This window comes from Bacillus sp. AK124 (assembly GCF_053903085.1).
Genome location: NZ_CP096378.1, coordinates 3,352,501 through 3,409,871 on the forward strand (window position 1 = coordinate 3,352,501; position 57,371 = coordinate 3,409,871).

56 protein-coding genes, 2 rRNA genes and 1 pseudogene (1 of these 59 running past the window's edge) are annotated in these 57,371 nt (G+C 47.4%); 18 read left to right on the forward strand and 41 right to left on the reverse strand.

Translation table 11 applies throughout. The features are described 5' to 3' along the window. The 3 genes from M1E06_RS16955 to M1E06_RS16965 all read right to left on the reverse strand — a co-directional run. Positions 1–1,001: ribosomal RNA gene (locus M1E06_RS16955) — 23S ribosomal RNA — on the reverse strand (it extends 1,929 nt beyond the left edge of the window). A gap of 171 nt (positions 1,002–1,172) precedes the next feature. Continuing rightward, positions 1,173–2,722 (reverse strand): 16S ribosomal RNA (locus tag M1E06_RS16960). The 16S and 23S rRNA genes sit together here, the layout of an rRNA operon. A gap of 222 nt (positions 2,723–2,944) precedes the next feature. After that, positions 2,945–3,829: a nucleotidyltransferase-like protein gene (locus M1E06_RS16965; RefSeq protein WP_020450641.1), complete on the reverse strand. Its 885-nt coding sequence runs from the start codon at positions 3,827–3,829 to the stop codon at positions 2,945–2,947. A gap of 219 nt (positions 3,830–4,048) precedes the next feature. Here M1E06_RS16965 and M1E06_RS16970 point away from each other — a divergent pair, with 219 nt between their 5' ends. Next, on the forward strand, positions 4,049–4,396 hold the full coding sequence (locus tag M1E06_RS16970) for a YgzB family protein (protein ID WP_020450640.1): 348 nt from the start codon (positions 4,049–4,051) through the stop codon (positions 4,394–4,396). A gap of 48 nt (positions 4,397–4,444) precedes the next feature. On the opposite strand, the gene perR is transcribed toward M1E06_RS16970, so the two are convergent. Further along, a complete protein-coding gene (gene perR / locus M1E06_RS16975; protein ID WP_003179961.1) occupies positions 4,445–4,882 on the reverse strand; it encodes a peroxide-responsive transcriptional repressor PerR in 438 nt (145 codons plus the stop codon). A gap of 212 nt (positions 4,883–5,094) precedes the next feature. Further along, the gene (bcp, locus tag M1E06_RS16980; RefSeq protein ID WP_023855987.1) at positions 5,095–5,568 is read right to left on the reverse strand and encodes a thioredoxin-dependent thiol peroxidase; all 474 of its coding nucleotides are present in this window, start codon (positions 5,566–5,568) and stop codon (positions 5,095–5,097) included. 154 nt (positions 5,569–5,722) lie between these two features. Between bcp and M1E06_RS16985 the strand changes: the two genes are divergently transcribed. Then, on the forward strand, positions 5,723–7,021 hold the full coding sequence (locus tag M1E06_RS16985; RefSeq protein ID WP_035339165.1) for a glutamate-1-semialdehyde 2,1-aminomutase: 1,299 nt from the start codon (positions 5,723–5,725) through the stop codon (positions 7,019–7,021). A 251-nt stretch (positions 7,022–7,272) separates the two neighbouring features. Further along, positions 7,273–8,343 carry an FUSC family protein gene (locus M1E06_RS16990; protein ID WP_020450637.1) on the forward strand — a complete coding sequence of 357 codons (1,071 nt, stop codon included), beginning with the start codon at positions 7,273–7,275 and terminating at the stop codon, positions 8,341–8,343. Between the two features lie 30 nt (positions 8,344–8,373). Here the strand turns inward: M1E06_RS16990 and M1E06_RS16995 are convergent, their stop codons facing one another. The 10 genes and pseudogenes from M1E06_RS16995 to fabL form a co-directional block, all read right to left on the reverse strand. Next, positions 8,374–9,264 (reverse strand): ABC transporter permease, encoded by an 891-nt coding sequence (locus M1E06_RS16995; protein ID WP_020450635.1) that lies wholly within the window; start codon positions 9,262–9,264, stop codon positions 8,374–8,376. Positions 9,265–9,276: 12 nt separating this feature from the next. Continuing rightward, a complete protein-coding gene (locus M1E06_RS17000) occupies positions 9,277–10,278 on the reverse strand; it encodes an ABC transporter permease (protein ID WP_020450634.1) in 1,002 nt (333 codons plus the stop codon). 13 nt (positions 10,279–10,291) lie between these two features. After that, the gene (locus M1E06_RS17005) at positions 10,292–11,890 is read right to left on the reverse strand and encodes an ABC transporter substrate-binding protein (RefSeq protein ID WP_026580617.1); all 1,599 of its coding nucleotides are present in this window, start codon (positions 11,888–11,890) and stop codon (positions 10,292–10,294) included. Continuing rightward, positions 11,887–12,843, reverse strand: coding sequence for an ABC transporter ATP-binding protein (locus tag M1E06_RS17010; RefSeq protein WP_048350613.1), 957 nt, complete (start codon positions 12,841–12,843; stop codon positions 11,887–11,889). The genes M1E06_RS17005 and M1E06_RS17010 overlap by 4 nt, the downstream gene beginning before the upstream one ends. Then, complete coding sequence (locus M1E06_RS17015) at positions 12,840–13,820, reverse strand: ABC transporter ATP-binding protein (RefSeq protein WP_023855992.1); 981 nt, start codon at positions 13,818–13,820, stop codon at positions 12,840–12,842. Before M1E06_RS17015 ends, M1E06_RS17010 begins: the two co-directional genes overlap by 4 nt. A gap of 130 nt (positions 13,821–13,950) precedes the next feature. Continuing rightward, on the reverse strand, positions 13,951–15,693 hold the full coding sequence (locus M1E06_RS17020) for an ABC transporter ATP-binding protein (protein WP_020450630.1): 1,743 nt from the start codon (positions 15,691–15,693) through the stop codon (positions 13,951–13,953). A 75-nt stretch (positions 15,694–15,768) separates the two neighbouring features. After that, positions 15,769–16,299: a nucleoside tri-diphosphate phosphatase gene (ntdP, locus tag M1E06_RS17025; RefSeq protein WP_003179942.1), complete on the reverse strand. Its 531-nt coding sequence runs from the start codon at positions 16,297–16,299 to the stop codon at positions 15,769–15,771. Positions 16,300–16,462: 163 nt separating this feature from the next. Then, the gene (locus tag M1E06_RS17030) at positions 16,463–16,708 is read right to left on the reverse strand and encodes a YgaB family protein (protein WP_003179940.1); all 246 of its coding nucleotides are present in this window, start codon (positions 16,706–16,708) and stop codon (positions 16,463–16,465) included. Positions 16,709–16,883: 175 nt separating this feature from the next. After that, positions 16,884–17,033 (reverse strand): annotated as a pseudogene (locus tag M1E06_RS17035) (gamma-type small acid-soluble spore protein); the annotation flags it as partial. A gap of 83 nt (positions 17,034–17,116) precedes the next feature. After that, positions 17,117–17,869 (reverse strand): enoyl-[acyl-carrier-protein] reductase FabL, encoded by a 753-nt coding sequence (fabL, locus tag M1E06_RS17040; protein ID WP_026580620.1) that lies wholly within the window; start codon positions 17,867–17,869, stop codon positions 17,117–17,119. Positions 17,870–17,951: 82 nt separating this feature from the next. Between fabL and M1E06_RS17045 the strand changes: the two genes are divergently transcribed. Next, the gene (locus M1E06_RS17045; protein ID WP_020450628.1) at positions 17,952–18,176 is read left to right on the forward strand and encodes a hypothetical protein; all 225 of its coding nucleotides are present in this window, start codon (positions 17,952–17,954) and stop codon (positions 18,174–18,176) included. A 25-nt stretch (positions 18,177–18,201) separates the two neighbouring features. On the opposite strand, the gene mutY is transcribed toward M1E06_RS17045, so the two are convergent. Further along, complete coding sequence (mutY, locus tag M1E06_RS17050; protein WP_020450627.1) at positions 18,202–19,287, reverse strand: A/G-specific adenine glycosylase; 1,086 nt, start codon at positions 19,285–19,287, stop codon at positions 18,202–18,204. Between the two features lie 206 nt (positions 19,288–19,493). Between mutY and M1E06_RS17055 the strand changes: the two genes are divergently transcribed. After that, positions 19,494–20,477: a metal-dependent hydrolase gene (locus M1E06_RS17055; RefSeq protein ID WP_020450626.1), complete on the forward strand. Its 984-nt coding sequence runs from the start codon at positions 19,494–19,496 to the stop codon at positions 20,475–20,477. On the opposite strand, the gene M1E06_RS17060 is transcribed toward M1E06_RS17055, so the two are convergent. From M1E06_RS17060 to M1E06_RS17075, 4 genes are all read right to left on the reverse strand, one after another. Continuing rightward, a complete protein-coding gene (locus M1E06_RS17060; protein WP_216904520.1) occupies positions 20,474–23,059 on the reverse strand; it encodes a YfhO family protein in 2,586 nt (861 codons plus the stop codon). The genes M1E06_RS17055 and M1E06_RS17060 overlap by 4 nt on opposite strands. Continuing rightward, complete coding sequence (locus M1E06_RS17065; RefSeq protein WP_020450624.1) at positions 23,056–23,457, reverse strand: GtrA family protein; 402 nt, start codon at positions 23,455–23,457, stop codon at positions 23,056–23,058. The genes M1E06_RS17060 and M1E06_RS17065 overlap by 4 nt, the downstream gene beginning before the upstream one ends. Continuing rightward, the gene (locus M1E06_RS17070) at positions 23,426–24,385 is read right to left on the reverse strand and encodes a glycosyltransferase family 2 protein (RefSeq protein WP_048350614.1); all 960 of its coding nucleotides are present in this window, start codon (positions 24,383–24,385) and stop codon (positions 23,426–23,428) included. The genes M1E06_RS17065 and M1E06_RS17070 overlap by 32 nt, the downstream gene beginning before the upstream one ends. 742 nt (positions 24,386–25,127) lie before the next feature. After that, positions 25,128–25,397, reverse strand: a complete 270-nt coding sequence (locus M1E06_RS17075; RefSeq protein WP_020450622.1) for a YfhJ family protein — start codon at positions 25,395–25,397, stop codon at positions 25,128–25,130. Positions 25,398–25,527: 130 nt separating this feature from the next. On the opposite strand from M1E06_RS17075, the gene M1E06_RS17080 reads away from it, so the two are divergent. Both M1E06_RS17080 and M1E06_RS17085 read left to right on the forward strand, forming a co-directional pair. Further along, positions 25,528–25,677, forward strand: coding sequence for a small, acid-soluble spore protein K (locus M1E06_RS17080; RefSeq protein WP_003179924.1), 150 nt, complete (start codon positions 25,528–25,530; stop codon positions 25,675–25,677). Between the two features lie 68 nt (positions 25,678–25,745). Next, on the forward strand, positions 25,746–25,874 hold the full coding sequence (locus tag M1E06_RS17085) for a YpzG family protein (protein ID WP_369878957.1): 129 nt from the start codon (positions 25,746–25,748) through the stop codon (positions 25,872–25,874). A 29-nt stretch (positions 25,875–25,903) separates the two neighbouring features. Here M1E06_RS17085 and M1E06_RS17090 read toward each other — a convergent pair whose 3' ends face one another. Both M1E06_RS17090 and recX read right to left on the reverse strand, forming a co-directional pair. Beyond that, positions 25,904–26,218: a YfhH family protein gene (locus M1E06_RS17090; RefSeq protein ID WP_025810180.1), complete on the reverse strand. Its 315-nt coding sequence runs from the start codon at positions 26,216–26,218 to the stop codon at positions 25,904–25,906. A 4-nt stretch (positions 26,219–26,222) separates the two neighbouring features. Further along, positions 26,223–27,014: a recombination regulator RecX gene (gene recX, locus M1E06_RS17095; protein WP_048350619.1), complete on the reverse strand. Its 792-nt coding sequence runs from the start codon at positions 27,012–27,014 to the stop codon at positions 26,223–26,225. Positions 27,015–27,082: 68 nt separating this feature from the next. Between recX and M1E06_RS17100 the strand changes: the two genes are divergently transcribed. The 4 genes from M1E06_RS17100 (at position 27,083) to M1E06_RS17115 (ending at position 29,223) form a co-directional block, all read left to right on the forward strand. Next, positions 27,083–27,982 (forward strand): TIGR01777 family oxidoreductase, encoded by a 900-nt coding sequence (locus M1E06_RS17100; protein ID WP_048350615.1) that lies wholly within the window; start codon positions 27,083–27,085, stop codon positions 27,980–27,982. Between the two features lie 266 nt (positions 27,983–28,248). After that, entirely contained in the window at positions 28,249–28,779 is a 531-nt protein-coding gene (locus tag M1E06_RS17105) for a GNAT family N-acetyltransferase (protein ID WP_020450619.1), read from the forward strand. Between the two features lie 67 nt (positions 28,780–28,846). Beyond that, a complete protein-coding gene (locus tag M1E06_RS17110; RefSeq protein WP_023856002.1) occupies positions 28,847–28,960 on the forward strand; it encodes a YfhE family protein in 114 nt (37 codons plus the stop codon). Positions 28,961–29,028: 68 nt separating this feature from the next. Next, on the forward strand, positions 29,029–29,223 hold the full coding sequence (locus M1E06_RS17115) for a YfhD family protein (protein WP_020450618.1): 195 nt from the start codon (positions 29,029–29,031) through the stop codon (positions 29,221–29,223). Positions 29,224–29,256: 33 nt separating this feature from the next. Here the strand turns inward: M1E06_RS17115 and M1E06_RS17120 are convergent, their stop codons facing one another. The 7 genes from M1E06_RS17120 to M1E06_RS17150 all read right to left on the reverse strand — a co-directional run bounded on the left by M1E06_RS17120 (position 29,257) and on the right by M1E06_RS17150 (position 37,027). Next, positions 29,257–29,835 carry a nitroreductase family protein gene (locus tag M1E06_RS17120; RefSeq protein WP_020450617.1) on the reverse strand — a complete coding sequence of 193 codons (579 nt, stop codon included), beginning with the start codon at positions 29,833–29,835 and terminating at the stop codon, positions 29,257–29,259. A gap of 102 nt (positions 29,836–29,937) precedes the next feature. Further along, entirely contained in the window at positions 29,938–30,834 is an 897-nt protein-coding gene (locus M1E06_RS17125; RefSeq protein WP_020450616.1) for a PhzF family phenazine biosynthesis isomerase, read from the reverse strand. A gap of 112 nt (positions 30,835–30,946) precedes the next feature. After that, positions 30,947–33,499, reverse strand: a complete 2,553-nt coding sequence (gene mprF, locus M1E06_RS17130; RefSeq protein ID WP_025810187.1) for a bifunctional lysylphosphatidylglycerol flippase/synthetase MprF — start codon at positions 33,497–33,499, stop codon at positions 30,947–30,949. Between the two features lie 180 nt (positions 33,500–33,679). Further along, a complete protein-coding gene (locus tag M1E06_RS17135) occupies positions 33,680–34,210 on the reverse strand; it encodes a YfiT family bacillithiol transferase (protein WP_020450614.1) in 531 nt (176 codons plus the stop codon). Positions 34,211–34,224: 14 nt separating this feature from the next. Then, entirely contained in the window at positions 34,225–34,836 is a 612-nt protein-coding gene (locus M1E06_RS17140; protein WP_048350617.1) for an NUDIX hydrolase, read from the reverse strand. Then, entirely contained in the window at positions 34,833–35,426 is a 594-nt protein-coding gene (locus M1E06_RS17145; RefSeq protein ID WP_026580626.1) for an NAD(P)H-dependent oxidoreductase, read from the reverse strand. The genes M1E06_RS17140 and M1E06_RS17145 overlap by 4 nt, the downstream gene beginning before the upstream one ends. Positions 35,427–35,554: 128 nt before the next feature. After that, the gene (locus M1E06_RS17150) at positions 35,555–37,027 is read right to left on the reverse strand and encodes an extracellular solute-binding protein (RefSeq protein WP_035339176.1); all 1,473 of its coding nucleotides are present in this window, start codon (positions 37,025–37,027) and stop codon (positions 35,555–35,557) included. A 50-nt stretch (positions 37,028–37,077) separates the two neighbouring features. On the opposite strand from M1E06_RS17150, the gene M1E06_RS17155 reads away from it, so the two are divergent. Continuing rightward, positions 37,078–37,923, forward strand: coding sequence for a helix-turn-helix transcriptional regulator (locus M1E06_RS17155; protein ID WP_020450610.1), 846 nt, complete (start codon positions 37,078–37,080; stop codon positions 37,921–37,923). Here M1E06_RS17155 and M1E06_RS17160 read toward each other — a convergent pair. From M1E06_RS17160 to M1E06_RS17175, 4 genes are all read right to left on the reverse strand, one after another. Then, positions 37,920–39,467 carry a glycoside hydrolase family 43 protein gene (locus M1E06_RS17160; protein WP_048350621.1) on the reverse strand — a complete coding sequence of 516 codons (1,548 nt, stop codon included), beginning with the start codon at positions 39,465–39,467 and terminating at the stop codon, positions 37,920–37,922. The two genes, M1E06_RS17155 and M1E06_RS17160, sit on opposite strands and share 4 nt — an antisense overlap. After that, positions 39,457–41,055 (reverse strand): glycoside hydrolase family 43 protein, encoded by a 1,599-nt coding sequence (locus M1E06_RS17165; protein ID WP_048350622.1) that lies wholly within the window; start codon positions 41,053–41,055, stop codon positions 39,457–39,459. The genes M1E06_RS17160 and M1E06_RS17165 overlap by 11 nt, the downstream gene beginning before the upstream one ends. 160 nt (positions 41,056–41,215) lie before the next feature. Next, positions 41,216–42,076 (reverse strand): VOC family protein, encoded by an 861-nt coding sequence (locus tag M1E06_RS17170; protein WP_048350623.1) that lies wholly within the window; start codon positions 42,074–42,076, stop codon positions 41,216–41,218. Then, a complete protein-coding gene (locus M1E06_RS17175) occupies positions 42,048–42,506 on the reverse strand; it encodes a DoxX family protein (RefSeq protein WP_048350624.1) in 459 nt (152 codons plus the stop codon). Before M1E06_RS17175 ends, M1E06_RS17170 begins: the two co-directional genes overlap by 29 nt. A gap of 230 nt (positions 42,507–42,736) precedes the next feature. Here M1E06_RS17175 and M1E06_RS17180 point away from each other — a divergent pair, with 230 nt between their 5' ends. The 3 genes from M1E06_RS17180 to M1E06_RS17190 all read left to right on the forward strand — a co-directional run bounded on the left by M1E06_RS17180 (position 42,737) and on the right by M1E06_RS17190 (position 44,890). Further along, entirely contained in the window at positions 42,737–43,075 is a 339-nt protein-coding gene (locus tag M1E06_RS17180) for a winged helix-turn-helix transcriptional regulator (protein ID WP_020450605.1), read from the forward strand. Between the two features lie 152 nt (positions 43,076–43,227). Next, positions 43,228–44,205 (forward strand): glycosyltransferase family protein, encoded by a 978-nt coding sequence (locus tag M1E06_RS17185; RefSeq protein WP_023855896.1) that lies wholly within the window; start codon positions 43,228–43,230, stop codon positions 44,203–44,205. 106 nt (positions 44,206–44,311) lie between these two features. Then, positions 44,312–44,890, forward strand: a complete 579-nt coding sequence (locus M1E06_RS17190; protein WP_026580631.1) for a class I SAM-dependent methyltransferase — start codon at positions 44,312–44,314, stop codon at positions 44,888–44,890. A 149-nt stretch (positions 44,891–45,039) separates the two neighbouring features. Here the strand turns inward: M1E06_RS17190 and M1E06_RS17195 are convergent, their stop codons facing one another. From M1E06_RS17195 to glvA, 3 genes are all read right to left on the reverse strand, one after another. Continuing rightward, entirely contained in the window at positions 45,040–46,632 is a 1,593-nt protein-coding gene (locus M1E06_RS17195; protein ID WP_026580632.1) for an alpha-glucoside-specific PTS transporter subunit IIBC, read from the reverse strand. Between the two features lie 15 nt (positions 46,633–46,647). Next, positions 46,648–47,418 carry a MurR/RpiR family transcriptional regulator gene (locus M1E06_RS17200; RefSeq protein WP_020450601.1) on the reverse strand — a complete coding sequence of 257 codons (771 nt, stop codon included), beginning with the start codon at positions 47,416–47,418 and terminating at the stop codon, positions 46,648–46,650. A 107-nt stretch (positions 47,419–47,525) separates the two neighbouring features. Next, a complete protein-coding gene (gene glvA, locus M1E06_RS17205; protein ID WP_020450600.1) occupies positions 47,526–48,875 on the reverse strand; it encodes a maltose-6'-phosphate glucosidase in 1,350 nt (449 codons plus the stop codon). Between the two features lie 182 nt (positions 48,876–49,057). Between glvA and M1E06_RS17210 the strand changes: the two genes are divergently transcribed. Further along, positions 49,058–49,387 carry a YnfA family protein gene (locus tag M1E06_RS17210; protein ID WP_161513128.1) on the forward strand — a complete coding sequence of 110 codons (330 nt, stop codon included), beginning with the start codon at positions 49,058–49,060 and terminating at the stop codon, positions 49,385–49,387. On the opposite strand, the gene M1E06_RS17215 is transcribed toward M1E06_RS17210, so the two are convergent. From M1E06_RS17215 to M1E06_RS17235, 5 genes are all read right to left on the reverse strand, one after another. Continuing rightward, positions 49,384–51,219, reverse strand: a complete 1,836-nt coding sequence (locus M1E06_RS17215) for a sigma-54-dependent Fis family transcriptional regulator (protein ID WP_020450598.1) — start codon at positions 51,217–51,219, stop codon at positions 49,384–49,386. The genes M1E06_RS17210 and M1E06_RS17215 overlap by 4 nt on opposite strands. A 101-nt stretch (positions 51,220–51,320) precedes the next feature. Next, positions 51,321–52,697, reverse strand: a complete 1,377-nt coding sequence (gene lpdA, locus M1E06_RS17220) for a dihydrolipoyl dehydrogenase (RefSeq protein WP_026580636.1) — start codon at positions 52,695–52,697, stop codon at positions 51,321–51,323. Positions 52,698–52,715: 18 nt separating this feature from the next. Continuing rightward, complete coding sequence (locus M1E06_RS17225; protein ID WP_059231984.1) at positions 52,716–53,843, reverse strand: dihydrolipoamide acetyltransferase family protein; 1,128 nt, start codon at positions 53,841–53,843, stop codon at positions 52,716–52,718. A 22-nt stretch (positions 53,844–53,865) separates the two neighbouring features. Further along, positions 53,866–54,900, reverse strand: a complete 1,035-nt coding sequence (locus M1E06_RS17230; RefSeq protein WP_023855891.1) for an alpha-ketoacid dehydrogenase subunit beta — start codon at positions 54,898–54,900, stop codon at positions 53,866–53,868. A 21-nt stretch (positions 54,901–54,921) separates the two neighbouring features. Further along, positions 54,922–55,896, reverse strand: a complete 975-nt coding sequence (locus tag M1E06_RS17235; protein ID WP_016886251.1) for a thiamine pyrophosphate-dependent dehydrogenase E1 component subunit alpha — start codon at positions 55,894–55,896, stop codon at positions 54,922–54,924. Between the two features lie 211 nt (positions 55,897–56,107). Here M1E06_RS17235 and M1E06_RS17240 point away from each other — a divergent pair, with 211 nt between their 5' ends. Together M1E06_RS17240 and M1E06_RS17245 are read left to right on the forward strand one after the other, a co-directional pair. Next, positions 56,108–56,659, forward strand: coding sequence for a DJ-1 family glyoxalase III (locus M1E06_RS17240; protein WP_043054186.1), 552 nt, complete (start codon positions 56,108–56,110; stop codon positions 56,657–56,659). 267 nt (positions 56,660–56,926) lie between these two features. Next, positions 56,927–57,301: a DUF2294 domain-containing protein gene (locus M1E06_RS17245; protein WP_016886253.1), complete on the forward strand. Its 375-nt coding sequence runs from the start codon at positions 56,927–56,929 to the stop codon at positions 57,299–57,301. Positions 57,302–57,371 lie beyond the last annotated feature (70 nt).

Here is a 57,371-nt window from a genome sequence, read left to right on the forward strand (position 1 = left end):
CTCGCAGTCTGACTCCCAAGGATAAGTCTTTGGCATTCGGAGTTTGACTGAATTCGGTAACCCGGTAGGGGCCCCTAGTCCAATCAGTGCTCTACCTCCAAGACTCTTACCTTGAGGCTAGCCCTAAAGCTATTTCGGAGAGAACCAGCTATCTCCAGGTTCGATTGGCATTTCACCCCTACCCACACCTCATCCCCGCACTTTTCAACGTGCGTGGGTTCGGGCCTCCATTCAGTGTTACCTGAACTTCACCCTGGACATGGGTAGATCACCTGGTTTCGGGTCTACGACCACGTACTCATGCGCCCTATTCAGACTCGCTTTCGCTGCGGCTCCGTCTTTTCAAACTTAACCTTGCACGGGATCGTAACTCGCCGGTTCATTCTACAAAAGGCACGCCATCACCCGTTAACGGGCTCTGACTACTTGTAGGCACACGGTTTCAGGATCTCTTTCACTCCCCTTCCGGGGTGCTTTTCACCTTTCCCTCACGGTACTGGTTCACTATCGGTCACTAGGGAGTATTTAGCCTTGGGAGATGGTCCTCCCGGATTCCGACGGAATTTCACGTGTTCCGCCGTACTCAGGATCCACTCAGGAGAGAACGAAGTTTTGACTACAGGGCTGTTACCTCCTATGGCGGGCCTTTCCAGGCCTCTTCATCTACCTCGTTCTTTTGTAACTCCGTACAGAGTGTCCTACAACCCCAAGAGGCAAGCCTCTTGGTTTGGGCTGTTCCCGTTTCGCTCGCCGCTACTCAGGGAATCGCATTTGCTTTCTCTTCCTCCGGGTACTTAGATGTTTCAGTTCCCCGGGTCTGCCTTCTCATATCCTATGAATTCAGATATGGATACTGCTCCATTACGAGCAGTGGGTTTCCCCATTCGGAAATCTCCGGATCAAAGCTTGCTTACAGCTCCCCGAAGCATATCGGTGTTCGTCCCGTCCTTCATCGGCTCCTAGTGCCAAGGCATCCACCGTGCGCCCTTTCTAACTTAACCGTTAAAAAGAATCACTACGTGATATCTTGCATTACGAATTGAATGTGATGTCTACTGTTATCTAGTTTTCAAAGAACACGCTTTGAAGGAATGATCCTTCAAAACTAAACAAGATCTAAACGCACCTGTCTATAAGACCGCAAGGTCTTATATTCCGTATAATATCCTTAGAAAGGAGGTGATCCAGCCGCACCTTCCGATACGGCTACCTTGTTACGACTTCACCCCAATCATCTGTCCCACCTTCGGCGGCTGGCTCCAAAAGGTTACCTCACCGACTTCGGGTGTTACAAACTCTCGTGGTGTGACGGGCGGTGTGTACAAGGCCCGGGAACGTATTCACCGCGGCATGCTGATCCGCGATTACTAGCGATTCCAGCTTCACGCAGTCGAGTTGCAGACTGCGATCCGAACTGAGAACAGATTTGTGGGATTGGCTTAGCCTCGCGGCTTCGCTGCCCTTTGTTCTGCCCATTGTAGCACGTGTGTAGCCCAGGTCATAAGGGGCATGATGATTTGACGTCATCCCCACCTTCCTCCGGTTTGTCACCGGCAGTCACCTTAGAGTGCCCAACTGAATGCTGGCAACTAAGATCAAGGGTTGCGCTCGTTGCGGGACTTAACCCAACATCTCACGACACGAGCTGACGACAACCATGCACCACCTGTCACTCTGCCCCCGAAGGGGAAGCCCTATCTCTAGGGTTGTCAGAGGATGTCAAGACCTGGTAAGGTTCTTCGCGTTGCTTCGAATTAAACCACATGCTCCACCGCTTGTGCGGGCCCCCGTCAATTCCTTTGAGTTTCAGTCTTGCGACCGTACTCCCCAGGCGGAGTGCTTAATGCGTTTGCTGCAGCACTAAAGGGCGGAAACCCTCTAACACTTAGCACTCATCGTTTACGGCGTGGACTACCAGGGTATCTAATCCTGTTCGCTCCCCACGCTTTCGCGCCTCAGCGTCAGTTACAGACCAGAGAGTCGCCTTCGCCACTGGTGTTCCTCCACATCTCTACGCATTTCACCGCTACACGTGGAATTCCACTCTCCTCTTCTGCACTCAAGTTCCCCAGTTTCCAATGACCCTCCCCGGTTGAGCCGGGGGCTTTCACATCAGACTTAAGAAACCGCCTGCGCGCGCTTTACGCCCAATAATTCCGGACAACGCTTGCCACCTACGTATTACCGCGGCTGCTGGCACGTAGTTAGCCGTGGCTTTCTGGTTAGGTACCGTCAAGGTACCGCCCTATTCGAACGGTACTTGTTCTTCCCTAACAACAGAGTTTTACGATCCGAAAACCTTCATCACTCACGCGGCGTTGCTCCGTCAGACTTTCGTCCATTGCGGAAGATTCCCTACTGCTGCCTCCCGTAGGAGTCTGGGCCGTGTCTCAGTCCCAGTGTGGCCGATCACCCTCTCAGGTCGGCTACGCATCGTCGCCTTGGTGAGCCGTTACCTCACCAACTAGCTAATGCGCCGCGGGTCCATCTGTAAGTGGTAGCTAAAAGCCACCTTTTATAATTGAACCATGCGGTTCAATTAAGCATCCGGTATTAGCCCCGGTTTCCCGGAGTTATCCCAGTCTTACAGGCAGGTTACCCACGTGTTACTCACCCGTCCGCCGCTAACATCAGGGAGCAAGCTCCCATCTGTCCGCTCGACTTGCATGTATTAGGCACGCCGCCAGCGTTCGTCCTGAGCCAGGATCAAACTCTCCATGAAGTTTGATAATGACTACGCACAAAATGTGCGATTTATTTAATGAATTAACAGGTACGTTTTGTCTTGTTTAGTTTTCAAAGATCATTTCCGCTCCTGTCCGAAGCGACTTTATTAGTATAACATTTTCAACAAGGAGTGTCAAATGTTTTTTGTTTTTTCGTCGCTGCTGCTTTCAGTTCAAAAACCGTTCCGCTAACAGCGACGCTTAACAATATATCACCGTTATAAATTAGTGTCAACACTTTTTTTGATAAAATATCCTCGGTGAAAAATCTTTTGGCCCTTTGTCTCAATCGGCTTGACTCCAACTAAGTCCTTTTCAGCCAAGAACTCCAGTATGACTCCCAGGTCTGCCGTGAAATACTTGAGATCCGGATGCTTGAGAAGATCAGCAAATTGCCAAACCTCTTTTTCATCCATGACATTGAGAATATGTGCGGCCCCGATTTCGGCTTTTGAATGAATGAGAAAATCGCTTGCGAGGAATAATAACTCCAGCCGTTTTTGCAAGCTTTCATTGCTCTCAATTAATTCCTTATACAATTTATAAACCTGAGGCTCCATGTGGCGGACTTGGTTCCATACCGTAACTTCTGGGTGAAAACCTTTATCGATCACTTCGATTCTGGCCAAATGATGGAGGGCGTGTACGATGGAATTGTAGGCGTCCAAAAATTGACCGTCCTCAAAAAACGATTTCCCTTCTATATATCTTCTGATTAATTTCCCATATTCAAGTCCGATTTTTAGTTTTCTTTCTGAAAACGGAAATGTATTAAGCTGCTCAATCAGCTTGGCGATAAATTCGTTTCGGTCGAAAAGCACCTTTCCATTGAGGACCCAGTCTATGATTCTTCTATTTGTTCCGAGCAAAATCCATTCCTGAAGCTGTTCAACAGAAATAATATGAAGAGAAGCCGTTTTTCCGTCGAACTCATAATGCTTCACGAATACAGGGTCTTCAGCCTTATTAACGATAATCAACAATGCCGCATCAAAATTATCTGTCGCAGATGAGGTTTGATTTCTCCTCTCAATCAGCATGACAGCGAGTGTGTCAGGGCGGCTTGCTCTTTCTTGGTAAATCGGACGGAGAAGATTTTCCATCACCATTCCTCCAATACGATGTAAATGCGTTGCTCTAAAAGCTTCTCTCTTTGTTTCTACCTATTTCTACGAGCCAATAAAAACTCCTTTATTTTGAAAACACATTGAATTATTATAATCAATTTCCCCAAAACTCTCTATAGAAATTTTCCAATTGATTCGTTTTAATTAAAGAATAACACATCTTTTCTATGCTATATTAGAGACAGGGGGATGGATATGGCAAAATACTCTAGCAAAATCAACAAAATCAGAACGTTTGCGTTAAGCCTTGTATTTATAGGCTTCATTATTATGTATGTCGGGATCTTCTTTAGGTCCTCGATCCTCTTGATGTCGGTGTTTATGATCTTGGGGGTATTGTCTATCTTGTTGAGCACAGCGGTTTATTTTTGGATCGGCATGCTTTCAACGAAAGCGGTTCAAGTCGTCTGTCCAAACTGTGAAAAACCGACCAAGATTTTAGGCCGGGTCGATATGTGCATGCATTGCAGGGAGCCTCTGACACTGGATAAAAACCTCGAAGGAAAAGAGTTTAACGAATCGTATAATCGAAAGTCTCAGTAGATACTGCAATAAAAATAAGCTGACCGTTAAAAAAGCGGCCAGCTCTTTTTAATGGCTTTCTTTTTTGTCGCATTCCTGACATAAACCGTATATCTCCAGTCTATGGTGACTGACTTTGAATCCTGTCACATGTGAAGCCAGCTGCTCCACTTCGTCGAGGCCGGGATAATGAAAGTCGACGATTTTCCCGCAGCGTTCGCAAATTGCGTGATAATGCTCGGATGTCACGAAGTCAAACCGGCTGGAGGAATCTCCGTACGTTAATTCCTTAACGAGCCCTGATTCCTTAAAAACCCGCAAATTGTTGTAAACCGTTGCTACGCTCATGTTTGGAAATTTCCCTTCCAGAGCTTTATATATATCATCTGCAGTTGGATGAGACATAGAATTCACGAGAAATTCCAGAATGGCATGACGTTGAGGAGTAATTCGAACCCCGGTTTCCTTCAACGCTTCCAACGCTTCTTTCAGGTTATGTTCAGCCATCGTCATGCACCTCTCTTCTAAAAAAAATTCTTACATTATAACGTTTATAATTAGTGTAACTCCTGATCAGAATCTTTGTCAATTCCAATCCCTGTGAAAAAGCTATTTTTAAGGCGAAAAAGGCCGATATGATCAGCATGTCCGGTCAGACAGACGAATATGAGCTTAAAAAGAGACCAAACTAAAATACAGTCCGGCCTCCCGCAAGAGCTTTACGCTTCCGCGATTTCTTTTACTGCTTGAAGCGCTTCTGCGACATGGTCTTTTACCTTTACTTTCCGCCACTCTTTCACAAGGCGGCCTTCTTTATCAATCAGGAATGTCGACCTTTCGACACCCATGTATTCCTTGCCGAAATTCTTCTTCAGCTTCCATACGTCAAAGCTTTCAGCGAGCTTGTGTTCATCATCGACGAGCAGCAGAAACGGCAGATCGTGTTTCTGCTTGAATTTCTCATGTCTTGTCTGGTCGTCAGGGCTGACTCCGATGATGACGGCATCAAGTTCAGCAAAGCTTTCATGTCGGTCTCTGAAATCGCACGCTTCCGTTGTGCACCCCGGCGTCATATCTTTCGGGTAAAAATAGAGCACGACATACTTTCCTTCAAAATCCGACAGCTTTACTTTTTCTCCGTGATCACCGAGCAGTTCAATATCAGGCACCTTTTGTCCAATTTCAACAGTCATTGTTTTGCCTCCTGTTATGTTTAATCGCTTGCTTTCCCCCATTATAAAAAACAGCGCCGTCTTGTTCAAATGTTCGGCGGCTTCTTTTTGCGCTCTGTCCGCCTCGTGTTACAATATAGAAATAGATAAAAGGTGCAGAAATGAGGAGGATATTATGCAGCATACTCAATCTGAAAAGCTTCATGAAGAAGCTCTTCAACATATAGTCGGAGGCGTCAACAGCCCCTCAAGGTCTTATAAAGCGGTCGGCGGAGGTTCTCCCGTCGCGATGGAGAGGGGAAGCGGCGCTTATTTTTGGGATGTGGACGGCAACAAATACATAGACTATCTTGCCGCCTACGGACCGATTATTACGGGTCACGCTCACCCGCATATCACAAAAGCGATTCAAACAGCTGCTGAGAACGGGGTGCTTTACGGCACGCCGACAAAGCATGAAGTGACATTTGCCAAGATGCTTAAAGAAGCGATTCCTGCCTTGGATAAAGTAAGATTCGTCAATTCGGGAACGGAAGCTGTGATGACGACGATTCGCGTCGCCCGGGCCTATACAGGCAGGACGAAAATCATCAAGTTCGCCGGCTGCTACCACGGCCATTCCGATCTTGTGCTGGTGGCGGCCGGTTCAGGTCCGTCAACGCTCGGCACACCTGATTCAGCGGGGGTTCCAAAAAGCATCGCCAACGAGGTGATTACCGTTCCTTTCAATGATATCGACAGCTATAAAGAAGCGCTCGATAAATGGGGGGACGATATTGCGGCAGTTCTCGTTGAACCGATTGTCGGAAACTTCGGGATCGTCGAACCGAAGAGCGGATTCCTCGAACAGGTCAATGAACTGACGCATAACGCAGGGGCGCTCGTCATCTATGATGAAGTTATCACCGCTTTCCGCTTTATGTACGGCGGCGCCCAGGATCTGCTTGGCGTCAAACCTGATTTGACGGCGCTTGGCAAAATCATCGGCGGCGGCCTGCCGATCGGCGCATACGGAGGCAAAAAAGAGATTATGGAACAAGTCGCACCGCTCGGACCTGCTTATCAAGCGGGCACGATGGCGGGGAATCCGGCTTCGATCCTCTCAGGTATCGCCTGCCTTGAAGTGCTGAAAGAAAAAGGCACATACGAAAAACTTGACCTCCTCGGCGCTATGCTTGAAGAAGGTATCCTGGGACATGCCGAAACCCACGGCATCAACATCACTGTCAACCGTCTTAAAGGCGCGCTCACCGTATACTTTACGAACGAAAAAGTCGAAAACTATGAGCAAGCCGAAAATACGGACGGAGAAATGTTCGCTGCCTTTTTCAAACTGATGCTTGAGCGCGGTGTTAATCTTGCGCCTTCAAAATATGAAGCATGGTTTATCACCACCGCGCACACGGAAGAGGACATTAAAGCGACGCTTAAAGCCGTGGATGACTCATTTAAACAATTGAAACAACGCATATAAAAAGAGAGCGGGTCCGCTCTCTTTTTATCAAATGCGGAGCACTTTGTAAACGCGGTGAACAGGCACTTTTCACCGGCTTGTTTTTCTTTTTTGTCAATGATTTGTTTTTTCTTAAAAATGGGTTGAATATTTCGGAAGATCGCTGTATATTACTTTATTGTTTGGCAAATTAACAGAGAGGGAATGTTCAATACAATTCATTTTCTGTAAAGAACGAATTTTATTATAGAAAGGGATGCAAGTACAGCCTAATGAAACTTGGTGCCCGTATTTTCAAAACAGGCATTGCCATTACGCTTGCGCTTTACCTCGCGTCTTGGCTCGGCCTTCCGACTCCTGTCTTCGCGGGAATCGCGGCTATCTTCGCGATACAGCCTTCGATCTATCGTTCATTTTTGACGATTGTCGATCAAGTGCAGGCGAACATAATCGGAGCTGCCACAGCCATTATTTTTGGACTTATTTTCGAACCCAGTCCGATCATCATCGGATTGACGGCGGTAATCGTCATTACGATCAACCTGAAGCTGAAGATCGAGAATACAATTTCGATCGCTCTCGTCACCGTTATTGCCATATTGGAGAGCTCCGGCGACAACTTTTTATGGTTTGCCTTGGTGAGAACCGGAACGGTTATTTTGGGTGTATTGTCTGCGTTCCTGGTCAACCTGATTTTTCTGCCGCCTAAATATGAAACGAAGCTCGTCAGCCATGTTGTTGAAAATACAGATGAAGTCATTAAATGGATCAGATTGTTGACGCGGAAGACAACGGAACACTCCATGCTGAAAGAAGACATTGAAAAGCTGAAAGAAAAAATGATGAAGGTCGATCACCTTTACTTGCTTTACAAAGAAGAAAGAAGCTATTTAAAACGTTCCACATATGTAAAACAGCGAAAGCTCGTGCTGTTCAGACAGGCGATTATTGCATCAAACCGCGCGCTTGATGCTTTGAAAAAACTGCACCGGCTTGAAAACGAGTTTTGTCATATGCCTGAAGAATTTCAAGAAACGCTGGTCGAAGAGCTTGATTATCTTCTCCATTGGCACGAGCGAATTTTAATGAGATTCGTCGGCAGGATTAAAACGCAGGATCACGTCGACCTTCACGAAGAAGGAGACGTGTACAAACAGCACTTGACCGAATCATTCCTGAAAAACCAGGACAAATTGAAAGAAGAACTGTTGGACTACAATATGCTGACCATTATGGCGAGCACCGTAGAATACCGAGAACAGCTTGAACATTTGGAAACCTTGCTCACAAGCTTTCAGACGTACCACAAAAAAGACAGTGAGCTTGAAGTTGAGGAAGAGTAAACCGGTTAACGAATACGTTAACCGGTTTTTTTATTTTCCTTCCTTCATTTTCGGATCAAGGGTGTCGCGCAGGCCGTCTCCCATCAGATTAAAGCCGAGCACGGTCAGCATGATCGCAAATCCCGGAAAAAATAATGTCCACGGGGCCTGCGCCAAATAAGGCCGGGCATCTGCAAGCATTTTTCCCCACTCCGGGTTCGGCGCCTGCGCCCCCAACCCTAAAAATCCGAGCGCGGCCGCTTCTATAATCGCCGTTCCAATATTCAGTGTCGCTTGAACGATAACCGGGGCCATGCTGTTGGGAAGAATGTGTTTAAACATCATCCTCATATTGGACATCCCGACAGCACGCGCAGATAAGACATATTCCTCCTGCCTGATGCTGAGCACTTTTGAACGAACGAGCCTGCCAAACGTCGGAACGTTGATGATGGCGATGGCAATCAGGGCATTTTCAAGGGAAGGCCCGAGAATCGCCACAATGGCGATCGCCAGCAGAATGCTGGGAAACGCGAGCATGATATCAAACAGCCGCGAAATCAACGCATCAGCCCATCTGCCGTAAAAACCGGCGATCAGCCCTAACAGCGTCCCCGCCAAGGCCGATGCCAGACAGGAGAAAAAGCCGACCCATAAAGACAGCCTCGCGCCGTACAGCACCCTTGAAAAAATATCCCTGCCAAAATCGTCCGTTCCAAAAAGGTGTTCAGCAGACGGAGCGGCAAGCCTGTCTGACAGTGACTGGTCGTTTATTCCATAGGGTGCGATGAGCGGCGCGAAGATGGCCAGCAGGATAAACAGCGCGACTAAAATCGTGCCGGCGGCAGCCAGTTTATGCTCAAAGAACCGCCGAATATGTTCCGCCAAAGGCGAACGCACCTTCACGTCCTCCCTCTGCTGTTCATTTTGAAGCACAACCACATTTCCCGCCTCCTAATATTTAATTCTCGGATCGATGACAGCGTACAGCAGATCAACAATGAAGTTAATCATGACGAAGATGAAGGCGATCACGAGAATGCCCGATTGGATAACCGGGTAGTCGCGGTAGCTGATCGCATCATAAATGTACCGGCCGATGCCGGGCCAGGCAAAAATCGTCTCCGTTAAAATCGCGCCGCCCAGTAAAAGTCCGGTTTGCAGGCCGATGACGGTCAACACCGGAATGAACGCATTTTTTAAACCGTGCTTATAGATAACGAAAAACATATGCACGCCTTTTGCTTTTGCCGTGCGGATATAATCGGACTGCAGCACCTCTATCATGCTGGCCCTTGTAATTCTCGCAATGATCGCGGCGGGAATGGTGGCAAGAGCGGTTCCCGGCAGAATTAAATGGCGGATGGTTTCTGCAAACTGATCAAATCTTCCGTGTAAAAGGGTGTCCAGTGTATGAATGTAAGTAAAGGCTTCGACCGGATTTCTGACATTCTCCCTTCCCGTTGTCGGCAGCCAGCCGAGCTCGATCGAAAAGAACCACTGGCCCATCAGACCAAGCCAAAAAATCGGCATCGACACGCCAATTAAAGCAACCAGCATCGCAATATAGTCGAATACCGAATTCTTAAACCACGCGCTGATGATTCCGGCATTCACACCGACAAACACTGCGATCAGCATCGCGAAAAAAGCAAGCTCGAGAGTGGCGAACAAATACGGCTTTATTTCTTGCGTAATCGCCGCTCCCGTGCGGATTGATGTCCCGAGATCCCCTTTCAGCAAATCCCCGATATATCTGGCGTATTGCACATACCACGGCTGATCAAGGCCGAGCTGGATGGTCAGCTGCTGCACCGCTTCCTTTGTCGCCCTCTGGCCGAGAATAACCTGGGCGGGGTTGCCGGGAATAAAGCGGATGATCGAAAAAACGACCAGTGTCATGCCAATGAGAACGGGGATCAGCATCCCCGTCCGTTTTAAACAGTACGCAAGCAATGGCTGTCACCACCTATTTAAACTCTACGCCGGACAATACTTCACTCCCTGTCGGATGCGGAGCATATCCTTCGATATCTTTTGAACCGGCCAAAATCGGCGTGGAATGGACAAGCGGAATCCAAGGCGATTCTTCATGGAGGAGCTCCTGCGCATCTTGATACAGTTTATTTCTCTTCTTTTGGTCAGGGTCTGACTGCGCTTCGATTAAGATGTCATGAAGCTCGTCATTGCTGAAGTACGTATAGTTGTTACCGCCGATATTATCTTTATCAAGCAGGGTATAAATGAAGTTGTCCGGATCTCCATTGTCTCCGGTCCAGCCCATCAAAAACGCGTCAGCTTCCCCTTTGCTCACCTTATCCAAATACGTCGCCCAGTCGTAAGTGACGATTTCCGCTTTGACGCCGATTTTTTCGAAGCTTGATTGAATCACTTCGGCTATTTTCATACCGTCCGGCATATATGGCCGCGGAACAGGCATTGCCCAAAGCTTCATTTTAAACCCGTCCGGGAATCCGGCTTCTTTTAAGAGTTCTTTTGCCTTTTTTAAATCATACGGATATTCCTTTATCTGATCGTTGTATCCTTCAAGTGAAGGAGGGAGCGGGTTTTTGGCAGATTCGGCGAGGCCTCCGTAGAAGGAATCGATAATCGCCTGTTTATCAACAGCATGATTCAGCGCCTGGCGGACCAGCTTATTGTCAAATGGTTTTCTTGTCGTCGTCATTCCGAGATACCCGACGTTCATTGAAGGCCTTTCAAATGTTTTCAGATTGGCGTCTGCTTTGATGCTTTCGATATCAGACGGATTGACGCCGTCCATTAGGTCGATTTCGCCCGTCTTCAACGCATTTAGGCGGGCTGAGTTTTCAGGAATGGCTCTGAAAATGATCTTCTGCAATTTCGGTTTGCCTTGATCCCAATAGTCTTCATTTTTTTCAAGGACGATCCGGTCGTTCGGCTTCCATTCGACAAATTTGTAAGGGCCCGTGCCGACGGGGTGCTCCCTGAATTTTTCGCCGTATTTTTCGATGGCGGCAGGACTCGCAATCCCGAATGAAGTCATGGCAAGATTCTTTAAAAACGGCGCTTGCGGGCGTTTTAAAATGAACTGAATCTTATGGTCGTCGAGCACTTTTATATCTTTGATGACATGCCCCTCATCTTTCTTATAGCCTCCGAACATGCCGTAGTAAGGAAATTTTTCTTCATCCCCGTTCATCCACCGCTCAAAATTGTATTTGACGGCTTCTGCATTAAAATCCGTTCCGTCATGGAATTTCACGCCTTGCCTCAGCTCCAGTGTGTAGGTCAAACCGTCATCTGAAGCGTCCCATTTGACCGCGAGGCCTTCCTTCAGCGTAGTGTCTTGTTCTCCGTAATTCAGCAAGGTCTCAAACATATTGATCGTCACTTTAAACGCTTCGCCTTCTGTCGTTGTGATCGGATCAAGCGATGTTGAATCACCGCCTCTGCCGATGATCAGCGTATCTTTTCCCCCGTTCGTCTCTCCGTCGTTTTTTCCGCTTTCGTTACCGGAGCATCCCATTAAAAAAGCGGAAACAGACAGAATCATTCCCAAACAGATCAGCCAGCTTTTCTTTTTCATCGTACTGCCTCCTTATTGGTAAAATGGCATGCGACATAATGCCCGTCCGCAGTCTCTTCAAGAGGCGGCTCCGCTTCCAGACAAACCGCTGCCCGCTTCATGCATCTGCTGTAAAAAGGACAGCCCTTTTCACTCATGCGGGGCGCGGCAATATCCGGTGCCGTATGAACCGCTTCGCCTTTGCCGATGACCGGTACTGCCGCTAACAGCGTTTCTGTATACGGGTGTTTCGGCTCTCTAAATAACGATTCGGCGTCCGCCATCTCGACGATCTTTCCGAAATACATCACGGCCACCCTGTCGCTGATATAGCGAACGACTGCGAGATCATGAGAAATAAACAGAAACGTTAAATCGAATGCCTCCTGCAAATCATTCAGCAGATTTAAGATCTGCGCCTGAACGGATACATCAAGCGCGGAGACAGGTTCATCGGCAATGATTAGTTTCGGCTTAGTGATCAGCGCTTTTGCAATGCCGATCCTTTGCCTCTGACCGCCGCTGAATTGGTGTGCGTACCGGTCGCCGTATGAAGCATCAAGGCCGACAATTTCAAGCATCGAACGCACGACCTCTCTCCTTTCCGCCTTCTTTCCGAGTTGATGAACGATCAGCGGTTCTTCCAAAATATCCTTTATTTTCATGCGCGGATTTAACGAAGCGTACGGGTCTTGAAAAATCATTTGTATATGCCTTCTCATATTGCGAAGATCTTTTGCATCAAGGCCTGTCATCTCCTGCCCGAGAAAAGTCACCTTTCCCGAAGTCGGTTCGGTCAGCCGCAATATCGATTTTCCTAAGGTCGATTTTCCGCAGCCGGATTCCCCGACAACCCCTAAGATTTCGCCTTTTTCAACTGACAGTGTAACATCATCGACCGCTTTCACGATTTTCTTACGGGACACGCGGTAATACGTTTTCAGCTCTTGAACGCTCAGCAGTTCGCGATTCATGTGAAAACACCTTCCTCTTCATAGAGAAAGCAGCTTACAGCATGATCATCCTTCAGCTTGTTCAATCCAGGCGCTTCTTCAATGCAGCGTTCATGTTTATGGGGGCATCGCGGCGCAAACATACAGCCTTTTTTAATCGATCCCGGCTTCGGCACCTGCCCCTCAATCGAAGACAGCCGCTCGGATTTGTCTGTGAATGCCGGAATAGAGGCGAACAAGCCTTTTGTATAAGGGTGTTTCGGACTGTCAAAAACAGCGGTGACACCGCCCTCTTCAACGATCCGGCCGGCATACATGATCATCACGCGTTCACATGTATTGTGAACGACGCCAAGGTCGTGGGTAATGAGGAGAATGGCTGTGTTAAATTCGGCATTGAGCTTTTTCAGCAGGGACAGAATCTGGGCCTGGATGGTGACGTCGAGAGCTGTTGTCGGTTCATCGGCGATCAGCAGCTTCGGTTCGCAAATTAATGCCATTGCGATCATGACCCGCTGCCTCATGCCTCCCGACAGTTCGTGGGGATACTGCTTCATCAGCTGGTCCGCCCTCGGCAGGCCGACGGTTTCCAGCATTTGAACGGCTTTTCTTCTTGCTTCTTTTTTATGAATATTGGTATGGCTGGAGAGTGCTTCTGTTAATTGATCGCCAATTGTGAAAAGGGGGTTGAGGGAGGTCATCGGCTCTTGAAAAACCATTGCGATGTCATTGCCGCGCATCTGTCTCCATTCTTTTTCAGACTGCATGAGAAGATCTTTGTTTTGAAACTTGATCCGGCCCGTCGTCCGGGTGTTTGCGTTCAGCCCCATTAAAGCCAAAGAGGTGACGCTCTTGCCGCAGCCGGACTCTCCGACGACTCCCATGATTTCTCCGGGATGGAGATCGAAAGAAATGCCTTGCACAATCGGGGTTTCAGACTTTTTCTGGTGAAACGAAATCGACAAATCCGATACTTCAAGCAATTTTTCTTTTGTCACTTATACACCTCCGGAGCTTGTATTTTTTAAATTGTATTTAGACGGGATAGGAAATATGTACGAAATTTGCATGGAAAGAAAAAGCCTGACAATCGTTCGGCTTCAAACGAAAGTCAGGCTTTTGGCGGTTTTAGTTTAATTTTTGAATGGTAAATAAATGCTTATAGTGGCCGTCGCGGCTCATTAATTCGTCATGTGTGCCGACTTCCGCGACACGTCCGTTTTCGATGACGACGATTTTGTCAGCGTGGGTAATCGTCGACAATCTGTGGGCAACGATAAAGGTCGTCCGGTCTTTCGCGAGCTTTTCCATCGCTTCCTGAATATAGTGCTCGCTTTCAAGGTCAAGCGCTGATGTCGCTTCATCCAAAATTAAGAGAGGCGGATTCTTCAGGAACACCCTGGCGATTGATATCCGCTGTTTTTGGCCTCCGGACAGCTTGACGCCCCTTTCTCCGACCTTTGTATCATAGCCTTGCGGCAGTTCCATAATAAAATCGTGGGCATTCGCGGCTTTTGCCGCTTCAATGATGTCTTCCATCGAAGCTTCGGGATTTCCGATCGATATGTTTTCACGTACCGATTCGCTGAATAAAAATGTATCCTGAAGCACCATGCCGATTTGGTTTCTAAGGCTCTGCGCCTGGTAATCGCGCACATCGATGCCGTCGATCTCCAGGCTTCCGGCTGAGACATCGTAGAATCTCGGAATGAGGCTGACGAGCGTTGATTTTCCGCCTCCGCTCATCCCGACGAGTGCGACCGTTTCGCCCCGTTCCGCTTTCAAAGAAAGATTCTGCAGAATCATTTCTTCCGACTTTTCGTATTGGAAGGAAACATTTTTGAATTCAACAATTCCTTTTAACCGCTCTGCTTTTACAGCATTGGGTTTATCTTTTAATTCATACGGTTCATCAATAAATTCAAACAGCCTGTCCATCGATGCGATCGACTGCGTCAATGTTGTCGATGAATTGATCAGGCGGCGCAGCGGGTTGTAGAGGCGTTCAATATATCCGAAAAACGCCACCATCGTTCCTACAGTAAGGGACCCGTGAATCACATGGTAACCCGCAACCGTAATGATGATCAGCGGAGCGAGGTCTGTAACCGTATTGACGACGGCAAACGTTTTGGCATTCCAGGCCGTATGGCGGATTGCTTTGCCGAGAAAATTCGCGTTCTCGTGATCAAATTGCTTCTGTTCATAATCTTCGATCGCAAAACTCCTGATGACAGGCATCCCCTGAACCCTTTCATGAAGGTGGCCCTGCACCTCGGCCAGCGCCTGGGAACGTTCTCTCGTCAGCTTTCTGAGCCTGCCGTAGAAGAATTTAACAGACAGTCCGTAAAGCGGAAACAGCACGATCGAAATAAGCGTCAGCTTCACATCCATCGTCAGCATGATGGCGATGGCGATAAAAATCGTCATCACGTCAAGCCATACGTTCATCAACCCGATGATGACAAATTCCTTTGTCTGCTCGACATCGTTGATGACCCTTGAAATGATTTCTCCTGCGCGGGTGTTTGCATAATACCTGAGGCTCAGCTTTTGAATGTGTGCAAACAGCTTGTCCCTGATATCATAAAGCACCTTGCTTGCCGTCCACTGTGCGAAATATTGCCGATAGTATTCGACAGGCGGCCGAAGCACCAAAAAAATGGCGAACATAACCGCCATTACCATGAATAATGTGGATGTTTTTTCTTCAGTGGTTCCGCTCCCCTGGATGATGTCGTCAACGACGTATTTCAGCAGAAGCGGGATGACCAGCGGAATAGAAAATTTAATAATACCGATTAAAACCGTCAAAACGATTTTCCATTTATACGGCTTCACAAATTCCATGTACCTTCTGATTACCCCCACACGTCTTCCCCCCTCTATATCTTGATGTGTGAGTACACCGCAAAAAACCTGTTGGTCTCAACAGGTTTTTCAGGTTTATTTTGTATAATGCAAATACCGTTCATACCAAATATCAATAAATTCAGATGCAAACGGGCCTTTTCTTTGGTGTATCCAATGCAGCAACGTATTTAAGTGGTACCTTAAAATGCCGTCGATTTCCTTCGGATAATTCATCGCCTTTTTATGATCCGCGTACTCATCTTCATCAAGAATATGATACGTCATATCCGGAAAGACTTTCACGTCTAAATCATAGTCGATGTATTTGATGGCTTCATCGTCCAAAGCAAACGGCGAGCTGATGTTGCAATAGTAATAAATCCCGTCTTCGCGAAGCATGCCGATGACGTTAAACCACTGCTTTGCATGGAAATAACAAATTGCGGGCTCTCGCGTCACCCATGTCCGGCCGTCAGATTCTGTGACCATTGTCCGGTCATTGGCGCCGATGATGCACAATTCCGTTGCTTTTAAAATCGTTGTTTCATTCCAAATCCGATGAATCTGTCCATTGTGCTTATAGCTATGAATTTGAATGGTTTCTCCTTCCTTGGGAAAGCCCATGTTTTTCTCCCCTACTTTCTTTGCAAAAGCCTTACAAGTCAGTGTGTCACATCGCCTGTCCGACAGTTCTTTTATTTATTATAACGTTTGAAAATAAAAAATGAAAATAAAACAGCCACTCCCGAACAGGAATGGCTCTTTTCTAAAAACGATAAAGAGAGGCTCATGCTTCGATTCTTTGATAAGCCTGAATCACCTGCTCCGTCTGCTTTTGGAATAAATCCTGAATTTGAGCAAGATCTTTCCGCTTCTGGGATATATCTTCCCGGATCGATAAAAGCTGGGCTTTCTTTTCAAGGGCAGCCAATTCTTTTTCAATTTTCTGGCATCTTTCAATCTCCGCTTGCAGATACAGCAGCTTATCCATAATCTCCATCTGCCCCTGAACCAAGTTTTCAAATTCCGGCATTCGGGATCCTCCATTCTATGCTCTACTCCATTTATTGCCTAACTAACATTTCTCTATACATGCCGGATGTCCTTTGACTGATTGTGGCTAAGATTCGGATGTTTTGTCGGATCAAAAAAACGAAAAGAAAAAAGCACCTCATCCGATGGTGAAGTGCTTTTTCCTGTTTCAGTGATTAGCTGTTTTGCTGTTTTTTTTGCTCAGCTTGTTGGTTATTTTGTCTTACTTGCTGCGCGTCAGTTTCGCTGGCAAATTCAGTGCCGAACTGACCACCTTGTGCAGAAGCTTGGTTTTGTTGTCTTACTTTTTGTGCGTTTGTTTTGGATTGTTGGTTAGCCATTGTATATCACCTCCACGACCATTAGATTGTGCAGGAGGATGATATCCTATTCATTGAACGCGAAAAATTTACACGAGCAGTGAACGGCCGCCGTCAATAATGATCGTCTGTCCGCGGATCATATCCGCTTTCCCTGACGTTAAAAACTCCACCGCATCGACCATGTCGCTAATCTCAACCATGCGGCCGGCAGGCGTATTTTGCCGGGCATCTTCCAAAAGTTCTTCGCGGTTCGGGAAGTGCTTCAGGGCGTCTGTATCGATCGCGCCTCCGGAAACCGCATTGACGATGATGTTTTTCACCGCAAGCTCAACAGCGAGATATCTTGTCAATGATTCAAGCGCAGCTTTTGAAACGCCGACTGTCGTATAGTTTTCCAAATAACGGATCGAACCGAGCGAACTGATGCTCACAATGTGGCCGCCTCCCGTTTTCTCCATCAGCTTTGCCGCTTCCTGCGCGCAGAATAGCAGAGCTTTCGCATTGATGTTCATCGTCCAGTCCCAATGGCTTTCCTCAAGCTCCATGACGGGGCGTAATACGCCGGATGCAGCATTGTTGACGAACACGTCCAGTCTGCCGAAGGCTTCCTCGATTTGCTGAAACATATCTTTTATTTTCGCCGGCTGCCCGACATTCGCCTTGACGACCAATGCTTTGACACCGAGCTTTTCGATTTCTTCAGCCGTCTCAAGGGCCGCTTTTTTGCTTCTTGCATAGTTGATGACGATATTGTAGCCGTTTTCGGCAAGCCTCAGGGCGGCTGCTTTGCCGACGCCGCGGCTGCTTCCTGTAATAAGGGCACATTTTCTTTGTTCCATTTGTCATTCATCTCCTAGTATAGTGATTAAAAATCTGATAAAAAATAGCTCATAACACGATCAAAAAGGAGGCATTCGCCTTATGTACGTAGGACGCGATATGAGCGAGCTCGACCACACGCCGAAAAACGAGTGGAAAGATGCGGAGCTTCTCTATTTTCACCGCGCCTTCCAGCAAATCATGCCATTCCTTAATGAAGAAGGGCATGCCGAATACCTGGAGGTTGTGAAAGAAATTCAAGCAAGAGGCGGACTGCGCCGCCAGGAAGCCGATTATACGCACGGCACCACCATCCAGTACGACTAACGGGCAGCATGCACAGTCAAGCTGCCTATTTCATATACATATTCCATATTTTCTGATGCGAAACCGGGAAGGCATATTCAGCGAGCTCTTCTTTCGTGACCTTTTTAAAGTATGAATCATCCGGTTGATCGAGCGTTTTCCCGAAAAAGACAGAAATGTTCCAGACAAGGTGTGTAAACACGTGTTCTACGATTCCTTCAAGCGGACCGATTTCGGCCTCTATTCCGGCTGCTTCTTTCAAAAAAGCCGCAAGCTGCTCGCGCTCGTGCTTCAGCCCTTTCTGCGTTTCTGTGTTCGGGAATTCCCAAAGGTTTGCCAAAAGGCCTGATGCCGGTCTTTTATGGATATAGATGTATCCTTCTTCATCAGTCAGGACAACGGCTGCAAGAGTTTTTACCGAGGGTTTTTTCTTTTTGCTTTTAACCGGAAGCTCTTTTTCACAGCCTTCTGCAAAAGCGGAACAGTGTTCTCGGACGGGACAGAGAAGGCAGGATGGCGATTTCGGCGTACAGATGACAGCGCCAAGCTCCATCAGCCCCTGGTTAAATTCGGACGGTTTTTCTTCAGAAATAAACGCTTCGACAATTTTTTCAAACAGGGTTTTGGTTTTAGGCTTTGCGATATCATCCCATACGGAAAGAATCCGTGACATGACCCGCATGACATTTCCGTCCACCGCGGGTACCGGCTGATTGTAGGCGATGCTTAGCACCGCGCCTCTTGTATAAGGGCCGACACCTTTTAAGCTGCCGAATTCCTCTTTTGAAGGAGGAACCACTCCTCCGTATCGTTCGTGGACTTCCCTGACAGCGCTCTGCAAGTTCCGAACTCTTGAATAGTATCCCAGTCCTTCCCAGGCTTTAAGCACTTTTTCTTCGTCGGCTTCAGCGAGCGCTTCAACGGTCGGGAATTTTTCGATAAAGTTGTTGAAGTAAGGAATCACCGTATCCACTCTCGTCTGCTGAAGCATCACTTCTGACACCCATACCTTATAAGGGTCGCTGTCTGAGCGCCATGGCAGATCCCGTTTTTCTTGCTCATACCAAGAAATTAAATCTTCTTGAAATTGTTTGATGTTTTTTTGCTCTAATTTCTTTTGCAGATCCATCATGAAACTTCTCCTTGCCTGTGCACGTCACATTTGCATACCGATCTTTTGTTACTTCGGCTTTTTGTTGTAAACTATATGCATATACGATAACATGTTACATTAAAAGTGAAGAAAGCAAAAGCGTTAAATATTTCAGGCAAGGTCCGTCGTTCGTTCTGTTTTTGGAAAATAAAATGATTTTCTAGCACCATTAGGGGAGGTCACCAATGGATACTGGCACACATGTTGTCATGGGCGTTGCACTCGGAGGCATTGCGACGCTTGATCCAGTTGTCGGAATGGACCCATCAATGGCTCAAGCCGTGATGATTGCGACAATCGCCGGATCTCAGGCTCCGGATATCGATACCGTTTTGAAATTGAAAAACAACGCTGTTTATATTAGGCACCACAGGGGATTCACCCATTCCATCCCCGCTGTTCTCGCCTGGTCGCTGATGATTCCGGGCATTCTCATGCTCTTTTATCCCGAAGCCAATCTGCTTCACCTGTGGCTTTGGACCTTTGCCGCGGTCGCGCTTCATGTGTTCGTGGATATTTTTAATGCATACGGAACACAGGCGATCAGACCTTTTTCAAGGAAATGGGTAGCGCTCGGCTTGATTAATACATTTGATCCGTTTATTTTCGTCAGCCATCTCATAGCCATCGCCTTTTGGCTGGCAGGCGCGCATCAGGGCTATACATTTTTGGCTCTTTACATCGTCTTGGCCGGTTATTATCTGGTGAGGTATTTCATGCAGAGGAACATCAAGCATGAACTCCGTGAAAAAATCGAAGATATTGAAGAAATCATTATTTCGCCTACGATGAAATTCAGGCAGTGGCGAATTGCCGTCAAAGCAAAATCGGCTTTTTACGTCGGACGAAGCATGGACGGAAACGTCGTCATCGTTGACACCTTCAACAGGGTGCCTGTGCCGGATACGGACGTGATGAAAGCGGCGAAACAGGATAAGAACATTTCGGCGTTTCTTTCATTCTCACCGGTTTACAAATGGGAGATCGATACGTATAAGGATCACTACGAAGTCCGCTTTATCGATCTGCGATACCGCAGCAAAGGACACTACCCTTTCGTGGCGATCGCGCACATCGACAGAGACACGCTCGAATTAATCACCTCCTATACGGGATGGATTTTCAGCGAGGAAAAACTTCAGAAAAAATTAAAGCTTGGCTCTGTTTAAGAGCCAAGCTTTTTTCTCCTTCTGCCGTACCAGATTCCGATGATGAGGCTGATGACTGTCACGGCCGAGGCAGCTTTGAAGTACGGCGGGTAATAAACGAGCCGGATGTCGTTTTTCCCTTTTTCTATTGAAAATCCGATAAACGCGTAATTTGCCTTATGGACGGTTTGCGGTTTTCCGTTTACAGTGACTTCCCAGCCTTTTTCGTACGGAACCGGCAGGACCATGTAGCGGTCTCCATTTTGATTGTCAAAGCTGATGGACACTTGATTGTTCCGCCAGTCCAAGTCGGCGGCCGGCGCTTTTTCGGCGGCCGCTTTTTTCAGCAATTGATAGTCTTCCTGGTGCAGGCTCAAATGGTCCAATTGATATTTCCCTTTTGGTAGCCTGATTGAAATTTTATCTGTTTTCGGGACCCTGATCGTTAAATCGTAAACACCTGTTTTGTAAATCGACTCGTTCGATTTTCTTGATGTTACATAATCATTGACCCGCAAGTTAAAGAATTGGTCTTTTGCAAGGCTTTTTAAATAAAATCCGACATAATAGTCGCCTTCTTTCGGAAGCCCGCCTTCGGGAATGAGATCGATGCCGCCATTTTCGGCGGTGACGTCGAGGACGCCGTTATGATAGCTCGCCCCTTCGGTTTTCAGCTTCGTCTGCTTCATCAAATCAGGAACGTCCGGCGGCTGCACTTTTTCATCATCGCCATTCTCAAGCACGATTCCTTCAAGCATCGCATGCTCCCGCGCTAAAACAGGCGCATCCGCTAAATCTTTTTCCGTAAATACTGTCCGCGCGGTCCGGATAAACGGCATGGTGTATTTGTTTTTATAGACCGCGTAGTGCTCTGATTCATCCGTTTTGCTAAACCCGTACGGAACATTGGCGGCATTCTCTTTTTCCGTCATGTAATACTTGCCGTACAGCAAGCTGTACAAATTGGCCCGGTCGCCCATCGATGCGTAGCGGCTGACGCTTTCCCTTCCCATATCGATTTGCAGGTCTTCCCAATAAAACAGGAGAAGATCGCGATTGAGAATGCTTGAGTAGGCGCTGAAGCCGTTAAAATCCTGCATCAGCGGAGTATTGTTGCGCACGCCGTTCATCCAGTCGATTCTTGTATACGGGTCACCGTCATCGTCTTTTCGAATGTTGTTTAAGAGGCGGCGCTGTTCTTCGCCATTGTACTCATTGCTGGTCAAATAGCTTTTTGTGACGTCTTTAATGCCGCTTGACTCAGACAGAACATATTTCTGATACGTGTTCGCTACGAGAACGGACGATAATAAAATGCAGGCTTGCAAAAAAAGCTGCGATTTCTTATATTGAAACCCCGCCGCCGTAAAGATGGCGATTGTCAGGAACAGAAGCACAAGCATGCTCCAATTTTGCATCAGTGATAAATCCACGTCTTTTCGCCAAATGACCGCGATATAAACCAGAAGGGCGAGCAGGATGGACCATATCATCTCTTTCCGCCTGATGTTTTTCAGTTCTGTCATTCCTGCGGCCGCCGCTCCCCCGATCGTAAAAGCGAGCAGGTATTCAAAGCGGTTCTGCGGAGCGGAGAAACCGTTGAACGCGCTTGCCGCAAGCGGGCTGTAGTGCAAAAGCACAAGCAGCACACTGATTGAGGCAAACAGCCTGAACGTTTTATTTTTATAGAACGAAAACGTGAACAAGAACAGCATAAAGACAGCCGGCAGCAAGACAATGCGGCTGGAAAACAGAATGTTGTCCGTCAGATCGTATACAGCGACAGCCTGTTCATACGGCGGCCGTAAATTGTTTAAAAATCCGTAAACTGCAGGCACAAAGGAAACCGCGCTGATTCCGAAAGAAATCAGGCATGAAGCGGCGAACATCCCGAATTGCTTCCACCTCGGCGCTTCCTTTTCCGGGTCTAGCCGGATCAGCCAGCGGAAGATAATATAGATCGCAATGAAAATCAAGTTGATATAGGCAAAATAAAAGTTATTGATCAGCGTTAAAGAACAAGCCGTAATAAACAGTCCTGTCCGCTTTTCCCTGATAACTTTCTCGGCTCCGGCGACAAGCAGCGGCAGCCACAGCATGGCGTCACTGAAAAATTCCCAGAACACCGTGTGCCTGAAATAGATGACCGACGTACCGTACAAGACCGCACCTGTAAAGGCGGCAAGCTTGTTTTTCACCATGCCGTTTAACGCATACGCTGCCGCTAAAATGATCAGGCTGAGCTTAATGACACTGATGAATACAGAGGCCTGCGCCCAGAACAAAGGGTCCGCATCCCCGGCCAAATGCAAAAGCTGCATCAGAAAAATGGCTGCGGATGAAGCGATGAAGACAAAAGACGTCGTGAAATAATAGCCAAGCTGGCTGTAGATCCCGCCTCCGAGACCGAAAGAATACGAATAAAAGAAGTTCCCTTGTTTGTATTGTTCAAAAAGAAACGACTTAAAAATAATCATTTGTGCAAGTCCGTCGCCGTTCCCAGTCATGTAGCGGTCATGCGCCCATTCATACAGAAAAAAGGAATGGGCGGCCAAGGAAACTGCAACGCTTGCGATCACAAATAAAAAAACTGTTTTCTTCATACTCTTCCCCTGTCTTTTTTCAAAATCTTCCCTGTCACTAAAAATGTCAGAGGAACGGTTAAAAACATGGAGGCAAGCGGAGCTGCCTCACTGTTCATCTTGAAAAAATTCACAAACGTGTAGACGAACAAAGAAGATACCGTCAAATTAAACAGCTGTGTCAGCGGAAATTGCAAAAACTTTGCCAGCGTCGGCTTGATTTTAAATGTAAAATAGCAGTTCAAGAAAAAAGAAATCACAAGACTGACGAAAAAAGCGGCAATATGAGAAACCATATAATTCAACTGAAGCAAAACATGCAGCAGCAAATACACCGCATAGTAATTCAAAGTATTCACTGCACCGACGACGGCGAAGCGAATAAATTCAGGATTCACGATTTTCATGAGTTTCTCCATGAGCGATGTTTGCCTCCTGTATTAAGTAATGAGGCCGCTTTTTCGTCTCATAATAAATGCGCCCGATGTATTCGCCGATGATTCCGAGGCTGAGAAGCTGGATGCCGCCGAGAAACAGGACGGCGGAAATAATCGTAAAATAGCCGGGAACGATCACACCGTATTTTAAGATTCTGATGAATGTCGCAGCGATATAAATAAGCGATAGAAAAAGGATAAAAATACCGGCGTAAAAACAAATTCTCAGCGGTCTGTTGTTGAACGACACAACCCCGTCGATTCCATAGTTCAACAAGTGGCGGAACGACCACTTGGACTTTCCGTTTTTCCTTTCGACGTTCTCGTAATAAACAATCTTTTGGTCAAAACCGATCCAGCAAAACAGCCCTTTTGAGAACCTGTTGCCTTCGCTCAGCTTCAGCATCGCATTGACTGCTTTTCTGCTTAAAAGACGAAAATCGCCGACGCCGTCCCTTAAATCGACTTCCACGGCATTATTGATAAAGCGGTAATAAAGGGACGACAAGTAGGAGCGCACAGGGTTGTCTCCCTTTCTGTTGCGCTGGGCGACCACTTGATCATAGCCTTCCTCATACCCTTTAATAAAATCGTGCAGGAGGTATGTCGGGTGCTGCAAATCCGCATCCATCACCACAACGGCATCGCCGCGGGCATGCTGAAAACCGGCAAGGATGGCTGCCTCCTTGCCGAAATTCCGTGAAAACGAAATATATTTCACACGCTTGCTTTTTTCGGCTAGCTTTTTAATTTCCTCCAATGTTTGATCAGTGCTTCCATCATTTATGTAATAAATTTCATAATCATAATCAATGGATTGAAATTCGTTCCTCAACGATTCATAAATCAATTTAATATTGCTTGCTTCATTGTATGAAGGAATAATGATTGAAACGAATCCTCTCTTCACTTAAAGGCACCTCTTTTGGACATAATAAAATTGCATCCGGCATCCGTTTGGCAGGATACTTGCATCTAGCCGCTTCCCACACAACAAAAGGAAAACTGTGGGCACGCTGTACTATTTTCTACAAGATTATTTTGTCATTATATCAGACATCTATGAACAAGTGGTAAAAAAATGATATTGCTTTAGAATCAAACACGATAACCTAATGGTTTTCCCATTTTACGACATTTTTCGCATTGAATCATATTTTTCCAAATTAAACCCCTGCTCTTCACCAAAAGCCAAAGAAGCCGCAGGGAAAACCTCGTAAGGACCGCTTGTCAAACCGGAGGTCAAAGCCCGCCGCCGCAATCAAATCCTTCCCCTTAATATGCCCTTTGTCATCGGGTGAAAACCGGATTTGATTTCTCCGACTGTTCCATGATGGAAGACCGAACGCTGCAGACAGAGCTTTTTTCATGACTTCACGCCGTTATGCTGCAGTCGAAACCGTGACCCCGCTCCTCTTGCGGCTCCTCCCGACAACCCGGGAATCGGCGAATGACACAATGTAATGGTCATTGATCAGGCAAGCTTACACCAGTCTTCGCTTCAACGGACAGACGGCTCCCGCTCCGGCCTCGCCTTGCCTTCACGCCCTTCATGCGCCATCCGGGCTCCTTTTGATATGCGGCGCTGGCACCGGCAATCCGGAACCAATGACAATCGCTTTCACGCCAATCATTCTTTTCGAAAGAAATGCTTAATGAAGCAGCCCGCGGCCTCCGGAGAACAGATCCTTGTAAGAAGGCTTATCATTTTGAAATAAATGCAACTTGCTGCCATAGTGCTCAATCCACTCTTTGACGACACGCTCTGTCAGCTCTTTTCCTCTGTACGGGTGGCCGGCCTTTGCAAATGTCGCCTCGAAATCCCCCCACAGCAGTTCAACCCATGTTCTGGCTTGTGCGTAACTCAGCATATGATTTTTTTCAAGAAGCGCATTTGTCAGCTTTTCAAAGTACTCTTCCACTTGGCTTTTCCCCCTTTCCCTAAGGAAAAAACTTTCTTTTTGAAAACGTCGTCCTTTTCATATACTAACCTTACGTCTTCCGAACCGAAGACGCAAACATTATGGACTTGATTGGAGGAGCCTAAAAGAGATGCGAAATAAATCAAGAGGCTTTCCGAACATGAACAACAATAAATTTGAAGGCGAGCCCCGGGCCAAAGATGATTTTGCTTCAAAGCGCCCTGACGGAAGCACAAATACTCATCCGCAAGAAAGAATGAGGGCTTCCGGCAAACGCTAAACTTTTCTGGGATGGAGTGATTTCTTTTGTGTGCAAATCGCAAACCGTATACAAACGATTTTAACCAGATGAAAACGCAAAACTATCCGCAGCCATGGGCAAACACAAAGCATGCGCGCGCGCAGGTAAACGGAGAAACGCAGCAGACCCAGGACCTCATCATTCTCCAGCGCAACACGCGCATCCGGACAAGATAACATTTGCGAAAAGGGTTTAAGCTTTTGGCTTAGCCCTTTTCTTTTAATAAAGAAATCGGCAGAGCCTCTTCATGATCAGGTGACGAAAGACGGTATCCCCAGGCGAACACGCCGTTTATATAGCGGATATGGAAATCGTCGCCCCCATCTTCGATTTCGTATACGTTGCCGGCTTTAAAATCGGCCGGATCAAGAAGGTAAGCTTTCGCCATCGCGATTTTTCGTTCGTGGACGGCCAGTTCATTCACAATCCCCATTTGTTCCGCTTTTCTTGCCTTTTCGGTCAGACCCGCGATTTCCTGGTGCAGTTCGTGTGCAGTCATTTCACTGTATCTTTTCTCCATATTCTCATCCCTTTTCATCTAAAAATTGATCAATCATGTCGATTGAAAAGCCTTTTCTGAACAGATGCTGTTTGACCTTCATTTTCGTTTCGTATGATCCGTCATAACCGCACCTCTTCATCGCTTTTTCCCCTTGCTTCTCAAGCGCTTCCCTTTCAGCGCTGTCGTCGTTTTCGTAATCCGTTTCCTGAAGCGCGGCCGAGATGACATCGAAGGAGAACCCCTTTCTGACAAGGTGCTGTTCGATGGCCTGTTTCGTCTCTTTGGAGGACAGCTTTTTTTCTTTTTTCAGCACTTTTTCCGCATGCTTGACCGCGGCCTCGACCTGATCGGAAAACGAAAACGAACTGAGCGCTTCCTGAATCAGTTCATCATCGATCCCTTTCAATTTAAGCTCTCTGAATAGGACATCGGGGCCTTTGCCGCTCGTTTTTCTGTGGGTGCTGACATATGCAGCCGCAAATTCGCGGTCGTCCAAATATTTATAACCTTTAAGCATATGCAGGATTTCTGTGATCGCGGAGTCTGCGACGTCTTTTTTCTTGAGATGGTCTTTAACTTCCTTTGTCGAGCGCATCCGGTATGACAAATAATCGAGCGCTCTTTTGAACCCTTTTTTAACGTCGTCTCCGTACTGAATCTCAATGATATCAAGCTCATCAAGCTCTTTGCCTTTTCGCAGGTCAAACTTGACGAGCACGTCCAGGTCGACGCTGAACGCATACTTTTCATCCAGAAAAATATTGACCCGTTCTTCATTGTTTTTCTGGGCAGAAATCTTTGTAATATATGGCATAAATAACTCCCTTCTTTTGTTTTCTTCTTTTACAATAAGGTTAATGATCATGAAAGGGAGGAATCATGATGAAGATTGCGATTTCCGGCGGGACGGGTTTTATCGGCAAGCATTTGACAAACGCCTTAACCGCCCAGGGACATCACGTCTATATTTTAACAAGAAAACCGGCTGAAACCGAACAAAAAAACACTTCTTACGTTCTCTGGCAAAAAAACGGCACCCGCCCTGAAACAGAGCTGACCGATATCGATGTTTGGATCAATTTAGCCGGAAAATCACTTTTCGGCCGTTGGAATGAAAAAACGAAGGCGGAAATCGCGGCAAGCCGCCTCCGCTCCGTGCAGGAGTCGGCCCGCATCATACAAAGTCTTCGGAAGAAGCCGAACACCTTCATTCAGGCGAGCGCAGTCGGCATTTACGGAACGAGTCTTGAACAGACATTCACAGAGGAATCCCCCGTCTCAGCTGAGGATTTTTTAAGCAGAACGACAGCTTCGTGGGAAAAAGCAGCCGAACCAATTGAAGCGCTTGGCATCCGCACCGTCTGGATGCGTTTTGGCATGGTGCTTGGAAAAGACGGAGGGGCGCTCCCAAAAATGGTGTTCCCCTATCAATTGTTTGCAGGCGGACGCGTCGGCTCAGGGCAGCAATGGGTGCCGTGGATTCATATCGAAGACGTCGTCGGCATGATATTATCAGCGATTGAGCAGCCTCAGCTGTCCGGCCCTGTTAATGTCACGGCACCGAATCCCGTTCAGATGGAAACCTTCGGACAAACCGTCGCGAAAGTAGGAAAGCGCCCCCACTGGCTCCCGGTTCCCGAATTTGTAATAAAAGGCATCCTCGGAGAAATGAGCATGCTCGTGCTGAAAGGGCAGCGCGTCCTCCCGAAAAAAGCGCTTCAGAACGGCTATCATTTCATATATCCCGAACTGGAAGATGCCCTGCAACACCTTTTGACATAAAAGCTGTTTTCCCAACAAAAGCCTTGTAGCTTTTCCTTTCCCAGCTGCGTAAAATGTAAGTATCTTTTTAGCAGCATACAATACAGGGAAGGCAAATGGTGCGCCACCAGGTCTCTGGTTTTAGTGGGTTCGATTCCCACCCCGAATTTTTTAATGGATGTGCAAGATACGCGGACAACTGTTTCCGCAAATTAAAAAATTCCGAGGGTGGATTTATGCGTCCCGTTCTGCTGTAAAAGCCGCCCTCAAACTAAGGAGGGGCTGCCATGCTGAAGAAACGGGAACTGACCGACTGCTATGCACTTTTTGAACTTATGATCCATCCGGATGTCTTCCCTTTTGTCAGAAATAAAGCGGAGACGATTGAAGAGTATATGTTTCATGTCAAAAACATGATCGAAGAAGAAGAACAGGGAAAGCTGATATCGCGAACGATACTTGATGAATGGGAAAACCCTGTCGGCTGCATCAGCTTGTATGAAATCGAAGATCAAAAAGGCTTCCTTGGCACATGGCTCGGCAAACCTTATCATGGAAAAGGCTTGAATCAACGGGCGAAAGACGCGTTTTTTTGCGAGCTTTTTTATGAAAAGCAAATCGAAGCCGTTTTTATGAAAATCAGAAAAACAAATATGCGCTCCCTCAAAGCGGCGGAAAAGCTCCCCTATGCCGTCAAGACTGATCTTGACTGGGCCGGCAGCGATACATTTCACCTGTATGAAATTCCGAAAGATATGTACACGCTGTACAGCATGAGAACATTCGAAGAGGAAAACCGCCGGTTAAAAGAAGCTTAAAACTTGTATAAATGCCGTTGAAACGGACAGCCTGTGAATAACTGAGGTTTTGAGGAGGCTTGAAAAGATGGCTGACAAGAAAAAACGAGAGCATTTTAAATCCTCTCTGAACAAGACGCAGGAAGTCAGATATTCGCGCGAATTTAAAAGGGCTGAGCGCGCCGCAAGGGAAAAATCGTAATGCATAGCGGGAGCCTGATCAGCGAACAATAAAGCTTGACCGGCCGATTATTGATGAGGAGTGATCATATGGGCAGAAATGCAATCCACAAAAACCGTGACAAAAACAAGCAAAAGCTCCCTCAAGTTCCTGATCAGTATAAGAGAGAAGCTGACGGAGTATACGAGGAATATTCTGCGGAACTCGCCGATCAGGATGACCGCGAAGCACAAGCCCGCATGCAGGCGGCTGATAAGCGCGCGGAAAAGCGGCAGTCAAAATAATAATCGAGGCCCGGGATTCCCGGGCCTCATTCTTTAAGTTAATTCGGTCAGTAGCTGTGCTGCCGGGGTCCTGTGCTTCGCTTCAGGAATTTCCGCAGGATATCCGATCTGCAAGAGAGCTGCTACCCGCTCATCGCGCTTCAGCCCCATTAACCTGTGCAATGTTTCATGAGAAAGAACTTCCCCGCTCTTCCATACCATGCCGATGCCTTTTTCCCAAGCGAGAAGCTGAAGATTCTGGATCAAACAGCTGACAGCTGCAAAATCATCTCTTCTGACCCGTTCGTTTTCGTCTTCTTTCATAATAACGAAGAGAAAAGCCGGAACGCTGAGAATATGCTCTCTGAACTTATTGATTTGTTCTTCCTGCATATTCGGCTTGAGCTCTTTAAACGCCGCTTTTAAATTGTCGGCATGCTTCTTTTTCCCGCTTTCCGTCCCGATATAAATGAACCGCCACGGTTCTGTCAGCTTGTGGTTCGGCGCATAAACCGCATCTTCCAAGAGTTCCAGCACCACTTCTTTCGGCACCGGATCCTGTTTAAACTTTCGAATCGTTCTTCTATTTCTGACACAATCGCGAATACTTTGAATTTCCAGCGTGTCGTTCATGTGGCCGCCCCCTCAAATGAAAATGATTATCATTGTTGATTATAATGTTTACCGCTGGCGTTTGCAATGATCATCACTCGTTAAAAAAAGGCGGTATCTGTTTTACACCTCGAAGCTCTGCTTTTCAGCAAATACAGCGGTTCCTGTCATCCGCACTTTCATGATGCCGTTTTGTTCCGCAACTTCGATTTTCACTTTTCCGTCTTTTCCCATTTCCTGACCCTGTTCGATTAGAAAATCAGTCCGGCCCTCTTCACAGAATTCCTTTCCGTACGTTTTCATATAAGCGCCCATCACTCCTGATGCTGTTCCTGTGACAGGATCTTCACTCGTTCCGGAATAAGGCGATGAAAAATGCCTGCCGTGAAGCTGGCAATCCCGATGAATCGTCTCCAGGCAAAACGGGTGGACTGACGCCCGCGGCATTTCGGTTAAAATGTTGGGGAATTCAGCTTGAACGGGCTTCATCCTGCGGATTGCGGCCAAATCTCTCACCGGCACAAGCAATGTCCATATCCCTGTGCTGCCGTAAACAACGGGCAATGCTTCATGAAAGTCCGCTTCGCTGATCCCCAGCGCTTCCGCCAGTTGGCTTCTGCTTCCTGTGAATGACTGAAAACTCGGTGGCGCCTGCTCCAACGTCACCAAAAACCGCTGATTGCCGTCAGAAGCGGTATACACGGAAAGAACACCCGCTTTTGTTTCGACCTTCAACTCCGCCCCGGCTTCGATCGCGCCTTTTTCCAGAAGCGCATAAAGTGAAGCAACAGTCGCATGTCCGCATAGATTCATTTCATGGCCCGGCGTAAAGTAGCGGATCCTTATGTCGGCCGACTCGCTCGGCAGCAGGAAAGACGTTTCGTTATAGCCTGCCTGTTCAGCGATCTTCTGCATTTCACGATCGGTCAATCCGTCTGCTTCAAGCACGATGCCCGCCGGGTTTCCCAGACCCGCCGTCTTTGAAAATGCATCATATCTTAATACTTCAATTTGCTTCATTTTGATCCCCCATTTGTCGAGTTCGATCCTTTCCTTCCAATCATTTGCAGTATACCGCCTTTCATTGCTTCTTACAATGGCAATCTAAAAAAGACCGTTTTAAAAAACGGCCTCACTTCGTTCTCCTTCCGATCAGCCTCGTCACAAGGATCATCGTCACCGGGAGAGATCGGTTTTTCCGGTAGGCTAAATATTTTCCCCGCCAAACCGGTTTATATTTTTCTTTAAAAGACCGCAGTCCGCTAAAACTGTACATGTAGCTGACATTGTTGAAAATCACAGCGGCTAATCGCTCCGTCCAGAATGACTGAAACGATGTCCCTACATTCGATAAAGGGGCCATTCCCATATTGAAGGCCGTGTAGCCCTGTTCTTTTCCCCATTGAAATAAATAGATGAACAGCGCATCCATGATTCCTTTCGGCGCTTTCTTCGAATAGCGCATCAGATCGATGGATATTTCCCCTTCGCGGTACATCGGCATGATATTCATAAACGCGACGATCTCGCCTTCTTCGCTTTTTAAAACGGCAATCGGCGCTTTCTGCAAATAATCTTCATGAAAAAACCCGAGCGAAAAGCCTTTTTCTTTTTTTCGGCCGAGCCATTCATCAGATACCTGCCTCAACTCGTTGAGGAATTCTGCCGAAAACGGCGGCTGTTCGACATGAAATGTATACCCTTCCCGTTCAAAGCGGTTGTGAATCGCCCTTAACCCGGCCCGCTTTTTTCCGGTGATTGTAAAGGTGTCAAGGTCGACAATCGCCTCTTCTCCAAGCTTGAAAAAACGGTATCCGAAATCATGATAGAGCCCCATGTCTTCTCGTTCGATCTGATAGAAAATGACAAGATACCCTTTTTGGTCAGCCGTATGAAGAAATTCTTTGATCACGAGCGGAAACGAGCCTTCCAGGCCGGACGGGTCGCCGAGCACAACGAGACGCTGGCCGACTTTGGCGAATTGAATCAGCGCATTCCCGTCGCTTGAATAAAAAAACCGCTTGTCACCTAAAAAACCCAAATGACTCAAAGCGTTTCCGCCTTTTTCTTTTAAGAATGCCTCCAGTTTCTCCGGGTCAGGAGCTTCACCGACCTCTTTCGTTTTCCTGTTAAACGTCCAGATGAAAACAACGAAATACAGCGGAACGAAAAATAATGCAAAAAACGTCGCGAAGTCGACATGGCGTTCACTGTGAATGAAATAATCTTTTACGAGAATATGGCCGAGCGCCTCCCAAATGTTTGAAGCGATAATATTGTAATTCAGCAAAGTAAAGAGAAAGATAAAAGCTCCCCATGCGATTTGCCCAAATGTGTAGACAGCCCGCTCCCTTGTAAACTGCCCCCTCAGCAGGACAAACAGGACAAATACCACAGGAATCATGAAGACCGCGCTAATATTAAAACCTTTAAAAAGCGTGAACAGAAAGGCAAGAACCAAAGCGGTCAGCGTCATATAATAAGATCTCTTTGTCCTCCGATAAAGCTCCAGCGGCAGGATCAGCAAAATCAAGCCGAAACTGAGGGACAAGCCGTTAAAAAACACCAGCATGTACTTCGGAATATTCGGTATCAATGTAATCCTGTCAATCGGCAGCGCCACGGATGCGATCACAATCGCTCCGCTGCAAAACGCGATGACTGAAAGCGAACCGTTCAGCAGTCTGAATAACAGCGCTCTGTGTAAAATCAACAGAATATTGGTCGTTTCTATTGCCGGGGCAATAATCGGCTTTTCTTCGAGCTTCTTCATTGTATTCCCAGTCAAATCGGCTGCTGCAAAAATAAGGCCGAATACAAAAGGGATAAACGAATAGGCAAGCCTGTAAAGCACAATCGCCGTCAGAGTGATTTCCTGATCAACCCCAAGCTTGCTCATCCCCACCAAAAAAAGCAGGTCGAACGAACCGAATCCGCCGGGAACGAGACTGATCATTCCGGCTACAGATGCAATTGTAAAAACGCCGAGAACGGTTTTCGCATCTAAATCGACCCCCATCGTTACAAGGGAATAATACATAACCGCTGCAGCGGCAAACCACTCGATCACAGATGCACCCAAATACGAAAAGAAGACCGAAAGCCGCATGCCTTTTTCGGCTCCTGCGCTTCTCCTCTTTTTGATCATTAAAATGATGGCCGCACCGGGAGCGATTATCGCCGTACCGGTAACAGCCAGCAGCACCCACGCTTTTTCTGTAAACAGATCTCCGGCAGGCAGAATCCCGGCAAGGACGAGAAGGCAGAGGACAGACAGCCCGAGAAGAATCGAAGACGCAAGCCATGCGATCCCCCTGATCAGCTTCTTCACATCATCAACATGCTCTTTGTAAAGGATCGTTCTCAATCCTGCACCGGACAATCCGCCGAACCCGAGAACATTGTTAAGCGAGTTAGCGATCCAGGACACCTTGATCGTCTTCCATTTCGAAACCTTCATTCCGAGTGAGCGAACCAGAACAAAATCGTATAATGTCATCGCCAAAATGGCGGCAAGTCCGAGAAAAACAAGGATAAACAGGTCAACCCGATTAATTTGATCGATAATCAAAAATGTTGCTTTAAAAGACAGCCCGGCCAGTTCTTTTTTCGCTTGAAAAAAGACAAACAAAAGAACAGCCGCCGGAATTACAATCCTTAAAATCGCCAGCGCATTTTTTTTCATGAAAAACCACTTCTCTCTAATCACAGGATAAATCCATCACGTTTTGAGTGATAACTCATATATCTTACCTTAATTTACCGGCTAGAAAAAGCAAAAACCAACGATTCTGCTGTTATGTTAGTGTTAACCATCCCCCCTGAAAACAAACGGTAAACAAAAAACGCGCAGCGGCGCGTTTTTTCAGTTCCAACCCATTCTTTTTCGAAGCTCTGTAATATGGGCAATATGGTGGTGTGAGTGCCACACATAGAGAGCGAGCGCTTGATACAGCTTCATTTCCTCTCCTGTGTCAGGATAAATGTACGCTTTTTCAAAATCCGCTTCTGTTAAAGATTCAAAAAAAGCGGTCCAGCGCAGATGCAGCGTGTTCAAAAGCGCCAGCGACAAAGCCGGATCGAGCGTTCTGGCATCGGTAAGTCCGGCCCAATTCTGTTCGTCAAACGTGCGGATCAAAGGCGCCTCCTCAGTCAGTGCCAATTTGCTTCGAATATAGCCGTTCATATGGCTGTCGGCAAGATGGTGAACGACTTGCCGGACAGTCCAGCCTCCGGTCCGGTACGGCGTATCAAGCTGTTCTTCATTTAGTCCCGCCACCGCGCTACTCAGGAGATGCGGCGCTTGCTTCAGATCCCCGATCCATTTTTTCCGTTCCCTTTCTTCCGCTTCAAGCGGTTTTGAAAAAGTGCCGATCGGATATTTCAACTGATCCATTGTCTGTTCCTCCCCTAGTCGCAATACACTGCATCATGCTTTCCAAAAAGGTATTCGATCTGTTCATACGTATTCCTTGCTTCCGATAATTCAGGCAGATTCTCCAATGGGAAAAATCCAAGGTTTTGCGTTTCCATCCCCGCTTCCGCCTTGCCTCCGACAATTTGACAGGCAATAAACAGCTTATAGATGTGGAAGGCGGAAGGAGGGTGGTTGTGGCGCTTTTTATCCATGACCGCCAAAAGTTTGTGCGCCTTGACTTTCAAACCTGTCTCTTCAAGCGTTTCTTTAACCGCAATTTCTTTCGGCGTAAAGCCGATGTCTGCCCATCCGCCTGGCAGCGCCCATTTACCGTCTGCTTTTTCCTGGACAAGGAGGAGCTTATGATCTTTAAAAATCACGGCTCTCACATCGACTTTAGGTGTTTGATAGCCCGATTCTCCGGCAAAAAGCTCTTTCACTTTTGAGAAATCGGTTTCCGCATAATCGGCGATAATTTCACAGCTCAACTCGCGAAGCCGCTCAAAACGTTCACGATCAAAGTCATCTTTTGTATAGGCAAGCCCCGCCTGGGCGATGGCTTGAATTTCCTTCGCCCAATCCAGCCATTTCAGATCCTTTTTCATTCGCTGATCCCCCGATCTGCAGGAGCTATAGACCGGTAGACACGGTCAAGCCATTGCGTTCGTTTTCCGTCGGAGCTGTCTTTCACACCGGCAAACAGCAGTCGCCTTACCCGCCGTACGCCGCAAAACTTCAACATCACATCTTTAACCGTCACCCAGTCGGCATCCCGCCGCCAAAACCGCAAATACCATGATGGGGCGTCAGCCGTGTAGTAAACCGAAGCCGTAGGCGCCTTCAGCAGGCCTTTTGGCAGCTTTCCTTGATATGTATAAGCTTCTCCGGCTACAAAAACGCGGTCAATAAATCCTTTCATGATCGCCGGCATCCCGCCCCACCAAAGCGGATAAATGAAAATCAGATGGTCGGCGTTTTTGACAATTCTTCGATATTCGGCGGTTTCCGGGTCGCGCTTCATATCAGAACGCCTTTTCTTTTCATCAAATAATAGAACGGGATCAAACCGGTCTCTATACAAATCAATGACGTCATAAGAATGCTTACCGTCCTCAAGCGCCTTTATGACTTGATTTAAAATGGCTCCGTTGAAACTGTTTGGATTTGGGTGTGCATATATAACGGCAGTCTGCATATCGCTTCCTCCTTTTCGTCCTTTGATGGAATTATATTGTTTATTTTGCAGAATTTAAAGAAAATGAACTTGGAGCAAATATGATGAAAAACCCTTTCCTTTTGAAAAAACGGAAAGGGTTTTTCTGTTTAGTTTGCCTTTTTCAGATCTTCATTCAGCTCTTTCATAATCGTTCCGCCGCCATGCTTCTCCCATTTTACGACTGCCTTGTCAAAGCTTTTTTCATTGATTTCCCCGAGAATAAATTTGAATGTGGCGTCATCGATGATTTTCTTCAATTCTGTTCCCCTGTCCATCTGTGCAGCGGAATACAGCGGTTCGGCCGGATTCTGGACTGCGATTGCCCGGTTGTCCTCCTCAAGCTTTTCATTTTTGGCGCGCAGTGGATCTTCAGCGCTTTTTAAAGCTTGTTTATTGATGCCGATCAGCTGGTTTAACGGCTGAATTTCCGCTTCCCACAGATGGTAGTATTCCTGTTTTCGAAAATAGCCGCTGTCGCCTTTCTTTTCATAGTGTACGCCTTCTATTCCATACAGCATTAAATTGTTGAGGTCTTCTTCAGCGATTCTGTCAAAAAATGCGAGAATTTTTTTGACCTCTTCTTCAGTCTTGACGCTTGATTTCGAAATGGCGAACATCCCGCCATGACCGCCGAGCGCCCATGTGCGCTCCTTGCCGTCGGGGCCTTTGATCAGGTTTGCGATCTCAAGCTGAAATTCGGGATTCAAAGCGAGTCCCTGATCACGCAAGTTCATGGCATCGCTCATTGCGCCGATGTAGATTCCCGCTTTTCCCTGAATCACTAAATCCTGCTGCTGCGTTTTGCTTGTCACCGCGAAGTCCCGGTTCATCAGGCCTTCTTCATAAAACTTTTTCATATATGCCATTGTGTCTTTATAGGCCTCATGCTTAAAATAAGGAAACAGATTTTCGTCTTCGTCGGTCCCCCATTCATTCGGTGCGCCAAAGTACGAAGCCAAGGTTTTAAACGCTCCGAAGGTGAGATCATTGCGGTCGGCAAGACCGATCGTATCGTCTTTTCCGTTTTGATCGGGGTCCTGTTCTGTGAACGCTTTTGCTATTTTATAAAGGTCATCAACGGTTTCCGGCATTTCCAAGCCGAGATTGTCGAGCCAATCTTTCCGAATCACGACTCCCTGTCTGGCCATCGGCCTTTCTCTATAAATCCCGTAAACTTTGCCATCAACCGAGATATTTTTTAAAATGGTTTTATCAAGCGTTCTTAAATTCGGATAGTCTTTTAAATACGGACCGATTTCCCAGAACATTCCCGACCGCAGCGCGCTGACAACCGCTGAATCTTCAAGATCAGGCAATGTCATCACTTTAGGCATGCTTCCGCCAGCAAGCGTTGTATTGATCCGCTCTTCTTTTGTTGAATCCGGAACCCAAATGAGCTTCAGCTTTGTATTCGTTTTGTCTTCAATGATCTCAAGCGCCTTCTCCTTCGGAGGCTGCGGCGTGTGGAGCGGTACGAGCCAATCGATTTCAAGCGCCCCGCCCTCTTCTGTTGACGCCTTTTGCTGCGTGCAGCCCGCTGAAAAAACCAAGATCAAGATCAGGCAACATAACTTTTTCATATGATCCCTCCCGCTTGATAAGAAAACGTTTTCAAGGAGGAATGCCCGACATGCTCCATCCTAAATATTTCATAGCCGAGCATTCTTTTTCGATTCAATATATGCAGAGAAAAGGATTTACCGAGATGAACGCGCCGCATGTTCATGAAGGCTATGAACTGTATTATCTGCTCAGCGGAGAACGCACGTATTTTATTAACCAAAGCGTCTATACCGCGGAAAAAGGCTCGATGATCATCATCAACCCCCACGACCTCCACCGAACGTCAAGCACGGAAGTTCAAGAGTTCGAACGCATCCTGATTAATTTCTCGCACAATTTCATTGAACCATTGCTTGAGTGCAGCCATTATCGGCTGCTTCCGTTTCCGGAACATCAAAATTTCATCGCATTTTCCCTCCGTGAACAGGCGGCAGTCGAACACCTGCTGATGGAGATGAAGAAGGAGTGCAAGCTGAAAAAAGAAGGACACGAAGATGTCGTGAGGGCGCTATTGTTTCAGCTGCTTTTTACCATTTACCGGAGCCTTGCGGGCGGCGGACGCAATCAAACACGGCCGCTTCACCCGATGGATGAAAAAATCTCGGAAATCGCTTCATATATCAATGGCAGCTTTCAAGAAACGATGACATTAAACGGGCTGGCCGGACAATTTTATATCAGCCCATCATATTTAAGCAGAGTGTTTAAAAAAGTGACCGGCTTTCATCTTCAGGAGTATATCCGGCATATCAGAATCCGCGAAGCGAAAAAACGGCTTCGTGATACAGACGAGAAAATATTGGACATCGCCGCGGATACCGGTTTTAAGCATATCAGCCACTTTAATAAAGTATTTAAAGAAATCGTCGGCATCCCGCCGCTTCAATACAGGAAAAAAAGCAGAGACATTTAATATGCGGTATAACGGAACCAGTCAAAATCAGCGACGGCCTTTCTGCCGCTTCCGCCATTATTGGCGAATACCCCCACCATCGTTCCTGTATGTCCTTTTGCGTCACGCGACCCCTCATCGCTTAAGAAACGGGCATCATAAGTACCGCCTGCGTGATGCCAATGCTTCCCTTCATAACTGTAGTAAAAATCCCTCTTTTGCTTATTGATGACGGCTTTTAAATACAGCGGGCCGGCTTCGGCATGTTTTTCCCCAAGCGTTTTTTGGAAGCCGGAGCGATTTTCCATGACCTTGATCTTTAATCCTTCTTCATAGGTCAGACAGCATTTCAAATAATTATGCGTGCTGTAGTAGCAGACGATCCCCGCTTGCTCGCCGGACGCCGCAGGTGAAAAGTCGAGTTTCACGCCGGCGCTGTATTGGTGGTGCTTTTCCCTTCTGACGACCGTATTTTTTGCGCGGATGTCGTGTAAATCCCAATCACCTGTCCATAGCCTGAGATATCCCGGTCTTTCGGTCAAAGACCAGCCTGAATGGTCGGGATTTCTGACAAACTGCCAGTCAAGACCGAGCGTATCATCGTCAAAATCGTCGAAAGTCTTTTCATCCCATTTGACCGGAGGAAGGTTGGGAGCGCGCTGGATCAGACTCGGGCCGTTCAAGCCGTTGATGACAAACCAGCCGTCATCCTTCCATTCGACGGGATCCAAAGCGGTCTCCCTGCCAACCGTTGTATAGTTTCCCTCATTGGGCCGCCCGCATAGATACACCGCCCACCATTCTCCATTCTGGGTTTCAACGAGCTTGCCGTGCCCCGCTCTTTGAATCGGAGCATCCGGGTCTGTCTGCGTTAATATCGGGTTATACGGGCAGGGCTCATAAGGACCGTACAAATGCGTCGAGCGGGCTATCGTGATCGAGTGGGAATATCCGGTGCCTCCTTCCGCCAATATCGCATAGTAATACCCGTCTTTTTTCAGCACATGCGGCCCTTCAGGCGCCCTTCTGCCGGTCCCTTCCCAAATCTGAACCGGCTCGCCGGAAACTTCTGTGCACTCGTCATTTAAAGGAAAGAGCGTGCAAGCAGGACTGAGCAGCATATAGTGTTTCCCGTCGTCATCAACAAAGTGAGACGGATCGATGCCGCTTCCTTCATCAATGAAAACGGGCTTTGAATAAGGGCCTTCAGGACGGCTGGACTTGATCATGATTTGCCTGCGGATCAGCTCTCGTCCGTTGATGACGGTCGGTCCGTTCAGCCTGTGTGTCGCGAAAATGTAGAAGGTTCCGTCATGATACGAGATATCGGGCGCCCAAATGCCGTGTGAATCTTTGATATCAGACAGATCCAATCTGTCATTCTCCGTAATTCCGTGGCCGATGATCTTCCAATGGACTAAATCTTTAGAGTGGGAAATAACGATTGCCGGGAAATACTGAAACGTTGAGTTCACCATGTAAAAATCTTCCCCGACTTTGATAATTGAAGGATCTGGGTGAAAACCGGTCAACACCGGGTTCGTATATGTGTGTTCACCATTCATGACATTCCCCTCCTGCCGGTTCGACCCTGAACCAATTGATATCGCACCAGCCGTCCTGTCCGTCTGCTCCTCCGGTATCCGTGCAATATACACCTGCCTTGGCACCCGTCCATCGCCCGGGAACAGCCTGAAACGAATCCCCAATCTGTGTGAAATGACGCTGATCCATGCTGTAGCTGAAACGGCACACCGCCTGTTCATCAACAGTCACGCGCAAATAGACCGTTTCCGCCTGTACACCGTGCTCTTCTGTTTTGACATCTTCCTGTTCACCTTCCATACGGCCTTTGTATACAGAAAGCCGATAGCCGTTTTCCGATTTCGAAAAGCCGAGATAGGCGTATTCCCTTCCCATTACAGCCAAGCCGGCCAGCATAGTGTCCGAGAAGGCGTTTAGCGACAATTTGACCGTTGCTGTAAAGCTTGGGCCCGAAAATTTCTGCATCAGAAGGTTCGGCAGACGGCTCAGTTTGAACGGATGCGGGATGCCGCGGCTGTACAAGCGAAGCCGGCCGGGAGTGGCGCTGAGAGAGTACCAGTCTTGCTTCGGATTCGCTTCCCATTGCCAATGAAGCGCAAGGCGATCTGAAGAAAAATCATCATTGGCATGGTCAAAGGGCTGTTTCACTTCTTTGGCGTTTGTCTTCGGCTTTTCCCATTGCAAAACAGGTTCGCCGATCCCGTCGCCGTCTATGTCTTCGCCCATCAACGGCCAGCCGTCGATCCAGCGGACAGGTTGAAGGTGCACTACTCTGCCGAATGCTCCGCGATCTTGAAAGTGGATAAACCATGATTCTTCGGAATCAAGCTCAATCCAGCCTCCCTGGTGCGGACCGTTAATCGCTGTATTTCCTTGGTGGAGGACAACCTTATCTTCATAGGGACCGTAAATCTGCTTGCTCCGCAAAACCGTCTGCCAGCCTGTCTTCACCCCTCCGGCCGGGGCAAAGATATAATAATAGCCGTCTTTTTTATACAGTTTCGGCCCTTCAATGGTAGGGTGGTTCAGCGTACCGTCAAAGACGATCTCGCCATCGTCTTCCAATGCCGTTCCGTCTTTTTTCATTCGGCAGAGATTCAGCTTGCTCTTGATTCCGATTCTGCTGTTGGCATAGGCGTGGATCAAATAGGCATTTCCGTCGTCATCCCAAAATGGACAAGGATCAATCCAGCCCTTTGTCTTTTTGACGTGTATGAGAGGCTCCCATCCTTTAAACGGATCTGATGTTTTGCTCATAAAGATTCCCTCATCAGGCGTAGCGAAATACACCAGGAATTCCCCGTTATGGTACCGAATGCTCGGCGCCCATGCTCCTTTGCCGTGAGCAGGGGCCTCGTATTCGCCGAAGGGGAGCTCGTCAAACACATGGCTGATCAAAGACCAATTCACCAAATCTGTCGAGTGCAAAACGGGAATTCCGGGAAAACAGGAAAAACTCGAGGCCGCCATAAAAAAGTCGCTGCCTTTCCAAACGACATCGGGATCTGAGTAGTCCATGAAAAGAACGGGATTGCAAAACCGCCCGCCGTCAACATTCGGATTCCAGACAGGCGGATGTTTCGCCTTGCCAGTCAGGCTTTTTGCCATCAACCTTCACCCCTGTTTCATTTCCAATTTTTCAAATTCATGTTAGCACAGCTGCCGCCCCTGAATCTTTGTTATTAATGTCTGTTTATTCTCATTCTTTGCTATTGTTGTCCTTTGATTGAATGGCATAAAAAAAAGGCGAAACTAAAGTTTCGCCTTTTCAAGCAGTCAACCTGATATCAATGCCTGAAGCCGGGTCTTTAACAAACCATGCGTTTTCTTGATGCTCAACGGCATAACCTGAGCTTTTCAGTTTTTTCACGATGCAGTCCAATTCCGCCTGACTCGGGAGAAGAACCGTGTAATATGCCATGCCTGCCGCATTAAGTGGAGCAAATGGCGCATGTTGTCCGGCCCAGATGTTTAAGCCGATATGGTGATGGTAGCCTCCGGCAGAGACGAAAAGCGCTGACATGTGTTGATAATCTCCTGTGATATCAAATCCCAGCACAGAGTGGTAAAATTCTTTCGCCAGCTTTAAATCCTTGACATGAAAATGGACGTGTCCGATTTTTGTTTCAGAGGGAAGACCTTGCCATTCGTGACCATCGGCTTCTTCAAGAAGACCTTGGACATCAACCGGCTCCGTACCCATTACGTAGTTCCCCTGTTCATCACGCTTCCAGCCCTCACGCGGGCGGTCCCGGTAGATTTCAATTCCGTTTTGATCAGGATCTGACAAGTAAAGCGCCTCGCTGACAAGGTGATCTCCCTGGCCGAGTTCAATGCCGGAGCGGAGCAAATGCTTCACAGCCATGCCGAGCTGCTTTCGATTTGGAAGCAAAATGGCAAAATGATAAAGGCCTGCTGCCGATCTTTCAGGCAGCACAACAGCATTTGGAATTTCCTCAATAATCAGAAGCGGATTTTTCCCGTCAACTGTGAACTCCGCCGTTTTTCCGTCACGTTTTAATACTTGAAAACCGATCACATCCCTGTAAAAAGAAACCGATCTTTCAAGACGGCTCACCTTCAGCTTTACATATCCGAGCTCAGTGCCCGGGTGGATTTGCTGCGTCATCTGTTTTTCCTTCTTTCCTTGGTTTCTCCTGCCCTTTGGAACGGAATAAACCATCAAGAGACAGCATGCGGCTTCCGCTCAAGCCCAAGTATATAGACATTGCAAGAAGCGCTACATCAAATTCATAGCCTGCGCCTCCATCCGTTCCCATGAATCCGGCGGATAGCTTAACAGTGAAAATGGCCCCCAGCATGACAATCGCAAATAAAAGGCCAATCACACGCGTACCGAGCCCGAGAATCATTAAAGCCCCTCCGGCCAATTCGATAATCGCTACGATATAGGCGAGAAAGCCCGGAATTCCGACACTGCTAAAAAATCCTACAGTATTTTCAATCCCGCCTTGAAATTTTGAGAGACCGTGAAGCAAAAATGTAAGACCGGTAACCAAACGTAAAATAAATGCACCTAATTCGTATTTGTTGTTCATTATTTTCTCCTCTAGTTTATTTTTTATTTAAAAGACCAATGACGTACACCAACTTTATCCATCTATCAACATATCATCCGCATAAGAAGTCTGCAGTGTCCTCCTTTTTTCGTTCGTTACTTACTTTGTGTAAGTTAGTATATATAAATAAGAAACTTACGTCAAGACATTTTATGAGCTTTGCTCATTCATTGATATACCGTTATAATAGACCTAGAGAGGTGAGAAATATGAGCCTATCATCTTTATGTCCGAAATTCGAAAAAGGAATGAAAATGATAAGTCAGCGCTGGAATGGATTCATCATTCACCAGCTTCTTAACGGACCGCAGCGGTTTTGCCATATAGAATCTTCCCTTCCCATCAGCGGAAGGCTGTTATCCGAAAGATTAAAAGAACTCGAACACGAAGGCATCATCCACCGGCACGTGTATCCAGAAACTCCGGTGCGGATCGAATACTCCCTGACTGAAAAAGGACAGGCGCTCGAATCGGTCCTTAAAGGAATGGAAAAATGGTCGCAGGAATGGATCGATCCGGACGGCGCCAATGAACGGGAAAATCATTAAAAAAGGCGTGCATCTCAAGTGCATCGCCTTTTTGTTTTGCCGTTTTATTCCGCATATTTTTCAGATCCCCGCCTTTTCATGCTTGCCTGAACATCAATTTTTAATCCTCATATATTAAATAGGGAAAGATTACTTCCTGAGAGGAGAAAGAAATGCGGAGATGCTTGAAAATATTAGTTCTGATTAAAACGTTTTGGAAGACCATGCCCAAACATGAAGTAAAGTATAAAATGATGAAATCTCTGGAGGAGTTTGCCGAAGTCATGTACTGGCATACAGACGGCTATCTTCCGGATATTTTGGACAAAATCCAATTTCGCCCTGATTTCATTTTCCACTACGACATTGCCTACGGCTTCTCATTATCCCCAAACATAAGGGGGCTCAAGGATACAAACATCCCCACCGGCGCGTTTGTGATCGATTCTCATTTTAATCAACAGATCAGAAGCAGCTATTTCGAAGAAAACCAAATTGATTTAATTTTTTCAGTGACAAAAGAGCATTTTTTAAATGAATATCCCCAGTATGAAGAAAAATTCAGATGGGTTCCATGGGCAGTTGATCCAGAAATATTCAAGGACTGGAAGTTGAAAAAAACGATAGACTATTTGCTCATGGGACTCGTGCATGAAGGAAACAAAAGATACCCCCCAAAAGGAAAATACCTTTTTAGGGAAGCTGTACTGCAGACCATGAAGCATGAAGAAGGGTTTGTTCACCACCCCCATCCCGGCAATGTCATAACTGATGAAGAAGAAATCAAGCAGGCTTTTTTGAATGAAAAGTATGCCCAGGAACTGAACAGGGCCAAGATATTTTTCACGTGCGGAAGCACCCTTCGCTACCCGTTGTTGAAATTTTTTGAAGCTCCTGCCTGCAGAACGTTGTTGCTGGCGGAACCAAATCAAGATATTTACGATCTTGGTTTTAAAGACGGCACCCATTTCATTGCTTGTGAAGTTGAAGACTTTTATGATAAAGCAAAATACTATCTTCAAAACGAAAAAGAAAGGCAGCGTATCACAGACAACGGCTACCGTCTCGTTCATTCGCGGCATACCTATCATGCGCGCGCACAAGAAATAGCAGACGCGATAATAGATTTTTTGGAGCAGCGGAAACGGTGATGAATGGATCCATTTTTCTTATCCGGCGGGATTGTTCCCGCACGCATTTTCTTTTCGGACATATATTTCTATTACTGATGATTTAAAAGATTTCGAGGTGAAAAACATGGGAACGGAAATGCCCGCTGAGTTTTATGATCAATTTATTGACCGACATCTGATTCCGCTTGAAAAAAGCCCTTGGAAAAAGGTGTATGAAGAAGCTGCACGTCTATTGCCGGAGTCCAAAGATGAAACGATTGTTGATATTGGCTGCGGCACAGGGAGATTCGCAAAGCTTTTATATGACAAAGGATACAGAAAATATTTAGGCATCGATTTTTCCAAAGGAATGCTTGAAGAAGCCAAAAGGTATAATCCCTCGTTTACTTTCATCGAAGGGAATGTATATGACGAGGCGATCGTCCGGATGCTGCAAAAATACAATGTTTTTGTTTTGCTGGAAGTATTAGAGCATATCGAGAAAGACAAGGCGTTTTTATCAAGTCTTCCTCAAGGGAGCGATATGGTGATTTCTGTGCCTAACTATGATTCTCGCGCCCATGTCCGCCACTTCAAACATATTGACGAAGTCATCGAAAGATACGACGGCATATTGGATTTTCAGGGCAGCGAAAAAGTCGTCATTAAAACATCTGAACAGCTGAAGAATGAAATTTACGTGCTGAACTGCAAAAAAAGATAATAAACGGGAATTGGCATGCAGCGAGCTAATGCGGATAACCTGTGAAGCGTTAGCTTGTCTCTGCATCAAAAGAGCATCCCCCAATCGTACATGCAAGTCTCCGCAACTTGCATTTGTCGTTTCAGGAGATGCTATTTTCCCCGGCACAATTATGATTGATCCAGCAGCTTCTCAACCCTTTCACGGACTTGCGGAACCGAAAGACCGATGATAATTTGCAAGGCTTTCCCGTTTCTGACGACACCGTGAACGCCAAAGGACTTAAACGTACTGTCCGGCTCCACTTTCGATTCATCATACACGCTGACTCTCAGTCTTGTCGCACAATTCGTCACTTCAGCTATGTTTTCTTTTCCGCCGAGCGCTTTGATGCAAAGAACCGCCTGATCGGTTTCATCCATTTCCTGCGCAGCAGAAACCTCTTTTTCGGACTCTTTTTTCGCCTTGTATTCTTTTTTCGAATAAAATTTGGTCTCCTGCTGCTGGTCTTTTTCACGCCCCGGTGTGGCGATATCCAATTTTACAATCAAGAACCTGAATACGAAGAAGTAAATGGCGGTGAAAGACAAGCCGATCAAAATTTGAAAAATATAAGTGCTGCCATGCTGATGAAACAGAGGGATCCAGTTGAGCGTTAAAATCTCGATTAAACCGCCGCCCATATTTCCGACAACCCCTGCAGCATACATCAAGGTTGCCATCGTCGCGGCCAAGAGACTGTGTACGAAAAACAGCAGCGGCGAAATGAATAAAAACGTAAATTCGATCGGCTCCGTGATCCCCGCAATCACCGCTGTCAGCGTGATCGGAATCAGCAGACCGGCAACGATTTTCTTCTTTTCTTTTCTGGCTGTTACATAGATCGCGAGCGCGATCCCCAGAATTCCGAAGATTTTAGAGTTTCCGTGGAGCGCGAATCCGCCTTGAGGAAAGAGCTCTTTCAACGGCTCAGAGCTTGCCGAGAACTCGCTGAGATGCTGCGCCCAATAGGTGACAATTCCGCCTTCAACTACGGCCGGGCCGAAAACAAATGGCGTGTAGATGAAGTGATGCAGGCCTGTAGGGATCAAAATTCTTTCCAAAAATGTGTAAACCCATACACCGAATGCTCCTGAGGCGACAAGGAAGCTTTGCAGCGACGCAATGCCGCCCTGCACCATCGGCCAAATCCACGCGGTCGCAAGCGCTACCGGAAGCATGATCGCAAATGAAATGATAACGACAAATGAAGAGCCTTGAAATATTCCTAAAAAATCGGGCAGCTTCTTATCAAAGTAGCGATTGTGGATATAAACGACAATCGATGAAATCAGAATCGCCCCGATAATGTTCGTATCAAGGGTTTTGATGCCGGCGATTTCCGCAAGTCCGCTTGTTCCTCCGGCTTCCTGTGTCATATCAACACCGAAAAAATCGCCCCATACTGTCAAAATGGCGCTGACAAAATAATTGAAGGTCAGATAGGTGGTAAGCGCTTCCAAACATGCCCTCGCCTGCGCTTTTTTCGCCAGTGCGATCGGAATTCCGACCGCAAACAGCAGCGGCATTTGCCTGAAGACAGTCCAGCCGCCTTCTTCAAGGATATACCAGAATTGATACCAAAAGGTGTCCTGACGGGCAAGCGCTCCCATCAGCTGCTCATTTTTAAATAATGTGCTGAGGCCCACGACGATCCCGGCAAAGGCAAATAGCAAAACCGGCACAAACATGGCGCTTCCGAATCGCTGTACTTTTTGCATCAATGCGAATCCCCCCTGTTATTCCTGATTTTTCTTTTCTTCAGCATAGTCGACATAGCTGCGAAACAGCGCTTCCCCAACGAGAAAAAAGGGCGCAAAAGCTGTCAGCTCCGTTTTTGGATAAACCGTCACCGTCTGGCTCGGCGCATAGAGATTGTAAGGCGTGAGCTGGGCGAGCAGATTATTTTTCAAATTAGTCAAAGAGATAAAAGGAATGCCTTTTGCCGACAGAGACTGTGCCTGCGGAATCAGCGACGGGGTTTCTCCTGACAGCGAAATGATGATGATCAGATCGGCCGGGCTAAAATCAGGAAACATGAGGTCGAAATCGATTTGATCTTTGATCACCGTCAAATAACGGTGCTGAGAAACAAACATTCGCTGCAGCTCATAAGCGCACGTGGTCTGAGCGGTACCTGAACCATAGACAAAAATGCGGTCTGCTTCGTCAATGAGCTGACACATCTTGCGCAAATCCGTATTTTTCAAATACTTCATGCTTGCTTCCATATCCCTCATGAGGCATTCAAAGGAACGGCAATCTTCCCGCTCTTCTTCCCGTTTCTCGGCCTCCCATTTCAGAAACACCCTGAACTCGCTGTACCCGCTGAAATCCAATTTTTGAGAAAGCCTTAAAATCGATGTGCGGGATACGTTGCATTTCTTTGCTAATTCGTTGATGCCCAGCTTGTAGCAAGTGTCTTGATGGTTCAAAATATATTTCAAAACATGAAAGTCGTTTTCGTTCAATTTTTTATAATGCTTGTTCATTAATTCTTCCAACTGCATCATTTTCACCCCATTTATTCTCTGTCTCTATTATATAAAATACGAGAATAAATGGGAGATATGCCTGGGCTGGCCGGTATGGCTCAGGAGCCCAGGCGCTTTTATCCTTAAAGCGACGGCTGAAGATGTTCCGCGGAGAGCTCCGGCCAATATGCTTTGTTCGCTTCAATCAGATCATCGAGAATCAGTTTGGCTGTTCTTGCATTCGGCACGGTGCGCGACAAAATTAGAGCCTGCCAAAGCTTTTGATACGATTTTTCAATCCAGGCTTCAACGACAAGCTTTTCAACAGACACCTGCTGTTCCATCAGCCCTTTTTGGAACTGCGGTATCTTGCCGATTGTGATCGGCTCCGGACCGTTTTTGCCGACAATGCAAGGCACCTCAACCATCGCCGATGAATCGAAGTTTTGGATCGCTCCGTTATTTTCAACAATTAACAGCATCCGTTCACCGGTATTAAAAGCAAGGGCGCGCGCAAGGTCGACAATATATGAAGCATGATCATCAATTTTGATTTTGCTGCCGGCGCTGGATTGGGCTTTTGCGATTTTTTCACACTCGCCGAAAATGAATTTTTCCCGCCCTTCCATTACTTCGTTCGCCCGCGTGAATTCAGGGTTTGATTTTTTCACCATGTCATCGGGATAAAAATAATATTGCAAATACGTATTTGGAAGCGTCTCAGGATCGAGTTCATATACTTCCCTCGCTTTTTTGAACGTGTCGTTCCAGCTGGCCTCAGCCTTTTCATGTTCGTGTTCAGGAATATAGCCGAACTTCCCGACGTGCTCCTTGATCGCCGGCATCAGATCATTGCCGTTTTTATCACAAATTGACGTCCACCAGCCAAAATGATTAAGACCGTAATAACGGACGACCATCTCTTTTCGTGATGACAGCCCGAGAATTTGAGCCATCCTGTCTTCGATACCGATCGGCATATCGCAAATGTTCAGCACTTTTGATGTCGGCCGCAGCCTTCTCGTCGCTTCGGCAACGATTGCAGCCGGGTTTGAATAGTTCAGCATCCACGCATCAGGTGAATAAGTTTCCATATAATCAATGAGCTCAAGGACGCCGCCAATCGACCTCATTCCGTACGCAATCCCTCCGGGTCCGCACGTCTCCTGGCCGACGACTCCGTATTTCAGAGGGATCTTTTCATCGAGCTCGCGCATCGCATATTTGCCCACTCTGATATGAGCCATGACAAAATCAACATCGGAAAACGCCTCTTCCGGATCGGTTGTCGCTAAAAATTGAATGTGCGGAGCCCTTTCTCGAACCAACACTTCACAGGCGCCGGCTATCTTGTCTTGCCGCTCCCCATCATTGTCATACAATTTCAGCTGTCGGATCGGGAAATCATCCAAATTGTCCAAGAGCATCAATACAATCCCCGGGGTAAATGTGCTTCCTCCGCCTGCAATGACAATCGAATACGTTTTATCCATTTTTAAAGCCCCCTTATAAGCGTTTACAATTTACTTATATCATGCTGAAGGAGCCGTTCCAACAGGTTCGGGAAAGACAGTTCCTATACTCGCGTTCTGTTTATTTTCCCGAAAAACGGGAACTTTCCCGGCCGTTTTATGTCGTGTAGAATAAAGGCAATTCACTGAATTGGAGTGTGTTGTTGATGCTGATCGCAATCGGTTTATTTTTGCTGGCGGGCTTGGCTGAAATCGGCGGGGGCTATCTCGTATGGCTGTGGCTGAGGGAAGCCAAACCGCTGTGGTACGGGGTAGCCGGAGGGCTGACTTTAATCATTTACGGCATAATCCCGGCTTTTCAGGCGTTTCCATCGTTCGGGCGCGTCTATGCCGCGTACGGGGGCGTATTTATTATTCTGGCTGTGCTTTGGGGTTGGCTGGTGGACAAAAAAACCCCCGACCTCTATGATTGGGCCGGGGCCGTGATCTGTTTAGCCGGTGTCAGCGTCATGCTTTGGGCGCCGAGAGGTTAAAGGTTATACTTTCGAAGCCGCTTGTAAAATGTGCTTCTTGGAATTCCGGCCTGCTTAGCCGCTTCGGACACATTTCCTTTCGTTTTTTGCAAAGCTTCCATCATCGTTTGTTTTTGAACACGTTCTCTGAATGTGAGCCGGTCTTCTTCAGAAGGTGCGCCGCTTTTCCAATGGAGTCCGTCCAGCACCGCGCTGTATTGGGACGGGGCGATCAGCCCGCCGTCCGGAAATAAAACCCTGAGCCTTTCAAACGTATTAAAGAGCTCACGGACGTTTCCCGGCCAGTGATATTCTTGAAGCCGATTGAAAAAAATCGGCGGAAAATCGGCCTTCCACCCGTGTTGCTGCTGATAGTGGCGGAACAAATCAGGTATGTCCTCTTTGCGCTCTCTGAGCGGCGGTACTTTTACCGGATAAACATGAAGGCGGTAATACAGATCTTCACGTATCTTTCCTTTTTGGAGAAGATCTTTCAGATCACGGTGTGTTGCTGTGATGATTCTGATGTCGAGGGGAACTTCACGGGTTCCGCCGATCGGGGTGACCTTCCGCTCTTCGATGATCCTTAAGAGCGCCACTTGCATCTGATAAGGGATCTCACCGATTTCATCGAGAAAAATCGTACCGCGGTGAGCCTGTTCAAACTTCCCTTTTGAACCGCGGCGCTTTGCTCCTGTAAATGCACCTTCGGCATAGCCGAACAATTCGCTCTCCATCAGGCTTTCAGGAATGGCGCCGCAGTTGACGGCGATAAAAGGCCCGTTTCTCCGGGCGCTTGCCTGATGAATGGCCCTTGCGGCAAGTTCCTTTCCGGAGCCTGTCTCCCCCCATATGTATACATTCGCATCCGTCTGAGCCGCAAGCCTCATGTCGTTAAGCGCCTGCTGAAACGCCCGGCTTGTTCCGGTTTCTCCTGGATAGATGAAACCGGATGCGAGTGATGGAGCTGTTTTTTTGCGGGAGACTTCAGCCAGTGCCATCGACTTTCCGAGGGGCCTCCCGTCTTTTGCGGAGAAAATCGTCTGCTTGTGCACGCCGGCAAACCCGCGCTCATACAGATCATTGACATCCATTCTCCTCCAGTCGGAAAAACGTTCCCGCACCGATCTGCTCGCAGCTACGATTTTGTCTTTTTCATTGCAGACGATAAACGGCTGATCCGAATCGATTTTTTCAAGACAATGGCTGATGAGCTCGGCTTCGTTTTTTTTCGTGTGTACGCTGACCTCGCGCTCGATGGCGTGTGCGGCAGTAGCAGCCATCCCAAGCATAAAGGGATGCCTTCTATCCGTGAGACAGGAAATATCAATCAAACCCATAACGGTGCCGTCTTCATCGCGAATCGGTGCAGCAGAACAGCTCCAATGATGGGATGCCACCGAAAAATGCTCGGTCCCGTGAATGGTGACAGCTTCGCCGATTTCAAGTGCGGTTCCGATGGCGTTCGTGCCGACTTCTGTTTCCGTCCAGCGCACACCCTCAACAAAATTGATTTTTTTCGCCTCTTCAAGCGTCCTCAGGCATCCGGCCAAACTCAATACGTACCCGTCGGCATCGATCAAGAGCGCCATCATTTCCGACTCTTTTAATTCACGGCTGATATTGTGTAAATAAGGCAGGGCGATATCGAGGAATAACGAATGTTTCTTTTTTTGAGCGTTGAATAAATCCTTTTTTAAAATTGACTGTCCTTTATCTAAATACGGATTTACATTTCGGCTTTTGCAGCGGTACCATGATTCCATGACTCTTTTGTTCAAGCGGGCCTGGTCAAGGAGCCCCTCCTGAACAAAACGTTTCCACGTATTTAAATAGCAGGGCGTCGGATTCATTCCATCCTCTCCTAATGCTTTTTCCTCATTATATTATAAAAGCGCTTTCAATATCGATAAAAAAACTCCGCACTTACCTGCTGTGCGAAGTTTTCCATTATTCAGCAATGAACCGCCTGGCCTGCGACTTGCAGCAAAGCTTCGTGAATCGTTTCCGAAAGAGTCGGATGAGCCGCGATGAAGTGCTCCATTGCGTCTGCCGTCAGCTCAGCGTGCATCATCACGGCTGCCTGGCCGATCAGTTCGGTTGCTCCCGGACCCACGATCGAAACCCCGACAATTTCCTGATACTCCGGCTCTGTGATGATTTTGACCTTTCCGGCAGCCTCATTTAAAATAAGTGCTTTTCCGTTTGAAGAAAACGGAAACTCACCGATACGAACATCCCCGTAGCGCTCCCTCGCCTTTTTTTCATTTAAGCCGACGCTTGCGATCTCAGGCGAGGTATAGATGCAGCGCGGAATGATTTCACTGTTGACCTTCATGTCTTTGCCTGAGGCATGGGATGCGGCGACGATTCCTTCGTGAAAGGCGGCATGCGCCAGCTGAACTCCGCCTGTGATATCCCCGCACGCATAAATATGCGGAATGTTTGTCTGCATATGCTGGTTGACTTGAATCCCTTTCCTGTCATATCGCACTCCGATATGCTCAAGCTTCAAATCAGCAGTTCTCGGTTTTCGGCCGACGGCGACCAGACATCGATCCGCTTGAATATTAAAGCTGTCATCGCCATTTTTCAGAAAGACGCGCTGCCGGGCAGGATCAAGACGCTCCACTTGTACAGATGTGAAAACACGGACGCCGGATTCTTCGAGACTTGTGTGCAGAAAGGCGGCAATATCCGGATCTTCCTCAGGCAAAATCTGTTCCGCTTGCTCGGCTATCACTACGTTCGCTCCCAACCTGCTGTATATACTGGCAAATTCACAACCGATGATTCCTCCGCCGATAATAAAAATTGTTTCAGGAATGGACGGCAATGACATGGCATCTCCGCTGTCGATGATCCAGCTCCCGTCAAAAGACGCAAAAGGCAGTGCGGCAGGTTCCGCTCCTGCCGCTATAATCACATGCCCGGCATTGATGACCTCCTGTTTTCCGTCCTTTTCAACAATTATGTCGTGTTCCGACAAGAACGATGCTTTTCCTTGCAGCACCTTGATTTTGTTTTTATTCATCAAATATTTAATACCCCCGGCGAGCCGCTGAATAATCTCTCTCTTACGGCTCTGGACGGCCTCCCACTGAACCGTCGGGCTTTCGCCTGTCAGCCCGATGCCGAATGCACCGGCGGACTTTACTTTCTCGAACATATCGGCGCTCTCAAGAAGCGCTTTTGTCGGTATGCACCCTTCATTTAAACACGTCCCTCCGAGGGGGCCATCTTCAATCAGGATGACTTCTCTGCTATTCTTGGCGGCTGTTATTGCCGCTACGTAACCCGCAGGTCCCCCTCCTATAATCGCGAGTGTCACAGTCTATCCACCTTCTCTCTATAAAAGAATCGATGCAGGATCTTCCAAATATTTTTTTACATCTGAAAGGAATGCTGCAGCAGGCGCACCATCAAGCGCGCGGTGATCAAAAGTCAGACTGAGCGGCAGAATGGCGCCCTTTGTCAGTTCTCCGTCTTGATAGACGGGGGCCGAATACATTTGGCCGATTCCAAGTATCCCGGTTTCTGGCGGATTTAAGATCGGTGTAAAGTGCTCGACACCATATGCGCCGAGATTTGTAATCGTAAATGTCGATCCTTCTATTTCGTCGTGCAGAAGCCTACCTTCCCGCGCTTTTTTGGCATACCATTTGATTTTCTTGGCCAGTTCGATCAGCGGAAGCCGCTCGGCATGACGGATGACGGGAACGGCCAGGCCTTCGTCCAAAGCCGCCGCCACTCCTAAATGAACATGATCAAAGGTCGCAAGCCTTCCGTCTTGATAAACGCTGTTCATGGCCGAATGATCCAAAAGCGAAAAAACAGCTGCCCTGGCGGCAAAATCAGTGATCGTCAGCTTTGTATCATACCTGGATTGAGCTGTTTCATTAAGCTGTTTTTGCAGGGCTGTTAATTTCGTGATGTCCGCCTTCATCGTAATCGTCAGCTGGGCGCTGTTTTGCAGGCTTTCCGTCATTCTTGCGGCAATCGTTTTCCTCATCGGGCTTGCCGGCGGACGATCTTCAGCCTTATCCGCCTGCTTGTTCGGCCTGTCGGGAAGCGCCTGCAGCACATCCGCTTTCGTAATTCTCCCTCCGGGCCCCGTGCCTTTCAGCGTTTTGATGTCTATATTTGCGCTTTGCGCGATTTTGCGTGCAGCCGGAGAAATTTTAATCCGTTCTTTCGGGGAATCCGGCTGTTTTGTTTGACTTTCCGGCGTTTGTTCGTTTTCATTCCCGATCTGGCAGATGACCGTTCCCGGCGGCACTCCCTCTCCTTCGGACACTTTGATGTCCAACACGGTTCCGTTTGCCGGAGATTCGATTTCCATTTCGATTTTTTCGGAATTGATGCTGGCAATGCTTTCTCCTTTTTCAACGGCTTCACCGACTTTTTTATTCCAGACGGAAACCGTACCTTCTTTCATCGCCATTCCCAATTTCGGCATGACAACCTCGACAGCCATGTTCTCCTCTCCTTTCCAATCTTTATACCGTATGTGTTGAGATTTCTCCGAGCATCTCCAGCACGGTGTTCACCACTTTTTCCGGCGTCGGCAAATACAGGTCTTCAAGAGGCGGTGAAAATGGAACCGGCGTATGTGGAGCCGTTACCTTTTTAACCGGTGCATCAAGCGAATCAAATCCTTTATCTGCCGCCAAAGATGCGATATCCGCGGCGATGCTGCATCTCGGATTGGCTTCATCGACGATCACAAGTCTGTTTGTTTTTTCAACAGATGTAAGGACGGCCTCCTCATCAAGCGGTGAAAGACTCCTCGGATCAAGGACTTCGGCTTCGATTCCCCGCAGTGAGAGCTGTTCCGCCGCTTGAAGCGCCGTATGAACCTGTTTGCCGACTGCGACAATCGTTACATCAGCGCCTTCCCGCTTGATATCGGCTTTTCCGATCGGAAGCGTGTAATATTCTTCCGGCACATCGCCTGTCATGTTGTACAGCGTTTTGTCTTCAAAAAAGATAACCGGGTCCTGATCCTCAATCGCAGCGAGCAATAAGCCTTTCGCATCGTACGGGGTCGACGGCACAATCACTTTCAAGCCGGGAATGCTTGTAAATAGGGCATACAAGCTTTGCGAATGCTGGGCGGCTGCCCTAAAGCCGGCACCGTGGGTCGTCCGGATCGTAATCGGAACTTCCGCTTTTCCGCCAAACATGTAGCGGAACTTCGCTCCCTGGTTCAGCACCTGGTCCAGACACGTGCCGATAAAATCGTTAAACATCAATTCCGCGATCGGCCTTAAACCTGTTGAAGCCGCCGCCATGGCTGCGCCGATGTACCCCGCTTCACTAATCGGCGTATCAAGGACGCGCTCCCGTCCAAATTCCTGAACAATCCCTTTCGTGACGCCAAGCACACCGCCCCATGCTTCATCATCCTGCAGATGATCGACATTCGCTCCTCCTGCGACATCTTCCCCCATTAAAATGACGTGATCGTCCTTTCTCATCGCAAGTTTGATCGCTTCATTCAATGCGGCTGACATGCTGATTTCCCTCGTCATGTTTCCTTCCCCCTTCATGAATTAATAGGATACATATACATCTGTCAGCAGTTCGGTTTCTTCCGGATAAGCGCTTTTTTCGCTGAATGCGACCGCTTGCTCGACCGCTTCTTCAACTTCTTTTTCAATCCGTGACTGCTCTTCTTCACTCATCAGCCCTTTTGCCAGCAATTCGCTTTTGAACACGGCAATGGCATCTTTTTCTTCCTGATGCACCGCTTTTTCGTCATTTGTTTTGTAGCGCTGGGCATCTCCTTCAAAATGGCCGTAGTTCCGGTATGTCATACACTCAATAAGCGTCGGTCCTTCACCGTTTTTGGCACGCTCTATCGCCCGGCCCGCAGCCTGGAAAACCGCGGCTGCATCTTTTCCATCCACGCGAATGCCCGGAATCCCGTAGGCGGCCGCACGATCTGCGATCGACTCGCAGCTTGACGCATAGGAAAACGGCGTCGCTTCGCCATACCCGTTGTTTTCGGCGACAAATATGACAGGGAGCTTCCAGATGGCGGCAAGGTTGATCCCTTCGTGAAACGTCCCCTGGTTGTTGGCGCCGTCGCCAAAAAAGCAAACGCTTACATTTTTAGTCTTTTTATACTTTGCAGTGAGGGCAGCTCCGCAGGCCAAGGGAAATCCCCCGCCGACGATTCCGTTTGCGCCTAGCATCCCTTTGTCAAAGTCTGCGATATGCATCGATCCGCCTTTTCCTTTGCAAAGTCCTGCAGATTTCCCGTATATCTCGGCCATCATCCCTTTCAAGTCGCACCCTTTTGCAATGCAGTGCCCATGGCCGCGATGTGTGCTCGTGATGGTGTCTTCATCATTCAGATGGGCGCAGACGCCCGCAGCGACCGCTTCTTCCCCGGCGTAAAGATGGACAAAACCCGGCAGTATCCCTTTAGCAAACAGCTGATGAACCCGATCTTCGAAATAGCGGATTTCCAGCATTTTTTGATACATCCATACCGCCTTTTCCTTTGTCAGTGCCTCTTCCATATGCAAAAACCTCCTGTCTTTTTTTACTCACACGTTATGATGCAAAAATCGTGCCAGCTCTCCGACGCGAACATGAAGCTCTTTTCAGACGGACATCCTTCCAAAACAAGAGACAAAACGAGACGGGTGTCTCAATTTGTCTACTTCATCAGTTGCGGAAATGTCTTTGCCGCAGTTAGAATGAACGGTAGAGACGAAGGAGGTTTTTTTCATGAAGAAAGCGTATGTTTTTTTAATCGGCGGATTTGAAGAAATCGAAGCGATAGCAACGATTGATATTTTACGGAGGGCTGAAGTCGAGACCGTCACCGTCTCGCTTGATCCATCGCGCAGCGTGAAAGGCGGGCATGACATTGTCGTCGAGGCAGACGTCATGTTTGAGGATGCTGATTTTCAAAAAGCGGATATGCTGATTCTTCCGGGCGGAAATGTAGGCAGCAAAAAAATGCTGGAACACCAAGCTTTGCACAAGACGCTGACAGAAGCGGCGGATGCAGGAAAATATGTCGCCGCTATCTGCGCCGCAACGATGACGCTCGGAAAAACGGGGCTTGTCAGCGGAAAAAAAGCGACCTGCTATCCCGGGGTTGAAGAACATTTAACAGGAGCGGATGTCACTGCAAATGAAAAAGTTGTCGTAGATGGAAACATCATTACTTCCAGAGGCCCGGCGACCACGATTCCATTTGCCCTCAAGCTTGCCGAATTGCTGAACGGCAAAGAAAAAGCCGATGCAGTTGCCAAGGGAATGCTCGTCTGCTAAGACGGCATTCCTCTTTTTTATCCATAAAAGAACGGTATTGACATCATAAATCTTAAAAGATATGATATTTAAAAAGTAATTCCGTAAAATCAATAATTGTAATCTCATGCAAAAGAGCTTTAGCATTCGGCTATAATCCCTATGGTCGCGTGAAAAAGCACCCTTTACCATGTATGACATTAACATTTTGATAGGACGGTATATTTCATTTTCCCTATACTCATGTATAAGGAAAAGAAATATACCGTTTTTCAGGAGGATATAACATTGAAAAAACAGAAAGTGACAAAGGGGTCTCTGGAGGCGGAGATCAGCAAAACCTTAACCCAATGGGAAAAAGACTATTTGGGCCGCGGCTCCGTGTCTGTTAAAACAGACATTCTCAGAAATATGGTCATCATTTCCCTGAACGGTATTTTGACACCCGCCGAATACGAACTTTGCAGTACAAAAGAAGGCCTGCTGTCAATTAAAAGAACCCGCTCCGGTTTGGTGGAATCGGGTATAGAACAACTGAGCCGCATAATGAAGGAGCTGACCGGTGAAGAGACGATCAGCTTTCACACGGATATCAGCACCCGCACTGGCGAGCGGATCATGGTATTTAAATTGGCAAACGACCTGCAAAAAAAATTGGCATAGAAAAACGGAAGATCTTTAAAGCATGAACATGAGTTAAAGATAAGCCGGTATTATTCAGAAAGATTGGCTG

Coding starts and splice junctions, on each gene's coding strand:
- M1E06_RS16965 (WP_020450641.1), bottom strand. CDS start 3,829: ATGGAAAATCTTCTCCGTCCGATTTACCAAGAAAGAGCAAGCCGCCCT.
- M1E06_RS16970 (WP_020450640.1), top strand. CDS start 4,049: ATGGCAAAATACTCTAGCAAAATCAACAAAATCAGAACGTTTGCGTTA.
- perR (WP_003179961.1), bottom strand. CDS start 4,882: ATGGCTGAACATAACCTGAAAGAAGCGTTGGAAGCGTTGAAGGAAACC.
- bcp (WP_023855987.1), bottom strand. CDS start 5,568: ATGACTGTTGAAATTGGACAAAAGGTGCCTGATATTGAACTGCTCGGT.
- M1E06_RS16985 (WP_035339165.1), top strand. CDS start 5,723: ATGCAGCATACTCAATCTGAAAAGCTTCATGAAGAAGCTCTTCAACAT.
- M1E06_RS16990 (WP_020450637.1), top strand. CDS start 7,273: ATGAAACTTGGTGCCCGTATTTTCAAAACAGGCATTGCCATTACGCTT.
- M1E06_RS17005 (WP_026580617.1), bottom strand. CDS start 11,890: ATGAAAAAGAAAAGCTGGCTGATCTGTTTGGGAATGATTCTGTCTGTT.
- M1E06_RS17010 (WP_048350613.1), bottom strand. CDS start 12,843: ATGAATCGCGAACTGCTGAGCGTTCAAGAGCTGAAAACGTATTACCGC.
- ntdP (WP_003179942.1), bottom strand. CDS start 16,299: ATGGGCTTTCCCAAGGAAGGAGAAACCATTCAAATTCATAGCTATAAG.
- M1E06_RS17030 (WP_003179940.1), bottom strand. CDS start 16,708: ATGCCGGAATTTGAAAACTTGGTTCAGGGGCAGATGGAGATTATGGAT.
- fabL (WP_026580620.1), bottom strand. CDS start 17,869: ATGGAACAAAGAAAATGTGCCCTTATTACAGGAAGCAGCCGCGGCGTC.
- M1E06_RS17045 (WP_020450628.1), top strand. CDS start 17,952: ATGTACGTAGGACGCGATATGAGCGAGCTCGACCACACGCCGAAAAAC.
- mutY (WP_020450627.1), bottom strand. CDS start 19,287: ATGATGGATCTGCAAAAGAAATTAGAGCAAAAAAACATCAAACAATTT.
- M1E06_RS17055 (WP_020450626.1), top strand. CDS start 19,494: ATGGATACTGGCACACATGTTGTCATGGGCGTTGCACTCGGAGGCATT.
- M1E06_RS17060 (WP_216904520.1), bottom strand. CDS start 23,059: ATGAAGAAAACAGTTTTTTTATTTGTGATCGCAAGCGTTGCAGTTTCC.
- M1E06_RS17065 (WP_020450624.1), bottom strand. CDS start 23,457: ATGGAGAAACTCATGAAAATCGTGAATCCTGAATTTATTCGCTTCGCC.
- M1E06_RS17080 (WP_003179924.1), top strand. CDS start 25,528: ATGCGAAATAAATCAAGAGGCTTTCCGAACATGAACAACAATAAATTT.
- M1E06_RS17085 (WP_369878957.1), top strand. CDS start 25,746: ATGAAAACGCAAAACTATCCGCAGCCATGGGCAAACACAAAGCATGCG.
- M1E06_RS17090 (WP_025810180.1), bottom strand. CDS start 26,218: ATGGAGAAAAGATACAGTGAAATGACTGCACACGAACTGCACCAGGAA.
- recX (WP_048350619.1), bottom strand. CDS start 27,014: ATGCCATATATTACAAAGATTTCTGCCCAGAAAAACAATGAAGAACGG.
- M1E06_RS17100 (WP_048350615.1), top strand. CDS start 27,083: ATGAAGATTGCGATTTCCGGCGGGACGGGTTTTATCGGCAAGCATTTG.
- M1E06_RS17105 (WP_020450619.1), top strand. CDS start 28,249: ATGCTGAAGAAACGGGAACTGACCGACTGCTATGCACTTTTTGAACTT.
- M1E06_RS17110 (WP_023856002.1), top strand. CDS start 28,847: ATGGCTGACAAGAAAAAACGAGAGCATTTTAAATCCTCTCTGAACAAG.
- M1E06_RS17115 (WP_020450618.1), top strand. CDS start 29,029: ATGGGCAGAAATGCAATCCACAAAAACCGTGACAAAAACAAGCAAAAG.
- M1E06_RS17120 (WP_020450617.1), bottom strand. CDS start 29,835: ATGAACGACACGCTGGAAATTCAAAGTATTCGCGATTGTGTCAGAAAT.
- M1E06_RS17125 (WP_020450616.1), bottom strand. CDS start 30,834: ATGAAGCAAATTGAAGTATTAAGATATGATGCATTTTCAAAGACGGCG.
- mprF (WP_025810187.1), bottom strand. CDS start 33,499: ATGAAAAAAAATGCGCTGGCGATTTTAAGGATTGTAATTCCGGCGGCT.
- M1E06_RS17135 (WP_020450614.1), bottom strand. CDS start 34,210: ATGGATCAGTTGAAATATCCGATCGGCACTTTTTCAAAACCGCTTGAA.
- M1E06_RS17140 (WP_048350617.1), bottom strand. CDS start 34,836: ATGAAAAAGGATCTGAAATGGCTGGATTGGGCGAAGGAAATTCAAGCC.
- M1E06_RS17145 (WP_026580626.1), bottom strand. CDS start 35,426: ATGCAGACTGCCGTTATATATGCACACCCAAATCCAAACAGTTTCAAC.
- M1E06_RS17150 (WP_035339176.1), bottom strand. CDS start 37,027: ATGAAAAAGTTATGTTGCCTGATCTTGATCTTGGTTTTTTCAGCGGGC.
- M1E06_RS17155 (WP_020450610.1), top strand. CDS start 37,078: ATGCTCCATCCTAAATATTTCATAGCCGAGCATTCTTTTTCGATTCAA.
- M1E06_RS17160 (WP_048350621.1), bottom strand. CDS start 39,467: ATGAATGGTGAACACACATATACGAACCCGGTGTTGACCGGTTTTCAC.
- M1E06_RS17165 (WP_048350622.1), bottom strand. CDS start 41,055: ATGGCAAAAAGCCTGACTGGCAAGGCGAAACATCCGCCTGTCTGGAAT.
- M1E06_RS17170 (WP_048350623.1), bottom strand. CDS start 42,076: ATGACGCAGCAAATCCACCCGGGCACTGAGCTCGGATATGTAAAGCTG.
- M1E06_RS17175 (WP_048350624.1), bottom strand. CDS start 42,506: ATGAACAACAAATACGAATTAGGTGCATTTATTTTACGTTTGGTTACC.
- M1E06_RS17180 (WP_020450605.1), top strand. CDS start 42,737: ATGAGCCTATCATCTTTATGTCCGAAATTCGAAAAAGGAATGAAAATG.
- M1E06_RS17185 (WP_023855896.1), top strand. CDS start 43,228: ATGCGGAGATGCTTGAAAATATTAGTTCTGATTAAAACGTTTTGGAAG.
- M1E06_RS17190 (WP_026580631.1), top strand. CDS start 44,312: ATGGGAACGGAAATGCCCGCTGAGTTTTATGATCAATTTATTGACCGA.
- M1E06_RS17200 (WP_020450601.1), bottom strand. CDS start 47,418: ATGCAGTTGGAAGAATTAATGAACAAGCATTATAAAAAATTGAACGAA.
- glvA (WP_020450600.1), bottom strand. CDS start 48,875: ATGGATAAAACGTATTCGATTGTCATTGCAGGCGGAGGAAGCACATTT.
- M1E06_RS17215 (WP_020450598.1), bottom strand. CDS start 51,219: ATGAATCCGACGCCCTGCTATTTAAATACGTGGAAACGTTTTGTTCAG.
- M1E06_RS17225 (WP_059231984.1), bottom strand. CDS start 53,843: ATGGCTGTCGAGGTTGTCATGCCGAAATTGGGAATGGCGATGAAAGAA.
- M1E06_RS17230 (WP_023855891.1), bottom strand. CDS start 54,900: ATGACGAGGGAAATCAGCATGTCAGCCGCATTGAATGAAGCGATCAAA.
- M1E06_RS17235 (WP_016886251.1), bottom strand. CDS start 55,896: ATGGAAGAGGCACTGACAAAGGAAAAGGCGGTATGGATGTATCAAAAA.
- M1E06_RS17240 (WP_043054186.1), top strand. CDS start 56,108: ATGAAGAAAGCGTATGTTTTTTTAATCGGCGGATTTGAAGAAATCGAA.